The sequence below is a fragment of the Pseudomonas sp. GW821-FHT02H09 genome, from assembly GCF_059421425.1.
In genome coordinates this window covers 166,390-223,240 of sequence record NZ_JBWKVA010000008.1, presented here as the reverse complement: position 1 = coordinate 223,240, position 56,851 = coordinate 166,390, and the positions used below count along the sequence as shown (strand labels likewise).

At 59.0% G+C, this 56,851-nt stretch carries 50 protein-coding genes, 1 tRNA gene, 2 pseudogenes and 2 riboswitches (2 of these 55 running past the window's edge); of the genes and pseudogenes, 26 read left to right on the top strand and 27 right to left on the bottom strand.

The features are described 5' to 3' along the window. The 4 genes from AC07VR_RS13420 to AC07VR_RS13405 form a co-directional block, all read left to right on the top strand. Window positions 1-223: the 3' portion of a hypothetical protein gene (locus tag AC07VR_RS13420; protein ID WP_495011490.1), read on the top strand. 32 nt of this gene lie to the left of the window's left edge; the window shows 223 of its 255 coding nt (coding positions 33-255); the start codon falls outside the window, past its left edge; it ends in the stop codon at window positions 221-223. 79 nt (window positions 224-302) lie between these two features. Beyond that, window positions 303-1,490 carry an acyltransferase family protein gene (locus AC07VR_RS13415; protein ID WP_495011489.1) on the top strand — a complete coding sequence of 396 codons (1,188 nt, stop codon included), beginning with the start codon at window positions 303-305 and terminating at the stop codon, window positions 1,488-1,490. 183 nt (window positions 1,491-1,673) lie between these two features. After that, a complete protein-coding gene (locus AC07VR_RS13410; RefSeq protein WP_495011488.1) occupies window positions 1,674-1,853 on the top strand; it encodes a hypothetical protein in 180 nt (59 codons plus the stop codon). Window positions 1,854-2,081: 228 nt separating this feature from the next. Further along, on the top strand, window positions 2,082-2,873 hold the full coding sequence (locus AC07VR_RS13405; RefSeq protein ID WP_495011487.1) for a hypothetical protein: 792 nt from the start codon (window positions 2,082-2,084) through the stop codon (window positions 2,871-2,873). A 55-nt stretch (window positions 2,874-2,928) separates the two neighbouring features. On the opposite strand, the gene AC07VR_RS13400 is transcribed toward AC07VR_RS13405, so the two are convergent. The 4 genes from AC07VR_RS13400 to AC07VR_RS13385 form a co-directional block, all read right to left on the bottom strand. Continuing rightward, window positions 2,929-3,609: an SOS response-associated peptidase gene (locus AC07VR_RS13400; protein ID WP_495011486.1), complete on the bottom strand. Its 681-nt coding sequence runs from the start codon at window positions 3,607-3,609 to the stop codon at window positions 2,929-2,931. A 28-nt stretch (window positions 3,610-3,637) separates the two neighbouring features. Continuing rightward, window positions 3,638-3,982, bottom strand: coding sequence for a hypothetical protein (locus AC07VR_RS13395; RefSeq protein ID WP_495011485.1), 345 nt, complete (start codon window positions 3,980-3,982; stop codon window positions 3,638-3,640). 743 nt (window positions 3,983-4,725) lie between these two features. Further along, a complete protein-coding gene (locus AC07VR_RS13390; RefSeq protein WP_495011484.1) occupies window positions 4,726-5,412 on the bottom strand; it encodes a glutathione S-transferase family protein in 687 nt (228 codons plus the stop codon). 69 nt (window positions 5,413-5,481) lie between these two features. Then, complete coding sequence (locus AC07VR_RS13385) at window positions 5,482-6,228, bottom strand: SDR family oxidoreductase (protein ID WP_495011483.1); 747 nt, start codon at window positions 6,226-6,228, stop codon at window positions 5,482-5,484. 134 nt (window positions 6,229-6,362) lie between these two features. On the opposite strand from AC07VR_RS13385, the gene AC07VR_RS13380 reads away from it, so the two are divergent. Next, on the top strand, window positions 6,363-7,250 hold the full coding sequence (locus tag AC07VR_RS13380; RefSeq protein ID WP_493061744.1) for a LysR family transcriptional regulator: 888 nt from the start codon (window positions 6,363-6,365) through the stop codon (window positions 7,248-7,250). A gap of 581 nt (window positions 7,251-7,831) precedes the next feature. Here the strand turns inward: AC07VR_RS13380 and AC07VR_RS13375 are convergent. The 4 genes from AC07VR_RS13375 to AC07VR_RS13360 form a co-directional block, all read right to left on the bottom strand. Continuing rightward, window positions 7,832-8,830: an NADP-dependent oxidoreductase gene (locus AC07VR_RS13375; protein ID WP_123426097.1), complete on the bottom strand. Its 999-nt coding sequence runs from the start codon at window positions 8,828-8,830 to the stop codon at window positions 7,832-7,834. Window positions 8,831-8,876: 46 nt separating this feature from the next. Further along, on the bottom strand, window positions 8,877-9,746 hold the full coding sequence (locus AC07VR_RS13370) for an alpha/beta fold hydrolase (protein ID WP_123425920.1): 870 nt from the start codon (window positions 9,744-9,746) through the stop codon (window positions 8,877-8,879). A gap of 82 nt (window positions 9,747-9,828) precedes the next feature. Beyond that, window positions 9,829-10,617, bottom strand: a complete 789-nt coding sequence (locus AC07VR_RS13365) for an SDR family NAD(P)-dependent oxidoreductase (RefSeq protein WP_123425921.1) — start codon at window positions 10,615-10,617, stop codon at window positions 9,829-9,831. Window positions 10,618-10,656: 39 nt separating this feature from the next. Continuing rightward, a complete protein-coding gene (locus tag AC07VR_RS13360) occupies window positions 10,657-11,757 on the bottom strand; it encodes an alkene reductase (RefSeq protein ID WP_123425922.1) in 1,101 nt (366 codons plus the stop codon). A gap of 149 nt (window positions 11,758-11,906) precedes the next feature. Between AC07VR_RS13360 and AC07VR_RS13355 the strand changes: the two genes are divergently transcribed. Then, window positions 11,907-12,479, top strand: coding sequence for a TetR/AcrR family transcriptional regulator (locus AC07VR_RS13355; RefSeq protein ID WP_185015398.1), 573 nt, complete (start codon window positions 11,907-11,909; stop codon window positions 12,477-12,479). 236 nt (window positions 12,480-12,715) lie between these two features. Here the strand turns inward: AC07VR_RS13355 and AC07VR_RS13350 are convergent. Continuing rightward, window positions 12,716-12,803: transfer RNA gene (locus tag AC07VR_RS13350), tRNA-Ser, on the bottom strand. Between the two features lie 124 nt (window positions 12,804-12,927). Between AC07VR_RS13350 and AC07VR_RS13345 the strand changes: the two genes are divergently transcribed. Further along, complete coding sequence (locus tag AC07VR_RS13345; RefSeq protein ID WP_494993310.1) at window positions 12,928-13,599, top strand: Bax inhibitor-1/YccA family protein; 672 nt, start codon at window positions 12,928-12,930, stop codon at window positions 13,597-13,599. Window positions 13,600-13,663: 64 nt separating this feature from the next. Here the strand turns inward: AC07VR_RS13345 and AC07VR_RS13340 are convergent, their stop codons facing one another. Together AC07VR_RS13340 and AC07VR_RS13335 are read right to left on the bottom strand one after the other, a co-directional pair. Further along, the gene (locus AC07VR_RS13340) at window positions 13,664-13,993 is read right to left on the bottom strand and encodes a YceK/YidQ family lipoprotein (RefSeq protein ID WP_494993309.1); all 330 of its coding nucleotides are present in this window, start codon (window positions 13,991-13,993) and stop codon (window positions 13,664-13,666) included. 58 nt (window positions 13,994-14,051) lie between these two features. After that, window positions 14,052-14,489 (bottom strand): Lrp/AsnC family transcriptional regulator, encoded by a 438-nt coding sequence (locus AC07VR_RS13335; RefSeq protein ID WP_495011482.1) that lies wholly within the window; start codon window positions 14,487-14,489, stop codon window positions 14,052-14,054. A 132-nt stretch (window positions 14,490-14,621) separates the two neighbouring features. On the opposite strand from AC07VR_RS13335, the gene AC07VR_RS13330 reads away from it, so the two are divergent. Beyond that, window positions 14,622-15,515, top strand: coding sequence for a DMT family transporter (locus tag AC07VR_RS13330; protein ID WP_494993307.1), 894 nt, complete (start codon window positions 14,622-14,624; stop codon window positions 15,513-15,515). A gap of 7 nt (window positions 15,516-15,522) precedes the next feature. Here AC07VR_RS13330 and AC07VR_RS13325 read toward each other — a convergent pair whose 3' ends face one another. After that, the gene (locus AC07VR_RS13325) at window positions 15,523-16,602 is read right to left on the bottom strand and encodes an FUSC family protein (RefSeq protein WP_494993306.1); all 1,080 of its coding nucleotides are present in this window, start codon (window positions 16,600-16,602) and stop codon (window positions 15,523-15,525) included. A 45-nt stretch (window positions 16,603-16,647) separates the two neighbouring features. Continuing rightward, on the bottom strand, window positions 16,648-18,273 hold the full coding sequence (locus tag AC07VR_RS13320) for an NADP-dependent glyceraldehyde-3-phosphate dehydrogenase (RefSeq protein WP_495011481.1): 1,626 nt from the start codon (window positions 18,271-18,273) through the stop codon (window positions 16,648-16,650). Between the two features lie 245 nt (window positions 18,274-18,518). Here AC07VR_RS13320 and AC07VR_RS13315 point away from each other — a divergent pair, with 245 nt between their 5' ends. From AC07VR_RS13315 to AC07VR_RS13280, 8 genes and pseudogenes are all read left to right on the top strand, one after another. Beyond that, a complete protein-coding gene (locus AC07VR_RS13315; RefSeq protein WP_495011480.1) occupies window positions 18,519-19,406 on the top strand; it encodes a Dyp-type peroxidase in 888 nt (295 codons plus the stop codon). Between the two features lie 1,201 nt (window positions 19,407-20,607). Next, a complete protein-coding gene (gene lexA / locus AC07VR_RS13310) occupies window positions 20,608-21,225 on the top strand; it encodes a transcriptional repressor LexA (protein WP_494993303.1) in 618 nt (205 codons plus the stop codon). Continuing rightward, window positions 21,225-21,842, top strand: a complete 618-nt coding sequence (gene imuA, locus AC07VR_RS13305) for a translesion DNA synthesis-associated protein ImuA (RefSeq protein WP_495011479.1) — start codon at window positions 21,225-21,227, stop codon at window positions 21,840-21,842. The genes lexA and imuA overlap by 1 nt, the downstream gene beginning before the upstream one ends. Window positions 21,843-21,849: 7 nt before the next feature. Then, window positions 21,850-23,265 carry a Y-family DNA polymerase gene (locus AC07VR_RS13300; RefSeq protein WP_495011478.1) on the top strand — a complete coding sequence of 472 codons (1,416 nt, stop codon included), beginning with the start codon at window positions 21,850-21,852 and terminating at the stop codon, window positions 23,263-23,265. Further along, window positions 23,241-26,339 carry an error-prone DNA polymerase gene (locus AC07VR_RS13295; protein ID WP_495011477.1) on the top strand — a complete coding sequence of 1,033 codons (3,099 nt, stop codon included), beginning with the start codon at window positions 23,241-23,243 and terminating at the stop codon, window positions 26,337-26,339. Before AC07VR_RS13300 ends, AC07VR_RS13295 begins: the two co-directional genes overlap by 25 nt. A gap of 207 nt (window positions 26,340-26,546) precedes the next feature. Next, window positions 26,547-26,633, top strand: a pseudogene (locus tag AC07VR_RS13290) (GntR family transcriptional regulator); the annotation flags it as partial. 168 nt (window positions 26,634-26,801) lie between these two features. Then, on the top strand, window positions 26,802-27,035 hold the full coding sequence (locus AC07VR_RS13285; RefSeq protein WP_494993299.1) for a hypothetical protein: 234 nt from the start codon (window positions 26,802-26,804) through the stop codon (window positions 27,033-27,035). Window positions 27,036-27,094: 59 nt separating this feature from the next. Next, window positions 27,095-27,397, top strand: coding sequence for a hypothetical protein (locus AC07VR_RS13280; protein WP_494993298.1), 303 nt, complete (start codon window positions 27,095-27,097; stop codon window positions 27,395-27,397). Window positions 27,398-27,502: 105 nt separating this feature from the next. On the opposite strand, the gene AC07VR_RS13275 is transcribed toward AC07VR_RS13280, so the two are convergent. From AC07VR_RS13275 to AC07VR_RS13265, 3 genes and pseudogenes are all read right to left on the bottom strand, one after another. Then, the gene (locus AC07VR_RS13275) at window positions 27,503-27,652 is read right to left on the bottom strand and encodes a hypothetical protein (protein ID WP_495011476.1); all 150 of its coding nucleotides are present in this window, start codon (window positions 27,650-27,652) and stop codon (window positions 27,503-27,505) included. A 100-nt stretch (window positions 27,653-27,752) separates the two neighbouring features. Next, window positions 27,753-28,415, bottom strand: a pseudogene (locus AC07VR_RS13270) (sterol desaturase family protein); the annotation flags it as partial. A gap of 335 nt (window positions 28,416-28,750) precedes the next feature. Beyond that, window positions 28,751-29,614, bottom strand: a complete 864-nt coding sequence (locus tag AC07VR_RS13265) for a LysR family transcriptional regulator (RefSeq protein ID WP_494993296.1) — start codon at window positions 29,612-29,614, stop codon at window positions 28,751-28,753. Between the two features lie 229 nt (window positions 29,615-29,843). Between AC07VR_RS13265 and AC07VR_RS13260 the strand changes: the two genes are divergently transcribed. Together AC07VR_RS13260 and AC07VR_RS13255 are read left to right on the top strand one after the other, a co-directional pair. After that, window positions 29,844-32,480 (top strand): MGH1-like glycoside hydrolase domain-containing protein, encoded by a 2,637-nt coding sequence (locus AC07VR_RS13260; RefSeq protein WP_495011475.1) that lies wholly within the window; start codon window positions 29,844-29,846, stop codon window positions 32,478-32,480. After that, window positions 32,423-33,130 carry a substrate binding domain-containing protein gene (locus AC07VR_RS13255; RefSeq protein ID WP_495011474.1) on the top strand — a complete coding sequence of 236 codons (708 nt, stop codon included), beginning with the start codon at window positions 32,423-32,425 and terminating at the stop codon, window positions 33,128-33,130. The genes AC07VR_RS13260 and AC07VR_RS13255 overlap by 58 nt, the downstream gene beginning before the upstream one ends. Before the next feature lie 93 nt (window positions 33,131-33,223). On the opposite strand, the gene AC07VR_RS13250 is transcribed toward AC07VR_RS13255, so the two are convergent. Both AC07VR_RS13250 and AC07VR_RS13245 read right to left on the bottom strand, forming a co-directional pair. After that, entirely contained in the window at window positions 33,224-33,538 is a 315-nt protein-coding gene (locus AC07VR_RS13250) for an SCP2 sterol-binding domain-containing protein (RefSeq protein ID WP_494993293.1), read from the bottom strand. 51 nt (window positions 33,539-33,589) lie between these two features. Further along, window positions 33,590-34,300 carry a histidine phosphatase family protein gene (locus tag AC07VR_RS13245; RefSeq protein WP_495011473.1) on the bottom strand — a complete coding sequence of 237 codons (711 nt, stop codon included), beginning with the start codon at window positions 34,298-34,300 and terminating at the stop codon, window positions 33,590-33,592. Window positions 34,301-34,505: 205 nt separating this feature from the next. On the opposite strand from AC07VR_RS13245, the gene sohB reads away from it, so the two are divergent. After that, window positions 34,506-35,528, top strand: a complete 1,023-nt coding sequence (gene sohB, locus AC07VR_RS13240; protein ID WP_494993291.1) for a protease SohB — start codon at window positions 34,506-34,508, stop codon at window positions 35,526-35,528. 104 nt (window positions 35,529-35,632) lie between these two features. Here the strand turns inward: sohB and AC07VR_RS13235 are convergent, their stop codons facing one another. Continuing rightward, window positions 35,633-36,127 carry a DUF934 domain-containing protein gene (locus AC07VR_RS13235; protein ID WP_494993290.1) on the bottom strand — a complete coding sequence of 165 codons (495 nt, stop codon included), beginning with the start codon at window positions 36,125-36,127 and terminating at the stop codon, window positions 35,633-35,635. Beyond that, the gene (locus AC07VR_RS13230; RefSeq protein WP_495011472.1) at window positions 36,111-37,769 is read right to left on the bottom strand and encodes a nitrite/sulfite reductase; all 1,659 of its coding nucleotides are present in this window, start codon (window positions 37,767-37,769) and stop codon (window positions 36,111-36,113) included. Before AC07VR_RS13230 ends, AC07VR_RS13235 begins: the two co-directional genes overlap by 17 nt. Before the next feature lie 465 nt (window positions 37,770-38,234). Between AC07VR_RS13230 and AC07VR_RS13225 the strand changes: the two genes are divergently transcribed. Further along, the gene (locus AC07VR_RS13225; RefSeq protein WP_495011534.1) at window positions 38,235-39,320 is read left to right on the top strand and encodes an ABC transporter substrate-binding protein; all 1,086 of its coding nucleotides are present in this window, start codon (window positions 38,235-38,237) and stop codon (window positions 39,318-39,320) included. An 8-nt stretch (window positions 39,321-39,328) separates the two neighbouring features. On the opposite strand, the gene AC07VR_RS13220 is transcribed toward AC07VR_RS13225, so the two are convergent. Then, on the bottom strand, window positions 39,329-39,547 hold the full coding sequence (locus tag AC07VR_RS13220; RefSeq protein WP_495011471.1) for a DUF2970 domain-containing protein: 219 nt from the start codon (window positions 39,545-39,547) through the stop codon (window positions 39,329-39,331). 88 nt (window positions 39,548-39,635) lie between these two features. Beyond that, window positions 39,636-43,346, bottom strand: coding sequence for a methionine synthase (metH, locus tag AC07VR_RS13215; protein ID WP_495011470.1), 3,711 nt, complete (start codon window positions 43,344-43,346; stop codon window positions 39,636-39,638). Between the two features lie 154 nt (window positions 43,347-43,500). Between metH and AC07VR_RS13210 the strand changes: the two genes are divergently transcribed. Together AC07VR_RS13210 and nfuA are read left to right on the top strand one after the other, a co-directional pair. Continuing rightward, window positions 43,501-45,792, top strand: coding sequence for a fatty acid cis/trans isomerase (locus AC07VR_RS13210; protein WP_495011469.1), 2,292 nt, complete (start codon window positions 43,501-43,503; stop codon window positions 45,790-45,792). Between the two features lie 100 nt (window positions 45,793-45,892). Further along, window positions 45,893-46,477, top strand: coding sequence for a Fe-S biogenesis protein NfuA (gene nfuA, locus AC07VR_RS13205; protein WP_007946504.1), 585 nt, complete (start codon window positions 45,893-45,895; stop codon window positions 46,475-46,477). A 203-nt stretch (window positions 46,478-46,680) separates the two neighbouring features. Here nfuA and cobM read toward each other — a convergent pair whose 3' ends face one another. The 4 genes from cobM to AC07VR_RS13185 form a co-directional block, all read right to left on the bottom strand. Then, complete coding sequence (cobM, locus tag AC07VR_RS13200) at window positions 46,681-47,427, bottom strand: precorrin-4 C(11)-methyltransferase (RefSeq protein ID WP_494993285.1); 747 nt, start codon at window positions 47,425-47,427, stop codon at window positions 46,681-46,683. 81 nt (window positions 47,428-47,508) lie between these two features. Further along, complete coding sequence (locus AC07VR_RS13195) at window positions 47,509-47,922, bottom strand: cobalamin biosynthesis protein (RefSeq protein ID WP_494993284.1); 414 nt, start codon at window positions 47,920-47,922, stop codon at window positions 47,509-47,511. Then, complete coding sequence (locus AC07VR_RS13190; protein WP_494993283.1) at window positions 47,919-48,620, bottom strand: CbtA family protein; 702 nt, start codon at window positions 48,618-48,620, stop codon at window positions 47,919-47,921. The genes AC07VR_RS13195 and AC07VR_RS13190 overlap by 4 nt, the downstream gene beginning before the upstream one ends. An 11-nt stretch (window positions 48,621-48,631) precedes the next feature. Continuing rightward, the gene (locus AC07VR_RS13185; protein WP_494993282.1) at window positions 48,632-48,826 is read right to left on the bottom strand and encodes a CbtB domain-containing protein; all 195 of its coding nucleotides are present in this window, start codon (window positions 48,824-48,826) and stop codon (window positions 48,632-48,634) included. 100 nt (window positions 48,827-48,926) lie between these two features. Next, a riboswitch (cobalamin riboswitch) is annotated at window positions 48,927-49,155 on the bottom strand. A gap of 189 nt (window positions 49,156-49,344) precedes the next feature. Then, window positions 49,345-49,558: riboswitch (cobalamin riboswitch) on the top strand. Between the two features lie 94 nt (window positions 49,559-49,652). Here AC07VR_RS13185 and cobW point away from each other — a divergent pair. From cobW to AC07VR_RS13165, 4 genes are all read left to right on the top strand, one after another. After that, entirely contained in the window at window positions 49,653-50,732 is a 1,080-nt protein-coding gene (gene cobW, locus AC07VR_RS13180; RefSeq protein WP_495011533.1) for a cobalamin biosynthesis protein CobW, read from the top strand. Between the two features lie 3 nt (window positions 50,733-50,735). Then, window positions 50,736-54,509, top strand: a complete 3,774-nt coding sequence (gene cobN / locus AC07VR_RS13175) for a cobaltochelatase subunit CobN (protein ID WP_495011468.1) — start codon at window positions 50,736-50,738, stop codon at window positions 54,507-54,509. Window positions 54,510-54,675: 166 nt separating this feature from the next. Continuing rightward, window positions 54,676-55,683 carry a magnesium chelatase ATPase subunit I gene (locus AC07VR_RS13170; protein WP_495011467.1) on the top strand — a complete coding sequence of 336 codons (1,008 nt, stop codon included), beginning with the start codon at window positions 54,676-54,678 and terminating at the stop codon, window positions 55,681-55,683. Further along, entirely contained in the window at window positions 55,608-56,348 is a 741-nt protein-coding gene (locus tag AC07VR_RS13165) for a vWA domain-containing protein (protein ID WP_495011466.1), read from the top strand. Before AC07VR_RS13170 ends, AC07VR_RS13165 begins: the two co-directional genes overlap by 76 nt. A gap of 70 nt (window positions 56,349-56,418) precedes the next feature. Here the strand turns inward: AC07VR_RS13165 and AC07VR_RS13160 are convergent, their stop codons facing one another. Beyond that, window positions 56,419-56,851, bottom strand: the final stretch of a protein-coding gene (locus tag AC07VR_RS13160) for an ABC-F family ATPase (protein WP_494993278.1). It continues 1,157 nt past the right edge of the window; the window shows 433 of its 1,590 coding nt (coding positions 1,158-1,590); its start codon lies off the right edge, out of view; the stop codon is at window positions 56,419-56,421.

Genomic DNA, 56,851 nt, shown 5'->3' with positions numbered 1-56,851 from the left:
GATGCTGATGCCGCTCGCACTTCTACTGGCAGCCTGCAGCTCGCAGCCGACAACCTTGTCCGTCGCCTCGCAACCAGCGAAGCCAGCGGCCATTCCTGCACTGCCGCCGCAAGCCAAGCAGCTACCCGCGCCGCAATGGTGCTTGCCGACGTGCTCAAGTGCGCTGACCAAAGAGCGGGCGACCTGGCTGCAGCTGCTGACCAAGCCAGAGCCCGCGGAGTAACATGTGAGCAGGCATATGACGGCCTCTAATTGGTTGACATATCTGATAGACTTGCGCGAATTTTGCGCAAGGACGCCGCATGACTCCCCTCTATGTAATGCGCACGCCAGAGATTCTGGTGCTGCTCGCTTTCCTTTTTGCTTGCACCTTAGCTCCGATGTTCTTCTTGTCGCGACTGATGCCTTCGCTTGTGCCAGAAGACCATCCGAAGTCAAGGTGGATGGACGGATTGCGAGGTGTTGCCGCTGCATTGGTATCTCTAAACCATGCGCCGCTTGTTCTGATTAATCTGGCAATTGTGCCGCAGGTTTTTTATCTGGATATTCCTGATAGCGAGATATTAAAGCTATTCGGCGCCATTGGTGTGCAGATATTCTTTTGCATTACCGGGCTGCTATTCGCCGGTAAAATACTTTCAGGAAAGCCAGTTGACTGGGCGGACTTCTACGCGAAGCGTGTGCGCCGAATTGTGCCTGTATTTTTCGTGGCCGGCACACTGGCTGTCATTATCGCCGCGTGGTTTTCTTGGCCAATCACTCAAGAGTCTGGCGAGATCATTGCCGCTCTACCAGCTGTATTCAGTTTTGGCCTACTGCATTTGCCGACCATCGACGAGTTTAATTTCGGTCGATTGCTGGGCGTAGTCTGGACGCTCGCCATCGAATGGCGCTTCTACTTCGTGCTGCCTATCATTTTCATAGCTGTGACGAAAAGCAGGTCCGTGACCTTCACGGCCATCATTTTGTTTGCATTCATCGATCTGGCGCTTAACGGCCTCAGTGCCTGGGTTTACTTTATGCCGGGCGCGCTGTGCTCGCTGATCGCCTCAAAGCCTTTCAGTCGGCTGGTTCGATCGGCCGCCGCGCTTGTGGCTGTAGCTGCAACTGTTTTTATGTTCTATCGCCTAGGTTTGAAGCCGAATTACGGACTTGAGCAATGGCTCACCGTATCCGTTCTGTTCATCGCGCTCACGATTTCTCGTCCTGGCGTTCTCTCGGCCAAGATGTTCGTAGCCATGGGCACCGTCAGTTACAGTTTTTACTTGCTGCATGCCATGCTGCTATTTTTGGTATTCGGATCCGTCCACTTTTATTGGACAGACGTCAGTTTGCTATCAGTCAACCAATTCGCAGTGCTCGCTGGCGGAACGCTGGGCCTGATCTCTATCGTCTCAACGGTTTCTTATGTGATGGTCGAAAGGCGCTTCATGCACAAGGCTGGCGGAATAAAAGCGAAATCCTTTCAGGATGGCCGTCAGCCGGCTTAGGCCTGATCGGTAATTCAACACTGAGCCCGCCATGTGCGGGCCTTGTTGTATATGGGATTGTGTTCGGTCGGCAGGACGCCGAGTGAGGGGGGCTGCGACTGATACCAATTCTGATACTAGCCGATGCGTTTTGGTGCGTGCTTTGTATGTCTAAGTGATTGATTTTGCTAGGCATAACGACGCATGAAACCGCGTTTCATACAGCAGCAGGCTCTGCAAGCACTGCGTCGGTACAACGAAGCGAAAGGTGTTATGCCAAGCGAGGAAGTTGGACTGCTGCGCATTGAGGCTGAATCGCTCATGGTTGCGGTGCAGGAGTATCAGCTTCGGGTGTTGGGTGGAGCGGTGCAGACGCTTCATTGAGTTTGCCGGTACACCACCAGCGCCAGCGATGGGCATTGGAACCACGCGCGCCCGACTTGACTCGGTGCATGCTCAACGAATTATCGGAATGACCGACGCCGGCGACCAAGGATTGATTGCTCTGGCTGCATGTCAGGCTTACGTTCGTGCTTTTCAAAATGGTATTGAATAGTTCGTTGTGGCTTAATGCTGACTTGCCGTTCTGTCTGAATTTTCCAGGGGGATGTAGTGCTCTACGAAAAGAAAAATACAAAAAATAAGAGCGAGCGGCTTAAAGTTATAAGTGCTGGGTTGTTGTTGCTGATCTTGTTTTTTGAATTGATATACGTTTATATTGGATATCCTGACGGCTTTTGGGCTATGAAGTTTGTTGATGTTGCAAACGTAATTGCTCAGTTTGCAACGGCTGGCGCGTTCTATCTTGGCTTTCATCAGTATCACCGGAATAAAAATCAAGAGCGACAAAATGTACTGGTGTCTGAGTGTAAGGCGATCGTAAGTAAAATGGTCGCTGTCGTAGCGGAATTTCAAGTTGGCGATGATACAAACCTTAAAAACATGCAATATTGCTTTGTTAAGCTTGGGAATTTGGGGTCGGATTTTGATGAGATTTTTAAAGCTTTAGATGAAACTATACAGAAAGGCATCGTAAGGATGCATTGGCAGGATATGTACTTCAATCACTTCGTGCACGTAATGCAGGGTTTGGAGTTAGAGCCGATAATACAAGGGAGTTCAGTTTCGGCAATTGAGTATTTGGTTGCACTGAATGATGCGAAAAAGGAAGCCGAAGAACAGCAGGTTATGGAAGGGTTTAATAAGTATTTTGTATTTAAAGAGATTCTCTCTAATAATAATATTAAAAAGGTGCTGATATCTATAGATAAGATTTCAATGGGCTTCTGTAAAGTATACTTTTTTGATGATAAATTCCTGAATGACTATATGTATGGAAGTCTGTCTAGACTTGACGTAAGGGCCAGAGCACCATTGTTTGCGGCTATTCAAGACTCTCTCTAACGAGCGTAGAGGCAGCCCTCGATGCTTTACTTGATTCCTTTCACTGTCATAGCCGTCAGCTGATTGGCGTTATCAGTTCCGGCCCTTGGTTCCGCACATTGCCCACACCAGGGCTGACCCTGAACCACTCGAAGGCCTCGATCGGTTCACCCTGGTGCAGCACCATCTGCTCGGCACGCTCCTTGGGCGTGGCTGGGTCCAGCCATTCCCTGGCCAACTCTGGTTCCAGAACCACCGGCCGCCGGTCGTGAATGTCGATCATGCCACCGACGCTGTCGGCGGTGATGATCACGAAGCCGTCATGCTCGCTCGGGCCTTCATCTGTATCAGGGAACTGGCCGATGGCCGCACACAGGATGGGTGATCTGTCCCGGTGCCGGATGAGATAGGGCTGTTTCTTTATTCCGTCCTCCACAATCCACTCAAACCAGTTGTCGATGGGTGTTATGGCACGGTGTGGCCAGATCGCCCGAAAGAATGGACCGTGCGCGACCTTCTCGACCCTGGCATTGATCGGCGCCGCGCGATCTTTCGCCCAATGCGGTCGCCATCCCCAGCGCACCCGGTCAGCGTGCAGGGTGTCGCCTTCGAGGTGGAGCAGGGCGACCTGCGTGGACGGCGCGACGTTGTAGCGTTCGAGAGGTTGATCGCCTATGGAGTTGGCCAGAGCGTTGGGCATGCTCAGCGCCGCCACGAAGTCGTGGATACCCCTGTACTGCGAAAGTCGTCCGCACATGGCTGAACCCTCAAGCTGAATCCTGAGCTTAGACGATCGTTTTTGGGCGATCTATGAGGCCGTCCAGCATGCCGCGAAGCTGGTCAGCTTCGCACTTGTTGGCTCTCGCTGAGATGTCGAGGTCGTACAGTTGCTTTCGAACCGTAGCCAACTGTCCGGACCTTTCCCGGAGATTTTTCATCGCGTCGTCACGCTGCTCTGAGGCTTCTGCGTGCATCTGTACCAGGCCGAAGATGTCCTCTCTTGCTTTACGCAGTTGCAGAGTCAGTTCCTGGATTTCGTTTTCCAGCATGTGCGTGTAGTGGGTACAGGTTTCCAGTTCGGTGGGCGAACCGAGCCAGTCGGAGGTGTCTTCGATGTCGAGGGGATCCACGGTAGGCGCCTTACTGTGTACTGTTTGGATGTACAGTAATCGAGGCGTGATGGTCGGGCGAGGGTGGGGCGACGAGCTGTAGGGATTTGGGTGATGTACGATCGGCAGGACGCCGGAGGTGGGGTAAAAACAGCGTTAGTTCTGGAACACTTCCAGAATAGTTATGGAACACATCGCCAGAAGGGCTTTCGAGCCCAAACCCCAGAAACGAAAAAGCCCTGAATAATCAGGGCTTTTTCGTATAAAGATGGCGGAGGCGATGGGATTCGAACTCATGGATCTGTTACAGTCGACGGTTTTCAAGTCCGAAGATTAATCCTTATATTTCAATATTTTAGGTTGTATTCGTTTCCGCTAAGCAGTATTCATTTATGCTCTGGAGGCCTCTGAAATCAAGGGGTGGAAGTTTATTTGCGGAAACGAATTTGGCCGGTATTTTGGCTTTCTGGGGGGCTCATGATCGCCCTAAATTTCATAGCTGCAACCGAGAGACTGCGCTCGGTGGAAAGCGGCCTTCATCTGAAGTGGGGATTTGGAGTCAGCCCTGGTCAGTCGTGACGGGCAGAAAACGGCCAAAAGCGGACATGGAGCGCCAACGAAAGCTCAGTATCGCTATCCGTTGTATAGGCACTTTCCTGAAGAATAGGAAAGCGGGCCTCCTGCAAATTCGCAAAGGAGACCCAGCTCCACGGTCGCACCAGGCTAAGTCCCGCCATACGAGACACTGGACTGATATTTATGACTCATCTGACTAAAATGGCCTTCACCTCCAGCAGATGTTTGCGTAACCGGTCTGCATAATCCTCGGCGACAGCAGCCTGAACGCTAGCGCGATTGGCCAGTGCATGACGCCACTCGGCAATGCGACCAAGTCCATCAAACAATGAATGACTTGGTTCGAATCCCAGTATGTCGAAGTAGCGAAAAACTGGGGCTACAGCAATATCCACCATACTGAACGTCTCGCCAGCGAAGTACGGCCCCTCCATCTTTTCACCGCCAAGTCTCTCCAGCTTTCCCCTCAGCGCTGAAGACTTACCAAGCGCTGTCTGCTGATCCGTTGCGTTCAAATATCCCCATGCATCAGTAAGCATACCAGTGGCGAATTCGATCCAAGCACGGTGTTGAGCACGGGAAATTGCATCTTTCGGGTGCAAAGCGGGCTCCGGATACACCTGTTCGATGTATTCACAGATAGCCACGCTCTCGAAAAGTACGGTCGCTTCCTCATCGCCTTTTTGCACCATTAGAAGCGGGACTTTGCCCGTTGGCGACATGACCAGAAACCAGTTGGGCCTGTCCTTCAAATCCACATCAACCCGTTGAAATGGAGCCTCTTTTTCGAGGAGTAAAATTGCTACTCGCTGAACAAACGGACAAAGCCCGTGGCTAACAAGCGTGAGCCGTGATTGCGACATTTGAATACCCACTGTTATTTCGACAACACCCGCTTCCGAGCAGGAAGCGGGCTGTATAGAAGCGAAGTTGTGACTAGCCCATTAAAGCGAGCGCCCACCATCAACAATAATTTCCGTTCCGACCGTCCAACGAGACTCGTCCGACGCCAGATACAGAACCGCCTTAGCTACTTCTTCAGGCGTACCGAAACGGCCAAAGGGTATAGTCGCGGCGATATCTTTGTTGACCTGCTCGCGATAGGCATCGGGGATACCCAGCTTGTCGTACAGCGGAGTATCGATCGGGCCAGGGCTGATCGCGTTTACACGAACACCACGCGGGAGAAGCTCGCTAGAGAGCGTTTTCGACATGTTCAGAAACGCCGCCTTCGTTGCCGCATAAACGGATGAACGCGCGTCGCCCAGGTGCGCACTTACCGAGGTGTTAAGAACCACCGATGCAGGATTAGAGAAGGCCGGCAGCAGTGCTTGCAGGAGGAAGTAAGGGCCTTTGACATTGATGTCGAAGGAGCGATCAAACATCTCCTCGTTCCAGTCTTCGATTGGCATCCAGACGGATACGCCAGCATTGAGGAAGGCAACGTCGAGCTGCCCGTAATGAGACTGAACAGCCTGCGCCAGCTCCTTCTGGGCTGCGACACTAGCTGAGTCGGCTCGCAGCACCAGGACTTCGCTACCTAAAATAGCTTGAGCATTTGCCATGGACTCAGGATTAACACCTGTGACGATCACGCGTGCGCCTTCGGCGAGAAATTGCTTGGCGGTCTCCAGACCGATGCCGCTTGTACCGCCAGTGATGAGGGTACGCTTGCCTTGTAAACGGGACATGTAAATTTCCTCTCTTTTGGGGCGGCCAGCCGGACGACTGACCTTCTGAGAGCAACTATGTATTCATGCCAGCGCGCTGATAAGATGGGCAAATAGAATAGATCTCATGCAAAATCTGCATGAAAAGGGGCGTGATGGACCGGTTGTTACTGATGAGCTGTTTTGTACGCGCTGTCGAGACAGGTAGTTTTTCTGCTGCGGGACGTGATCTAGGACTAGGGCAACCGAACGTCAGTCGTTACGTCGCTGCTCTTGAAGACCATTTGCAAACCAGGCTGCTTCACCGATCCACACGAAAGCTGATGCTCACGCCCGAGGGTGAACGGTACTACGCAGATGCGCGGCGTATTCTGGACTCAGTGGAACAGTCAGAGTCCTCACTGAGAGGGAACGTAGCGCCGTCTGGGTTACTGCGCGTCGCTTGCCCGACCGCATTGGCTCACACCTTCATCGTACCGCACGTCGCGAGCTTTCTAGGGCGCTATCCCGAACTGTCGCTCGATCTTCAAATCAATGATCGCTACGTCAATTTAGTCGACGAGGGGGCAGAACTCGCGATTCGTATTGGGCACCTGGAGGACAGTGCAATGCGAGCCCGGCCACTAGCGTGGTTCGAGCGTGTGTGCGTTGCCAGCCGTGCGTACCTAGAGAAACGTGGCTCTCCCTCTTCGCCTGATGACCTGAAGGAACACGACTGCCTCATTTATACCCTCCTATCCACTGGAACCAACTGGCGGTTTAAGGATACTGATGTCCCGATCTCCGGACGACTGCGTGTCAACTCGCCTGAGGCGATACGTGAGTACGTCAATGCAGGATTGGGAATCGCGCAGGGGCCTCAATGGCTTTATGAGGAAGGGCTGAGAAGTGGCAATCTTCAATTGCTGCTTAACGAATACGTGGCGCCACCCGTCCCGATCCAAGTCGTATACTTAGCGAATCGGCTGCTGCCCCAGCGAGCCATCGTTTTCATGGATTTTATGGCGGATGTTTTTGCTGCATTCCATGAGCGCCCTAAATAGCCTCCTAGCCCACGGCCAGGGTGCGAACGGAGAACCATCAGCATGGCGCCCCTTGGGCGAAAATCGCTGCACACTCACCATTCTTGCTCGTCAACGGGGCTTTAAGTAGTCACACCGGACTGCAGGGCTTGCCTCTCAAAAGTGTCCTGATTTATTGCCAACGCCGATTCGATACATCTCTAAATCAAAGGTGCAACGCTCATCTCATGCGGTTAAGAAAACGGGGGCAGATTTATTTATTTGGATCACCGACCGCTTCTGGCCGAAAGCAGCAGTTTCCGACTTTCCCCTTCCGGCTAGAATCATTCACTCCACTCCTTCCCATCACAAACAACTAAGTGGCGTTAGCGATATTCGAAGCTATCCACGCTTGGGCTACTTTTATGCAACCAGTCTCTACTGCTCAAGCATCAAACGACGCCAGAGGATCACTGGTGGCGTAACAGGCAGCGCGTCTGTTTGCTGCGCTTCCTGTTTCTGAAACGCTGATGCATTCACTTCGGGCAGCGCGGATGAAGAATGCGTGTTCGCTGAACGTTGCTCAGGCTCGTCAATCGACTCATCGAAAGGCAGCGTAGTAGTCATTTGATCGAAATAACGACTTTGCCCTTGGCGCGTCCCTGTTCGACGTATTTCAGTGCCTCTGCCGTTGAATCAAAGGTGAAGACACGGTCAAGCACCGGTTTGATAATGCCGGCCTCGACCAGCGCGGTGATGTGCTGCAACTGCGCGCCGTTGGCACGCATGAACACAAACGTGTAGCTGACGTCCTGCTTGCGTGCCTTGTGCCGAATACCCAGGCTCAAAAGGCACATGACCTGCTGCAACGGCCAGGACAAACCTTGCTCCTTTGCGAATTGTGCGGTGGGTGGCCCAGAGATGGAAATCAGTTGGCCGCCGGGCTTGAGCACTTTGAGTGATTTCTTCAGAACATCGGCGCCGAGGCTATTCAACACCACGTCGTAGCTGTGCAGGACACTCTCGAAGTGCTGCTTTTTGTAGTCGATGACCACGTCAGCCCCCAGCGCCTTGACCCATTCGACATTTGCGGTGCTGGTGGTGGTCGCGACAAAGGCACCGAGGTGTTTGGCGAGCTGGATGGCCACCGTGCCGACGCCACCGGAGCCGGCGTGAATCAGCACCTTCTGGCCCTTTTGCAGGCGAGCGGTTTTCACCAGAACCTGCCAGGCGGTGAGTGCTACCAAGGGCAGGGACGCGGCTTGCGCCATGCTGGTAGTGGCCGGTTTCAGGGCGATCGCGTTTTCGTTCACCGCGATCAACTCAGCGAAGGTGCCGATCCGCGTTTCCGGCGGGCGGGCGTACACCTCGTCACCCGGTTGGAAGCGTGTCACCTTCGAACCGACTTCTCTCACCACGCCCGCCAGGTCATTGCCCAATACCAGCGGAAACGCGTAGGGCAGGATCAGCTTGAATTCGCCGCTGCTGATCTTCGAGTCCAGCACGTTGACGCTGCTGGCATGGACCTCGATCAACACATCGTGAGCACCCACTGCGGGCGCGGGCACTTCGCCGAGGCGTCCGGGTTGCTTGCCATAGCGGTCAATCAGAAAGGCTTTCATCGGGGTGCGGCTCTTGTCGGTTATCAGGAGGGTAGTCGGCGCGTGGTCAGGCATCGAGGAACGCCTGAGCTTTGGCCACAAAATCAGCGTGGTGCTGGAAAATGCCGCCGTGACCGGCATCCTCATACATCACCAGTTCTGCGCTGGGGATTCGCTTGGCCAGCTCAAGCGAGTTGACGCTGGGCACCATGATGTCGGTGTCGCCGTTGACGATCAGCGTCGGCATGCGCAATCGTTCGAGGTCTTGCAGCGCCTGTTGGCCCCACGCGGTGATGGCTTTCAACTGCCGCAGGAAAGCGCGGGGCGTCGGGCCCTTATCGCGATTGTGTTTGCGTGCTCGCAGGCGCTGCAAATACTGCGAGGCGGATCGACGGCCATTGGCTGTCGAGGTGAAGAACAGGTAGAACTTGGGATCGCGCAGGGTCAGCAAACCTTTGAGGATCAATGGCCACGACACTGCGCCGACCTTGTCGATACCCTCGCCACCGGCCGGTCCGGTGCCGGTCAGAATCAGCCGCCGCACCCGATCAGGCGCCTTCAGGGCGAGGTCCTGAGCGACGAAGCCGCCGAGGGAGAAACCCAGCACATCAACGGTTTCCAGCCCCAGCGCCTGGATCAGCTGGATGGCGTCGTCAGCCATCTCGCCGACGGTCAGTGGCGCGGTTCCACCCGAGCCGCCGATGCCGCGATAGTCGGTGGTAATGACGCGACGGGTTTGCGCCAGACCATCGATGATCGCTGGGTCAAAGTTGTCCAACACCGCGCCCCAGTGGTTGAACAGTACGAGGGGCACGCCGACGCGCGGGCCGATGTCGCGATAGGCGAAGGGAGTGCCGTTGACCGTGATCGACTGGTTCGCCGCATTGATGAACAAAGTTGGCGAAGCGGAAAGGGGATTTGTCTGAATTGAATTCATTGCTGCTCCGGACAGCGGGTCGGATTCGATGCAGTGACTTGGGCCTGCATCGAATCTGCCGCGAGTGCTCGCTACCTAAAGATCACTGTGGGGTCTGGTAGCGCTGGGCAACCGCAGACTGACGGATTTGCCCCAGCAGGCCCTGACGTGCGCCCTGCAGGTCATGCCAGCGCTGCGCCTCGTGCAACGGCGGGATGGTCACCGGTTCACGACGATCGAAACCGACGAGGGCGGCATCCACCAGATCGCCTACCTCCATGATTTCGCTCAAGGTGTTGATGTCGACGCCGGAGCGATCCCAGATTTCCGTGCGGGTGGCGGCGGGCAGCACCGCTTGCACGTAGACGCCCTGAGGCGACAGTTCCAGGCTCAGGCCCTGGGACAGGAACAGGACAAAGGCCTTGGTCGCACCGTAGACCGTCATGCCGAACTCCGGCGCCAGGCCCACCACCGAACCGATGTTGATAATCGCACCGTTGCCGGCCTTGGCCAGGCGTGGAGCGATGGCGCTGGCGAGGCGCACCAGCGCGGTGGTGTTGAGGGCGACCAGTTGCGCCACATTGTCGGTACTTTGATCGACGAAGTTGCCGGACAACGCGGCGCCGGCGTTATTGACGAGGATGCCGATGCGGGCGTCGTCGCGCAGGCGGTTTTCAACGGTGGTTAAATCGCCGGGTTGGGTCAGGTCCGCCGGGATCACATCGACGGCGACGTCGTGTTCGTTGCGCAAGCGCACAGCCAGTGCGTCGAGGCGCGCCTGATCGCGGGCGACCAGGACCAGATCGTGACCGCGTTGCGCGAAGCGCTCGGCGTAGACCGCGCCAATGCCGGTGGAGGCGCCAGTGATCAGAACAGTAGGGCGAGTGCTCATGGGTTATCTCTCTTTCAGAATGTGAGAAACAGAACGCGCTCAGCTTGCGCTGACGCTCGATTCAGCCAGTGTCGGGTAGTCGATGTAGCCTGCCGCACCGCCGCCATAGAGGGTGGCGGGATTGAACGCGGACAACGGCGCGCCACGTTTCAGGCGTTCCACCAGATCCGGGTTGCCAATGAACGGGCGACCGAAGGCGATCAAGTCGGCCTGGTCTTCAGCGAGCTTCGAAGTCGCCAGGTCCAGGTCATAGCCGTTATTGGCGATGTAGGTGTTTTTGAAGCGCTGGCGCAGGGCAGCGAAATCGAAGGGCGCCACGTCACGCGGGCCACCGGTCGCGCCTTCGACGACATGCAGATAAACCACGCCGAGGGCGTCGAGTTGCTCGGCGACGTAGTCGAATTGCGCCTGCGGATCGCTGCTGGATACGCCATTGGCTGGTGACACCGGCGACAGACGCACGCCGGTGCGGTCCGCACCGATTTCATCTATCACCGCCGCCGTCACTTCGAGCAACAGACGTGCACGATTTTCAATCGATCCGCCGTAAACATCGGTGCGCAGATTGGCGTTGTCCTTGAGGAATTGATCGAGCAAATAGCCGTTGGCACCGTGAATTTCGACGCCATCGAACCCGGCGGCGATAGCGTTAGCCGCCGCCTGGCGGAAGTCGGCAACGATCCCCGGCAGTTCGCTGATGTCCAGTGCCCGCGGCTCGGAGACGTCTTCAAAGCGGTTGTTGACGAACACTTTGGTGGCGGCGCGCAGTGCGGAAGGTGCCACCGGTGCTGCGCCGTTTTCTTGCAGATCAACGTGGGAGACGCGGCCGACATGCCACAGTTGCAGGAAGATTTTTCCGCCCTTGGCATGCACAGCATCGGTGACTGCACGCCAGCCGTCGATCTGCGCCTGGGTATAGATCCCGGGAGTGTTCTGATAACCCTGGCCCTGTCGGGAAATCTGCGTGGCTTCGCTGATCAGCAGACCGGCGCTGGCGCGTTGGCTGTAGTAGGTCGCCGCCAATTCGCTGGGGACGAAACCTTGGCCGGCGCGGTTGCGTGTCAGCGGCGCGAGAACGACGCGGTTCGACAGCGTGAGGCTGCCTAGCATGTAAGGGGTGAACAGAGTCTGCTTGGTCATCTGATGAATCTTCCGTGCCCGTTGATGGTGATCGGTGGTGCCTGCAATTAGGATGATGATCGAAATCTAAACTGTCAACGGTTTTGATTATGGGTAACATCTATGTATCATTGGACGCAGGATTTCCCGCTGAACACGAGGTATTGCACGTGAGAGTGACCAAGGCCCAGGCGCAGGCCAATCGAGAGCACATTGTTGAAACAGCCTCAGAGCTGTTCCGTGAGCGCGGTTTTGACGGCGTCGGTGTGGCGGACCTCATGGCGGCTGCCGGTTTCACCCATGGCGGCTTCTACAAGCACTTCGGGTCTAAGGCCGATCTGATGGCCGAAGCTTCGGCGTGCAGTCTGGCCAAATCGCTGACAGGCGCCCAAGCGCTGGATGTTGCGGGCTTCATCAACGTCTATGTGAACAGAGAGCATCGCGACGGGCGTGGCGACGGTTGCACCATGGCCGCGTTGGGCGGCGACGCGGCGCGCCAGTCGGATGAGGTGAAAGCAACGTTTGCCGAGGGCATTGAACACACCCTGCAAACTCTGGGCGAGAAATACCCTACAGGGCCTGATGCCGAGGCGGGTGAGGGGCGAAAGAAGATGATCGACCTGCTGTCGCGGGCCGTCGGCGCGATTATCCTGTCGCGTGCCTGCCCGGATGATTCCGCCCTGGCGGACGAAATTCTTGAGGTGTGCCGCGCGGAAATGTTGGCTTCGTTGCCGGTCGATTAAGTTGAACCTATGTTGAGCGGAGATTAATGCAAAGCGCGAGCTGGCTATCTGTGCAATAAAAACACGCTACAAACTTTTTGACTCGTTTGTTTCGAGCGGGATGGGTTGTGTTGCGAAATGAGAGGGTTGCGGAAATGACCAAAAAGATGCGGAAACGATCCGGAAAGGTCGACGCAGAAATCTCAAACCCCAGAAACGAAAAAGCCCTGAATAATCAGGGCTTTGACGTACAAATATGGCGGAGGCGATGGGATTCGAACTCATGGACCTGTTACAGTCGACGGTTTTCAAGACCGTTGCCTTAAACCACTCGGCCACACCTCCGTATTGCGTTGCGGGCGCCATAATACCTGAATGAAACACACTGTCAAACTCTCTGCGTAGCTTGTTACAGAGCGTCTGTTATGATCTTTGCGACTGAACGTTTCAAACCTACAGGAGTGTCGCCATGCGCGAACAGGAATACGCAGTTAATAACAGCGTGCAGGCTGAGCAGCTAGAGGTTAGCCGCGTCCTGCGCAACACTTACGGCTTACTCGCACTCACCCTCGCGTTTAGCGGCGTGATGGCGTTCGTGGCGCAGCAGATGCGCGTCGGCTACCCGAACGTCTTTGTCGTGCTGATCGGCTTCTACGGCCTTTTCTTTCTCACCAACAAACTCCGTGACTCGGCCTGGGGACTGGTTTCGGCTTTCGCCCTGACCGGTTTCATGGGTTTCCTGCTGGGCCCGATCCTCAATCGCTACCTGGGCATGCAAGGCGGCGCTGAAGTGGTCAGCTCGGCCTTTGCGATGACGGCATTGGTGTTTGGTGGTCTCTCCGCCTACGTACTGATCACCCGCAAGGACATGAGCTTTCTCGGCGGCTTCATCACTGCCGGTTTCTTTGTCCTGCTGGGTGCGACGCTGGCGGGTATGTTCTTCAAGATCAGCGGTCTGCAACTGGCGATCAGCGCGGGCTTCGTGTTGTTCTCCTCGGTCTGCATCCTGTTCCAGACCAGCGCCATCATCCATGGCGGCGAGCGTAACTACATCATGGCGACGATCAGCCTGTATGTATCGATCTACAACCTGTTCATCAGCTTGTTGCAGCTGTTCGGCATCATGAGCCGCGATGATTGATCGCAAGCCTTGAGCAAAAAGCCCGCTTCGGCGGGCTTTTTGTTGGGTGCGGATAGGGTTGACCCTATTTGGAAATGACAATGCTGCCGTCGGCCTGCTGACGGTAGATGGTGTAAGGCAACAGCAAGGTATCGAGCGCTCCGGATATGACCAGGTCGATCAGCACAATGGGCGTGGCGTTATCGTATTGCTGTTCATCGATTCCCTCACCCAGCGGCGCATGCAGTGAGCAGAAATCATAGGTGACTCCGCTGTAGATTCGCGGGATCGCGCCGCAGTAACTCTTCTGCTGCTTGAGATTCTGCGCAGCCACCTCATCAGGGCGCACAACCGTGTTGATGGTGCCGCACCCGGCGAGCATTAGCGCCGCCAATAACACTGCCTGAGTTTTCATGCCGCCAATCCTTCGCCGGAAAAATGAGCAATCTACGTTGTTCGGAGCAAAACCGCACTCAGGCCATCGGTGGCAAGCGGCGCTTGACCGGAGTTTTCTTGACGATCGCGGTGTTGGTTTCGGCGTGGGTGTTGAGCCGGTCGAGCAGGGTGTCCAGTTGCTCCATCGAGCGCACATGCAGACGAGCGATGAAGCAGTCATCGCCAGTGACCTTGTCGCACTCGGTGAATTCGGGGATGGCCAGGATCTGCCGTTCGACTTCCTGCAGCTGGCCCGGAAGCGGGCGGATGCGGACGATGGCCTGGAGCTGGTAGCCGAAACATTTCGGGTCTATTTCGACTGTGTAGCCCTTGAGTACGCCGCGCTCTTCGAGACGCCGCAGCCGTTCGGCGACGCTCGGTGACGACAGGCCGCTGATTTGCGCCAATGCTTTAAGTGAACGTCGCGAGTCAGCCATCAGCGCGGCGATCAACACCTGGTCAATGTCATCAGTCATACAAACCTCGTTAGGCAAAGGGTTCAATCTGCCTTGATAAGAAAGGTAGAAATGGATTTTAGCCTGCTATTGGCTCTGGAGCTGCCTCACTGTGGATTGTCATAATTCAGGCTCTTACCGAGGAGGCTGATGATGGACAAGTCGATACGTCGTGGGTCGTTTGAAATGACCGCTGCCATGCTGATTTCGGGAACCATTGGATGGTTCGTGCTGGTTTCCGGGCAGCCGGTGCTGGATGTGGTGTTCTGGCGCTGTGTGTTTGGCGCTGCGACCTTGCTGGTGATCTGCGCGGTGCTGGGCTTTCTGCGTCCTGGTATTTTGACTCGCACCACATTCATCCTGGCGGTGCTCAGCGGTGTGGCGATTGTCGGTAACTGGGTGCTGTTGTTTGCCTCTTATTCCCGGGCATCGATTGCCATCGGTACCGCGGTCTACAACGTTCAACCCTTTATGTTGGTGGGGCTGGCGGCGTTGTTTCTCGGAGAAAAGATCACCGCACAGAAATTGTTCTGGCTTGGTGTGTCGTTTCTCGGGATGTTGGCGATCGTCAGCGCTCATGGTGAGCAGGGCTCAGCAGGTGGCGACTACCTGCTCGGAATCGGACTGGCACTGGGCGCCGCGCTGCTCTATGCCTTCGCTGCACTGATTATCAAGCGTCTGACCGGTACTCCACCGCATTTGATCGCCCTGATTCAGGTCTGCACCGGTGTTCTGTTGTTGGCGCCGTGGGCGAATATCGCCGCGTTGCCGCAGGAGTCTGGCGCCTGGGCCAGTCTGCTGACATTGGGTGTGGTGCACACCGGCGTGATGTATGTATTGCTGTACGGCGCGATTCAAAAGCTGCCGACAGCATTGACCGGTGCGCTGTCGTTTATCTACCCGATTGCGGCGATTTTCGTCGATTGGTTCGCCTTCGGTCATCGCCTTGAGCTGATGCAATGGCTGGGCGTGATCGCGATTCTGCTCGCTGCGGCAGGCATGCAGCAGGGCTGGAGCCTTGGCTTTCGGCGGGCGGCGGTGCAGTGACTGGTTTTCAGATTTTCCAATGCACGGCGGTCTTCGCCAGGCGTTGACGCATATTGTCGAGATTGGCGGCCAATTGCCGGGTCAATAGGCGATAGCCGTCCAGCGCAGTGTAGACCGGAACGCTGAATGTGGAGTTGTCCGGCGAACCGGCAACAGAACGGTCTAGCCGTTGCGAGGCACCGGACTTGAGGGCGCGGGCCATGCCGATCAATTGCACGCGGATCTGTCGGTGCTCGGTTTTCAGGGCTGATTGCATCAAGGCCATGGCCTGTTCGTCGCTGGGGTCCGGTCGTGTGTTGGCGAGGATTTCGAGGGTGCTGACACACATCCGCAGGTTGCGCTGAAGAGCGTCCAGTTCGGTCATGGAGATCCGCACTTCCTTGGACACCGACGGCATCAACGAACGCAGTTGCACCATCGCGCCGTTCAGACGGTTCATCAGTTTGAGATGTTCGTCGTCGGTGACCGATTGGCCACTGACGATGCGGCCGTAGATCGTCGCACAATCGCGCAGCGCGCTCGCCAGGTTGTAGCGCCAGGAATAGACCGCGTACAGCGGCAGTGCGAAGGAAAAGGCGAGAGCCAGGGCGATACCGATGAGGATGTCGACCGCCCGCCAGAGACCGTCGGTCACCGGGTTGTCGCCATGACCGGCGACGATGAACACGGTGATCGCCGACAACAACGCCGTATACCCACCCTTGCCGATCGCATGGTACGAAAAGAATCCGCAAACCACCGACATGCCCAGGTAGGTCAGCCATGGCATCCCCAGCCAGGCCTGCTGAGCCACCAGCAACAAGCCAACGCCGGCGCCGATCAAGGTGCCGATAGCCCGTTCGGCGGCTTTCTTGCCGATATTACCGTGATGTTGCAGCCCGCCGATGACCACCAACATGGTCACCGAGGCCCATTCGCCATGGGGCAGCTTGATCCCGGTGGTGAGCAGGATGGTGGCCAGCAGCCCCAGTGACACCCGCACGGCGTGGATCAGTTTGGCATGCCGATAGCGCCGATAGGGGTCCAGCAGCGGACGCAAGAAACGGCGCAGCAACGGTGGCAGTCGAGACGATCGCAAGTCATTCATCGGGCCTGGCTGTTTTCCTCGAGTGTCAGTTCCTGGGCTCTGTCATCAGAATATGTAATCGGTGGTCAGAAAGCTCGACTCACGATTACGGATAATGTCGCTGATGAGCTCTTTGTTGCTCTCCTGGAATTTGCTCGCGACCAGGGTGCGGATCGAAAACACCCTGAGCGCGTCGTGAACCGACAGGGTGCCTTCGGCCGAGTTTTTCCGGCCATTGAACGGATAGGTGTCCGGGCCGCGTTGGCACTGGGCGTTGATGTTGATCCGTCCGACCTGATTGGCGAAGGTATCGACCAGGCGTCCGACTTCGGTGGAGTTTTTACCGAAAATACTCAGCTGTTGGCCGAAGTCTGATTCCAGCACGTAATCGATCACGGTTTCCAGATCACGGTAGGGAACGATGGGCACCACCGGGCCGAATTGCTCCTCCTGATACACACGCATCTGGGCGGTGACCGGGTAGAGCACTGCGGGATAGAAGAATGACCCGCGCGATTCACCGCCGTGGGCATTCACCACCTTCGCGCCCTTGTTGACGGCATCCTCCACCAACGAGTGCAGGTAGTCGACCTTGCCCGACTCCGGAAGTGGGGTCAGTGCTACGCCGCTTTCCCAGGGCATGCCCGGTTTGAGGGACTGCAGTTTGCGGTTGAATTTCTCGATGAAGCTGTCGACCACCTGTTCGTGGACGAAGAGGATTTTCAGTGCGGTGCAACGTTGGCCGTTGAACGACAGTGAGCCGGTAACGGCTTCGTTGACGGCGTTGTCCAGGTCGACCTCGGGCAACACGATGCCGGGGTTCTTGGCATCAAGCCCCAGCGCCGCGCGCAAGCGGTGTGGTTTTGGATGCAGCTTTTTCAGGTCACTGGCGGCTTTGTTGGTGCCGATGAAAGCAAAGATATCGACCTTGCCGCTGGCCATCAGCGCGCTGACGGTTTCCCGGCCGCTGCCGTAGATCACATTGATCACACCGGCCGGGAAGCTGTCGCGAAAGGCCTCCAGCAATGGACGAATCAACAGCACACCCAGCTTGGCCGGCTTGAACACGACGGTGTTGCCCATGATCAAGGCAGGAATCAGCGTGGTGAAGGTCTCGTTCAGCGGGTAGTTATAGGGGCCCATGCATAACGCCACGCCCATCGGTACGCGGCGGATCTGGCCGAGGGTGTCCTGTTCGAGCTCGAAACGGCTTGAGCGGCGGTCCAGTTCCTTGAGGGCATTGATGGTGTCGACGATGTAGTCGCAGGTGCGATCGAACTCTTTCTCCGAGTCCTTGAGGTTTTTGCCGATCTCCCACATCAGCAGCTTGACCACTGCTTCACGCTGTTCGCGCATGCGGCCGAGAAAGGCTTCGACATGCTGAATACGTTCGGCGACGCGCATCGTCGGCCAGTTGCCCTGACCTCTGTCGTAGGCGCGGACGGCGGCATCCAGCGCAGTCAATGCGGTGTCGGCATCCAGCAGAGGCGTGCTGCCGAGGATGACTTGTTCATCCGCGTTTTCACTGGCCAGATAGACCGGACTGCGCACCAGTGCGAGTGGGCCGGACCAAATCTTTAATACGCCATCGACGAGGTATTCGCGTTGTTCGATCTGGCCGTTAATGCGGTACTTTTCCGGGATGTCCGCGGCCCTGGGGAACAGGTTGTCGAGAATGTTATCTGTGGTCATGGCGCTACCCCGTATGGATTGGGTGATGCAGATAAGGTGTGTTATCACGGAGCGCGGCCAAAGGGTCAAGTTCTTCAGGCCGCGCGCCAGGATCAGCATAGCTGAATCGTTTTACCTGATCGTGACAAGGGTTGTCATGCCCTATCCGTGCAGATTTGTTCGACTTGCTCAATTGTTTCTCATTGAAACCGCAAGCATATGCCGCTGCGCGGCGGTTAAACTTTGTGCTTTCTAAAGGAGTTCTCATGAGTTACTACCAGCCGGGCATCCTTGCCACCCCAGTACCGTCTCAGGCACGCCATATGTTTTTCGCTCTCGAATCCGTCGATGCATTGCCGACTGCGATCGACCAGTTGAGGCAGCTGGTGGATGGTAAAACGGCGGTGGTCGGTTTCGGTGAATCGCTGGTACAGGCGCTGGGCGGTCGGATCGATGGCTTGCGGGCGTTCCCTGCGTTGGCGGGCGTTGGCGTTGATAACCCTTCGACCCAGCACGCACTCTGGTGCTGGCTGCACGGCGAGGACCGCGGCGAGTTGCTGCATCGCAGCCGCGCCGTTGAAGCTGCATTGGCTCCGGCGTTGCGTTTGGTACAGATGACTGAAGCCTTCCGCTACAAGACCGGGCACGATTTGACCGGTTATGAAGACGGCACCGAAAACCCCCACGACGAAGCGGCCGTGGCGGCAGCGCTGGTGGGCGAGGGCACAGATGGCCTGCACGGCGCCAGCTTTGCCGCGATTCAGCAGTGGCAACACGATCTGGAGGGCTTCGCCGCGCTGCCTGTCCGGGAGCAGGATCACATCATCGGTCGGCGCAAGAGTGACAACGAAGAGCTCGAGGACGCGCCAGAATCCGCCCACGTCAAACGTACTGCTCAGGAAAGCTTCGCCCCTGAAGCCTTTGTCGTGCGCCGCTCCATGCCTTGGGTGGAAGGCGATCGAGCCGGCCTGATGTTCCTGGCATTTGGGTATTCCCTCGACGCCTTCGAAGTACAACTGCGGCGCATGAGCGGTCTGGAAGACGGCATCGTCGATGGCCTCTATCGGATGAGTCGGCCGATGACCGGTGGCTATTACTGGTGCCCGCCGCTCAAGGATGGCCGGCTCGATTTGCGGGCGCTGCGGATCTGCTGAGTGACGCAGTGGGCGTATTTGGCGGGCATGTAGGAGGTAGGAGGTAGGAGCCGAGCTTGCTCGCGATGGCGGCCTTACAGCCGACCTGTCTCTTACAGATGTACACCAATCCATTGTGGGAGCAGCCGGTCGACGCTCGATTGCTCGCGAAGGCGGCCTTACAGCCGGCCTGGCTCTCGCAGGTGTACATATCCATTGCTGCGGTAACGGCCACTTAGGGTTTCGCCCTTACGGCGCCTCACTTTTCCAGACGCCGAAAAGTAAGCAAAAGGCTTCGCCCCAAGCGTCCGGCACCTCGCCTAGGCTCGGTGTTCCTTCGCTCCGGCATTCATCAGGGGGCATCGCCTCCGGTCGGCTTCGCTTCGACCTCCTCTCGATGTGTTCGACTGCGTCGAACGGCGCTGCGCGCCAACCCCCTGATGAACACCTCCACTCAGCCTCCCGAAGGGGCGGGTGGATCAAGATCAAAAGCGGCAGGCGAGCTAACGCTCGGCCTGTTGAGTGGTGGGGCGGTGTATGCCGCTCTACCTTTCTGCCGTTTTTGTAGGAGCCGAGCTTGCTCGCGATGGCGACCTGACAGCCGACCTGGCTCTCGCAGACGTATGCGAATCAAAACTGTGGGAGCCGAGCTTGCTCGCGATGGCGACCTGACAGCCGGCCTGGCTCTCACAGATGTACACCAATCCATTGTGGGAGCAGCCGGTCGACGCTCGATTGCTCGCGATGGCGGCCTGACAGCCGGCCTGGCTCTCGCAGGTGTACATATCCGTTGCTGCGGTAACGGCCACTTAGGGTTTCGCCCTTACGGCGCCTCACTTTTCCAGACGCCGAAAAGTAAGCAAAAGGCTTCGCCCCAAGCGTCCGGCACCTCGCTCAGGCTCGGTGTTCCTTCGCTCCGGCATTCATCAGGGGGCATCGCCTACGGTCGGCTTCGCTTCGACCTCCTCTCGATGTGTTCGACTTCGTCGAACGGCGCTGCGCGCCTACCCCCTGATGAACACCTCCACTCGGCCTGCCGAAGGGGCGGGTAGATCAAGATCAAGATCAAGATCAAAAGCCAAAGCAAAAGCGAGGCGGCCTGCCGGCCGGCCTGTTTGTGTGGGGTACGCGTTCCTGGAGCTGCCGATAGGCTGCGATCTCACTTGCGCCGACGTTGTTGACGACTGGTGGCTCTTGTCAGAAAAATCCGACAGGAGTACAAATGTACTCCATGACGACTTTAACTCCCCGCCGTACTGCCATCCTGACCTTTATCCGCGACCGCATCGCGCAACAAGGTCAGCCACCGAGCCTCGCCGAGATCGCCGAGGCTTTTGGTTTCGCCTCGCGCAGTGTGGCGCGCAAGCATGTGGTGGCCCTCACCGAAGCCGGTTTCATTGAGGTCAACGCCAATCAGGCGCGAGGTATTCGTTTGTTGAATCAGCCACCCAGGCCCGAACTGCTGGATATTCCGGTGCTGGGGCGGGTGGCCGCCGGTGCACCGATCGGTGTCGATGCCCAGGTGCACAGTCGGCTGATGCTGGACCCGGCGATGTTTTCGCGGATTCCGGATTACCTGCTGCGGGTGCAGGGTGATTCGATGATCGAAGACGGCATTCTCGACGGCGATCTGGTGGGCGTACGGCGCAGTGCCGAGGCTGAAAACGGTCAGATCGTGGTGGCGCGGCTCGATGGTGAAGTCACGATCAAACGCTTTGAACGGGTCGCAGGGGGCGTGCGTTTGCTGCCGCGCAACCCGGCCTATGCGCCCATCGTTGTGCACGCCGATCAGGACCTGGCCATCGAAGGGGTGTTCTGTGGGTTGGTGAGGCGAGGATGATGGGTGCCGTCGTTGCTCTGGATACTCTGTTCAATGCTGGCCAGGTCTGGAAAGGCCGGCCCGCCGCGCCACCGGCCAGCCCTCAACCGACAGGCCATTGGGCGCTGGATGCGGCGTTGCCCACGGGTGGCTGGCCAGAAGCGGCCCTGACGGAAATCCTGATTGCCGGGCAGGGCGTCGGTGAGCTGCAACTGGTGTGGCCGACCCTGGCGCGATTATCCGCCGTGGGCGAACGAATTGTCCTGGTGGCGCCGCCCCATGTGCCATATCCGCAGGCCTGGCAGAACGCTGGCGTGGACCTGCGTCAGCTGTCGGTGATTCAGGCCAGTGAGCGCGATGCCCTGTGGGCGGCGGAACAATACCTGCGCTCGGGCAGTTGCGGCGCGGTCCTGTGTTGGCCGCAGAAGGCTGATGACCGTGCCTTGCGCCGCTTGCAGGTGGCGGCCGAAACCGGTCAGACCCTGGCGTTCGCCTATCGCTCGATCAGTGAAGCCATCAATCCTTCGCCAGCCGCCTTGCGTATCGCCATCGATGCCCGGCCCGCGCAACTGCGGGTACTCAAGTGCCGTGGCGGTCTGGCCCGCTCGGCGCCGATCGCCTTTGCGACAGGGCATTGAGGTTGGTATGCGCTGGGTCTGTATTCTTTTCCCGCAGCTTGCTCTGGATGCTGTGCTGCGTCAGCGGCCCGATCCCGATGAACCGCTGGCGCTGTTGACGGGCACTGCGCAGCGCCGGGTGGTGCAAGCGGTGAACGCCTCCGCTCGGGCGCTCGGCCTGCGCCCCGGGCAATCGCTGACCGCCGCTCATGCCTTGACCAAAGCCTTTGCCAGCGCCGAATACGACGTTGCCGATATCGAGCAGTGGCAGCAATTTCTCGCGGCCTGGGCCTACCGCTTCAGCTCCCAGGTCAGCGTGTTTTATCCCCGGTCCTTGTTGTTTGAAATCGAATCGAGTCTGGGCCTGTTCGGACCCTGGCCACAGTTCGAGGCGCGGCTGCGGGCGGAACTCACGGAACTGGGCTTTCGCCATCGCATCGTCGCAGCCCCCAATCCGGCGGCCGCGCGGGTGTTGGCTAACGCTTACGACGGCCTGGCAGTGCCGGACAATGAAACCTTGCGGCGGATCCTGGGGCAGATGCCCATTGATCGCGTCGGGCTGGAGCAGGACGTCGCCACTGCCTTGTCGCGCATGGGCTTGCGGACCTTGAGTCAGGTTCAGGCGCTGCCACGCCATACCCTGGCGCGACGCTTTGAAGCCCAGGTGCTCAAGCACCTCGACACGTTAATGGGAGATCGGCCGCTGGTCCTGGCGTTTTACCAGCCGCCGGACCGCTTTGACGTGCGCATCGAGCTGAATTTCGATGTCCTGTCCCATCAGGCGCTGCTGTTCCCGTTGCGTCGGCTCACCGGCGATCTGTCGGCTTTTCTCTGTGGGCGGGACAGCGGCGTGCAGCGTTTTGATCTGCATCTGGAACATGCCGGGTTGCCGGACACGCAGGTCAAGGTCGGCTTGCTCAGCGCCGAGCGCGACCCGGCGATGCTCTTCGAACTGGCTCGCGGTCGACTGGAACAGGTGCAAGTGGAGTCTGCGGTTCGGGGCTTTCGCCTGGTGGCCCATGACTTGCCCAGGTTCGTCCCGCAACATCGGGAACTGTTCGAGGAGCGCCCGCAGCAATCCTTGCCCTGGGAGCAATTGCGCGAACGCCTGCGTGCGCGGCTGGGCGATGACGCGGTGCAGGGTCTGCGCTGGCAGGCCGATCACCGGCCGGAGCACAGTTGGCAGCCGAATGCCGATAGCCAGACGTGCCCGCCGAGCCTTGGCGTGCAACGTCCGGGCTGGCTGCTCACAGAACCGCTGCAGGTGCACGAAGGCGCGGCGCGGATTCTCATGGGGCCGGAGCGTATCGAGTCCGGCTGGTGGGATGGCGGCGATGTGCGTCGCGACTACTACCTGATCGAAACCTGCTCCGGCCAGCAGGCCTGGGCCTGGCGCACGGTGGGTGAGAGCGGGCCTTTGTGGCTGCAAGGCTGGTTTGCATGAGTGTCGAGTATGCCGAACTGCACTGCCTGTCGAACTTCAGTTTCCAGCGCGGAGCCTCCAGTGCCCGCGAGCTGTTCGAACGGGCCAGGCGTCAGGGTTATCAGGCTTTGGCGATCACCGACGAGTGCACCCTGGCCGGCATCGTCCGCGCCTGGCAAGCCGCTAAAGAGGTGGAGTTGCCGCTGATCATCGGCAGCGAAATGCGCATCGAAAATGGCCCGAAACTGGTGCTCCTGGTGGAGAACCTGGAGGGCTACCAAACGCTTTGCCGACTCATCACCCGAGCCCGGCGTCGTGTGGCAAAGGGGCAGTACCAAGTGCTGCGCGAGGACTTCAACGAACCGTTGCCGGGACTGCTGGCGTTGTGGATGCCCGATACCCTCGAGGTTGGCGGGGAAGGGCGCTGGCTGCGCAAGGTCTTCGGCGACCGATTGTGGCTGGCCGTCGAGTTGCACTGCGGTCAGAACGATGCCCGACGGCTTGCGGGTTTGCTGGATCTGGCCGCTGCCCTGGAAATTCCGGCGGTGGCCAGCGGCGATGTGCATATGCACGCACGCGGGCGCCGCGCCTTGCAGGACACCATGACCGCGATCCGTCATCACGTGCGCGTCGCCGAGGCCGGGCAACGCTTGCACCCCAACGGCGAACGGCACTTGCGCAGCCTTGATGCATTGCAGGCACTCTATCCGCCGCAACTGCTTGAAGAGTCAACGCGCATTGCCCGGCGCTGCACCTTCGAGCTCGGCCAATTGCGCTATCAGTACCCGCGTGAACTGGTGCCTGAAGGGCAGACTCCGAAATCCTGGCTGCGCGAACTGACCGAACGGGGTATGCGCTGGCGCTGGCCTGAAGGCGTGGAAGACAAGGTGCTGGCGCTGATCGAAAAAGAACTGAAGCTGATCAGCGAGATGGGTTACGAGAGTTACTTCCTCACCGTCCACGACATCGTTCGCTTTGCTCGTGATCGCAACATTCTCTGCCAGGGACGCGGTTCGGCGGCCAACTCGGCGGTGTGTTATGCCTTGGGCATCACTGAAATCAATCCCAGCCTGATGAACATGCTGTTCGAGCGTTTCCTCTCCAAAGAGCGCAACGAGCCGCCGGACATCGATGTGGATTTCGAGCATGAACGGCGTGAAGAGGTTTTGCAGTATGTGTTTCAGCGCTATGGCCGGACCCGCGCGGCGCTCACGGCGGTGGTCAGCACCTACCATGGTGCCGGCGCGGTGCGGGATGTGGCCAAGGCCCTCGGTTTGCCACCGGATCAGGTCAATGCGCTGGCCGATTGCTGCGGCCATTGGAGTGATGAACCGCCTTCCGTGGAGCGCCTGCGTGAAGGCGGTTTCGACCCGGACAGCCCGGTGCTGCGCCGGGTGCTGAGCCTGACAGGGCAACTGATCGGCTTCCCCCGGCATCTGTCCCAGCATCCGGGTGGTTTCGTGATTTCCGAGCAACCGCTGGACACTCTGGTGCCGGTAGAAAACGCGGCCATGGCCGAGCGTACGATCATCCAGTGGGACAAGGATGATCTGGACATGGTCGGCCTGCTCAAGGTCGATATTCTCGCCCTCGGCATGCTCAGTGCCATCCGCCGCTGTTTCGACCTGCTGCGCCGTCATCGCGGTCTGGATTTGAGTCTGGCGCAGGTGCCGAAAGAGGACCCGAAAACCTACGAAATGATCGGTCGTGCCGACACCATCGGGGTATTCCAGATCGAGTCCCGGGCGCAGATGTCGATGCTGCCAAGGCTCAAGCCGAAGGAGTTTTACGACCTGGTGATCGAGGTGGCTATCGTGCGGCCCGGCCCGATTCAGGGCGGGATGGTGCATCCGTACTTGCGGCGGCGTAACAAAGAGGAGCCTGCAACCTATCCGTCCGAAAAATTGAAGACAGTCCTGGAGCGCACTCTGGGGGTGCCGCTGTTTCAAGAACAGGTCATGCAGATTGCGATTGTTGCCGCCGATTACAGCCCGGGTGAAGCCGACCAGCTACGTCGCTCCATGGCTGCCTGGAAACGTCACGGCGGTCTGGAGCCGCATCAGGTACGGCTCAAGGAAGGCATGCTGAAAAATGGCTACACCGCCGAGTTCGCCGCGCAGATTTTCGAGCAGATCAAGGGCTTCGGCAGCTATGGTTTTCCCGAGTCCCATGCCGCCAGTTTTGCCTTGCTGACCTATGCCAGTTGCTGGTTGAAATGCCACGAACCGGCGGCCTTTGCCTGTGCGCTGATCAACAGCTGGCCGATGGGTTTCTACAGCCCGGACCAGATTCTTCAGGACGCTCGCAGGCATCATTTGCAGATCCGTGCGGTGGACGTGCGCGCCAGCGATTGGGACTGCAGTCTGGAACCTGTCCACGGTGAGCAGCCGGCGATTCGCATGGGGTTGCGGATGATCCGTGGTTTTCGCGAGGACGATGCCCGGCGCATTGAAGCGGCACGCTTGGCCGGAGAATTTGTCGATATCGCCGATCTGGGTGAACGGGCGCAGCTCGACTCCCGGGCCCAGGAGCAACTGGCCGACGCGGGTGCCTTGCGCGGGCTGGCCGGGGATCGGCATCGGGCGCGCTGGATCGTTGCCGGCGTGCAGAAACAGCTTGGATTGTTCGCCGGTTTGCCGAGTCAGGAGGAACCCGGGGTGTCCTTACCCAAACCGACGGTGGGTGAGGACCTGCAAGCCGACTACGCCAGCGTCGGCACGACCCTGGGCCCGCATCCGCTGGCCTTGCTACGTGACGAACTCAAAGCCCGGCGCTGCCGCAGCTCGCGGGAATTACTCGAGGTCGAGCATGGGCGTAATGTCAGCGTCGCCGGGCTGGTCACCGGCCGGCAAAGACCCGGGACCGCCAGCGGCGTGACGTTCGTCACCCTGGAAGACGAGTTCGGCAACGTCAACGTGGTGGTCTGGCGCGACCTGGCTGAACGTCAGCGGCAGGTATTGGTGGGTTCGCAATTGCTGAAGGTTGACGGCACGCTGGAGACCGAGGGTGAAGTGCGGCATCTGATTGCCGGGCGGTTGAGCGATTTGAGCTCGCTGCTGACGGGGATCAGCGTGCGTAGCCGGGATTTCCGTTGAGCACGGATGATCGTTCCCACGCTCTGCGTGGTAACGCATCCCGTGACGCTCTGCGTCACAGCCGAAGGCGGACGCGGAGCGTCCATGGCGGCATTCCCACGCGGAGCGTGGGAACGATCATCAGGGGATGACCATCCAGATCAAGTTGATCTACTTCGCGCAAACCCTGAACAATCCGGTATTGCTCGACTGATTTCGCAAGCTGATCTCGCGGGCATCGAGAAGGCGATTCTGGATGTCGCTGCGACGCTGAAGTCTGAGTATCACCCGCTCAAGCATCTGATCGAGGTTTGAAGCCGCTGGGTATCTCTCGGTCAAGCCGATCATCAAAGTGCGGCGGACTGACGAACGGGCACCACTGGTCTGATTGACGGTCGACAGAAGGGCATAGGCGAGGCCATGCTGATATCTGGTAATTGCGATAAAACGCGGTTGCCACCGATCAACAAACGGAGGTGTTCCATGCCGGTGAACCATGACCTTTATCAGGATTTGGGCTGCACGAAGGACGTCATTAAAGAAAAGAGCGCCAACGATCCCCATCTCCACTCGTTGCTTGAGAAATACACACGCATCGATGCCGACGTGCAGAAGGCTGAGGCTGCGGCGCTCGCTGATGATCAACTGAAGAAGCTCAAAGAGAAGCGTGTGGACATCAAAAAACAGATATCCAACCAGTTGAAGAATCAATCCTGAATCTGTGAAATCCTGAGCGAGGCTGCGCAGACTCCTGTGCACCCCGCCAGATTGGCTCGATGACCGATGAACAAGTAAATGGAACGGCCATAAATGCTAACGCCTCGAACTATCAGGGACTGATTTTTCAGGCTCCATGGGAGGTGACCATGAGTCATCCAAGATTTCCCAGTGAAGAGCAGGGCGGTTATGACCCGATGCAGAGGTCCCCTCAACCCTTGAGTCCAGGACGTATGACGGTTCATCCAGAGAACGCGCCGGGTACTGATGAACTGCCGGACAACGAAGCACTGCGTTCGCTGGATGAGGACGATGAAGCGGCGAATGATGCGGAGCAGGTGCGTGAAAAAACTGACAACTGAGGTGTCCGACGCTTGAGCGCGTTACCTGACTGACTGGCATTAGCACAAGCCCGGCCCCTGAGTCGGGCTTTTCATATCTGGCTTATTTTGCGTTTGCCCGTTTCTCTACCCACCGCTACTCGGTGATGACGCGGTTGACGGTGTCCAACTGACCGGCTGCACCTTGGTCGGTACCAGCAGCAGGAATGCTGCGATGGCAATCACCAGCAACAGAACAATGTGGCGAATTTTGACTCGACGGGGGGAATGATTCATCAAATGATAACTCCTGTCTGGGCCGGGATAGTCCACTGTGTCATCTCACACATTGCCAGCATGGGCGATCCCGTTGTTAGTGGGCCAGAGGCGGGGGGATTGATTGGGAGCGTTCGGGCTCCCAATACAGGGTGCCGAAAAGATAGTCCGTCAGTGGGAAAACGATATTGAAATTGCATTCCTGCATCAGCTCGGGACGGTGATGCAGCTCATGCAGACGGCGCATCTGGCGAATCCACGGCAGGCGCGCGAGTGGGTTGCTGTGCGGCAGATGCTCGCAGGCGTGGAACACTTCATAGGCCAGATAACCAAGAATCATGCAGCCGGCAAACAGCCCGGCGACGTTGGCATTGAGCTGCTTGAGCAACCACCAGGCGGGCAGGGTAATCACCAGGCTGGGCAACACGATCAGCCAGGCCGGGAACAGAATCACCCGCCAGTCGCGGGCACTGTCATAGGTCATGTAGCCTGGCACGAAAAAACTGTGGTGGTCACCGGTATGCCGCGCATAAAACATTCGCGCAAATGACTTTTTGTGATGCCCCAGATGCCGATGCACGGTGTAGATGCAAACGTTGAAAAACAGCAAGGTCAGGGGTACCGCCAACCATTCCAGCGGCTGCACCCGGTCCAGGGTGTGCCAGAAAAAACCGATGCACAGCAGACCAAAAACCAGCACAAAACCACCGTGCAGCCACGGGTTGTAGAGTGGATGAATGCTGGCGCGATAACGCATGCGCAATGCTTGAGTGGTCTGGCCCACCGCGGTCTCCTGTTTTAAGTGTTATTGAAAGAAGATTAGCCCCAGCCGAATTATCCAGCGAATGGATATTCGGAATGGGTGTTCAAGCGAGGCAACGCAATGATTCAATGCAAACGCACCTACAGCCCCGCAGACACCCACGATGGTTACCGGGTGCTGGCCGAGTGGCTGGAAGACGAAGTTGATCGAGGCGGGGGCTGTAGGAGCTGAGCTTGCTCGCGATGCAGGCAGCGCGGTCTGTCTGTTTCACCGTGGTGATGTCATCGCGAGCAAGCTCGGCTCCTGCAAGGCCGGTATTAACCTGGATATCGGCGTAGATTTCGCCTTAACCCTCATCAAATCAGCGGATCCCAGCGTTGAGACCAGTCACCGTCAGCCTTGACCACTTCTCTGAGCAGCTCGAACGCCAGCTGCAAGGTTGCCGAGTCACGATCCCGTGAGTAGACCAGGTAAGTCGGGTAACTGAATTCCGGTGCCTTGGGCACCCGCTCCAGTACGCCGCTGTCGAGGTAGCTTTGCACCACTCGGGTCCGGAAATAGCCGCAACCGCCATTTTCGAGGATGTACTGCAACGCCAATGGCCCGAGGTTGAAGCTGATGGCGGCTTTTGCATTGTCCGGCAGCGCAGCGTCGTGTTGCCGCCGAAAGTCTTTGCCCCAATCGATATAGACATACGGCTGCGGATTGGCCGCCAACCGAACCTGAATGAGCTTTTCTTCCAGTAACTGCTCGACTTGCAGGCGTGGCCAATATTCGGGTTGATAGACCAGGGCTGCGTCCAGCACTCCCAGCTCAAGCTGGCGCAACAGGTTTTCGCCATCGCGAATTTCCGTGCGCAACGCATGGCTTGGAATCTTTTCGCGCAACTTGCGAGCCCAACTGAGCATCAACGGGTTGCACAGGCTGACCTCACCCCCGATATGCAGCACGTTACGGTAACCGTCAGGCAACGGCAGATCGCGACGGGCCGCTTCCCAGGTCTGCACCAATTGATTGGCATAGACCACAAAGGCTTCGCCATCCGGGGTCAACCGGGCACCGGCGCGATTGCGTACGAACAAAGTGCAGGAGAGCTGACTCTCGAGCTTTTGCACGCGTGCGGTAATGGCGGTCTGAGTGACATGCAGCTTCTCGGCTGCCGAGGCAAGACTTCCGTGGCGAACGATCTCCAGGAAAGTGCGGGCTAGATCGATGTCCATGGGCATCCCGGTATTCAAAAGGCTTTGCAGTGTAGAGCAACAGCCGCCGTTGCCGCACACCAACAGCGCGGTATGTGCTGTAGGAGCAGCCGGTTGACGCTCGATTGCTCGCGATAGCATCACCGCGGTGAAACAGATAGACCGCGCTGCCTGCATCGCGAGCAAGCTCGGCTCCTACAGGATTCCCACGCACTACACTGCAAATCACCCCGAACCCATGGAAGTCCCTATGACGGCAAAGCCGGCAGCGAATATTCTCGAGACGGTTGAAGGTCAACGCCTGGCGGGTGTTGATGCCGATCGCTGGCGTGAGTGGGGGCCGTACTTGAGTGAACGGCAGTGGGGCACGGTACGCGAGGACTACAGTGCCGATGGCGATGCCTGGCGCTACTTCCCCCATGATCATGCCCGCAGTCGTGCCTACCGCTGGGGCGAGGACGGGTTGGCGGGGTTCTCGGACAAGGCGCAGCACTGGTGCCTGGGGTTGGCGTTATGGAACGAACGCGACCCGATTATCAAGGAGCGGTTGTTCGGTCTGAACAACGCCGAGGGCAACCACGGCGAAGATGTCAAAGAACTCTATTTTTACCTCGACGGGGTGCCGAGTCATGCCTATATGCGCATGCTCTACAAATACCCTCAGGCGGCGTTTCCCTATGATGATCTGGTCACCGAAAACGCCCGTCGCGGCCTTGCGGATACCGAGTACGAAGTCCTCGACACCGGGGTCTTCGAGGACGATCGTTATTTCGATATAACGGTTGAGTACGCCAAGCACACGCCGGATGACATTTTCATGCGGGTCACGGTAGAGAACCGTTCCAATCAACCGGCGCGCTTGCGCGTGTTGCCGCAGCTCTGGGCGCGCAATACCTGGAGCTGGGATGCTGATGGGCACAAGCCAGGTCTTGCCCTGAGCGGCGAGCACGTCATCGCGCGGCTCGCACATCGAGCCGACATGCAGGCCACTGCCTGGGGGCAGCCAGGCTGCGAGTGGTTGTTCTGCGACAACGAAACCAACTTTCCGAAACTCAATGGTCTGATGGCAGCTGGACCGTTCAAGGACGGAATCAACGACTACATAGCCAACGGCGCCGGCAGCGCCATTCGACGCGATGCAGGTACGCGGGTGGCGGCGCATTTCACGCTGGAACTCGCGGGACGGGAAAGCAAAAATGTCTTCCTGCGCCTGGCTCCGGCGGGCGCCGAGCGGGTCAATGCCAGAACCTTGTTCGAGCAGCGGCGTGCCGAGGCCGACGAGTATTACGCTGCGCTGCAAGCTGACCTCGACGATGCAGACGCGCGCAATGTTCAGCGCCAGGCACTGGCCGGGTTGTTGTGGTCCAAGCAACTGTATTATTTCGACGTCAATCAATGGCTGGACGGTGATCCCACCCAACCGTCGCCACCCCCGCAGCGTGTCCACATCCGCAACACCCATTGGCGGCATCTCTCCAATTTCGACATCGTCTCCATGCCGGATACCTGGGAATACCCGTGGTATGCCTCATGGGACCTGGGCTTTCAGGCGGTGGCCTTTGCGTTGATTGATCCGGGTTTCGCCAAGCAGCAGTTGCTGCTATTGGTCAAAGACCGCTTCATGCACCCCAACGGCCAATTGCCGGCTTACGAATGGCGCTTCGACGACGCCAATCCACCGGTCCATGCCTGGGCTTGCTGGCGGGTTTATCAGCGCGATAAGGCCCTGACCGGCACCGCTGACATGGACTTCCTCGAGCGGATTTTCCACAAACTGCTGTTGAATTTTTCCTGGTGGGTAAACCGCAAGGATGCCGAGGGCCGTAACTTGTTTCAGGGCGGTTTTCTGGGGCTCGACAACATTGCGCTGTTCGACCGCTCAGCCGCGCTGCCACCGGGCTACCAGCTCGATCAGGCTGACGGTACGGGGTGGGTTGCTGCCTACTCCCTGGACCTGATGCGCATCGCCCTTGAACTGGCCAGGCGCAACGCGGTGTATGTCGACATCGCAGTGAAGTTCTTCGAGCACTTCCTGTACATCGCCGGGGCGATCAACCGCGTTGATAGCACCTCTGAAGGGCTGTGGGATGAACAGGACCGGTTTTTCTACGACGTTCTGCACCGTCCAGACGGCCAGAGCGAACCGCTGCGGTTGCGTTCCATTGTCGGGTTGATGCCGCTGTTTGCGGTGCAGGTACTGGAACAGCATGAGCACGAGGGATTGCCGGGTTTGCGCGAGCGTCTGTTCGCATTCATACGGCATCGCCCGGACCTTGCCAATCTGGTTTCACGCTGGACCGAGCCGGGTGAAGGCAATCGCTTCCTGCTGGCGCTGCTGCGTGGCGAGCGCACCAAAGATTTGCTCAAGCGCATGCTCGAGGAAACCGAATTTCTCTCCGAGTTCGGTATTCGCTCGCTCTCCAAAGCCTTCGCCGACCAACCTTTTGCCATGCAAATGAACAGTAATACGCTGTGCGCCCGCTATGAACCGGCGGAATCCGGCTCGCGGCTGTACGGCGGGAACTCCAATTGGCGCGGGCCGCTGTGGATGCCGATCAATTACATGCTGATCGATTCATTGCGTGAGTTTCATCGTTACTACGACAACAGTTTTTCGGTCGAATACCCCAGTGGGTCGGGCTATTTTGCGTCACTGGCTGAGGTCGCCGACCGCTTGAGTCAGCGTCTGACGAAGCTGTTTCTACTGGACGAAAACGGCTGCCGGCCGTCGATGTCCGGGTATCCGCAATTGCAGGCCGATCCGGCCAGCCGCGATCTGCTGTTGTTCCATGAGTACTTTCATGGCGAGACCGGGCGCGGCTTGGGGGCTTGTCATCAGACCGGGTGGAGCGCGTTGGTGGCATTACTGTTGCAAAAGCAAACCTGAGCCAGGGCGCCCGTGACGGCATTGGTGAGTTGCGTGGGGTGTTGCGGATCAATGCGCCGATGTCGTTCGGTCTGCGGCGGTTGGGGCCGCTGATCCCGGTGTTTCATGAGTTGCACCCGAAAGTCGAACTGCAACTGGTGCTCAGCGATCAGCAGGTCGATCCGGTGCGCGGTGGTTTTGATGTCACGATCCGGATTGCCAGCCTGCCGGACTCGTCTTTATTGACTCGACCTTTGGCTCCGGCCCCGCGGGTGCTGGTGGCCTCACCAGCTTATCTGGCGCGATCGGGTACGCCGCAAACGCCGCAGCAATTGAGTGCACACCAATGTCTGGGTTACTGCTACCTGCAAAGCGGCGTGAGCCTGGCGTTAAGTAGAGGCCAGGAATCTCAGCGTGTGCAAATAAACGGACCGATGAGCGCCAACAACGGCGATCTGCTGGCCCAGGCAGCAGAGGCGGGGATGGGGATTGCCTTGTTGCCGAACTTCATCGTTGACGAGGCGTTGGCCGCAGGCAGGCTGGTGACGGTGCTGGAGGACTGGAGTGCGCCGCCGATCACGATCAATGCGGTGTACCTGAGTGCCCGACATGTGCCGAAAAAGATTCGGACTCTTATCGATTTTCTGGTGGAGCAGTTGAGCGACTCATGAGGCAAAAGTCCGGGCCTTGGATACACGAATCCCGCCATAAAGGCGGGATTCGTTTGCAGCCGGATGTGCTCCCGATGGCCGGGAGCCGTGTGCTCAGGACGGGAACAGTTCGCTCAGCTTCATCGCCAGCATCATGTCGCCTTCGGCGCGCAGTTTGCCGCCCATGAAGGCCTGCATGCCGTCGGTCGAACCGTCGACGATGCCTTCCAGGGTTTCGCCGTCCATCACCAGAGTAACCTGGGCGTCAGGGTTTTCGCCTTCTTTCAGCTCGCAGGTGCTGTCTTTTACGACCAGCGAGAAGTTTTTGGTGTCATCGATGCGAAAACCGAATACCAGGTCCAGGCCCGCAGCGGCGGCTGGGTTGAACTTGGCTTTCATTGCTTGTACGGCGTCAGCTACGGAGGTCATGGTTCGATCCTTTTATGGGTGATTACAACAAGGGTCACAGTTAGCCGGTACTCAGCGGAAGGTGATGAGTTCCGGGGCCTTCAGCAGTTGCAAATGTGCATGACTGTTGAAGGAAGCCAGGGTCACCTCGCGATCACGAAACTTGATCAGGTTGAGCGAGGTGTTGACGATTTGCCAATTCAGTTCAAAGGCCTGCGCGGCAGGCATTCGGGTAATCAGGTGGAGCAGGGCGGTGATAGTACCGCCGGAAGTAAACACGGCGATCTTCTGAGTGTTGTCCGCTTGTTCGAGGATGCGCTGCAAACCTGCCTGGACACGCCCGACAAAACCCAGCCAGCTTTCCAGCCCCGGAGTGTCATAGGCGCCGCTGAGCCAGCGTTCGATGATCAAGGCGAAGATCCGCTGGAACTCTGTACGGTTTTGCGTGGCATTGCGCAGGATATCCAGCGCTTCGGGTTCATCCGGCAGCAGGCCTGGAAGCAGGGTGCGGATGATGGCGTCGGCATCGAACTCGTTGAAGGCCGAGTCGATTTCAAGGGGCGGAACCGGCATGCCGACGGCCCTGAACTGTTCAAGCGCCGAGCTGGCGGTGTGCTGTTGCCGGCGCAAGTCGCCCGACAAACAGCGATCGAAGTTCAGGCCAAGTTCAGCCAGGTGGCTGCCGAGCACTTGCGCCTGGCGTATACCGGTCGGTGACAGCACGTCATAGTCGTCTGCACCGAATGAGGCCTGGCCATGTCGAATCAAGTAGATGCTGCCCACGTCCGCGTCGTCCCGGTGCGTTGTAAGTTTTGCGAGGTTATGAGGATGCCGGTGGGCTGTCAATGAAAAAACATACGCTTGTTTGAAATGTCCGTTGGAGGCCCGTTACAGCAGGTTTCACGGCTGGCCGTAAGGCGGGCGCATGGGTATGCTTGAGGTATCCCGCGCCCGATTGTTCAGCGGCGCACAGTATTAAGGAGTCCCTGTGGAGTTTCTTGCCGAGTACGCAAGTTTTTTGGCTAAAACCGTCACCTTGGTCATCGCTATTCTGGTGGTCCTGGCCAGTTTCGCGGCCCTGCGCAGCAAAGGCCGGCGCAAGGCTGGGGGCCAGTTGCATGTCAACAAACTCAACGATTTTTATAAAGAGCTGCGTGAGCGCCTCGAGCAGGCCTTGCTGAGCAAGGATCAACTCAAGGCCTTGCGCAAATCCCAAGGCAAGCTCGAGAAAAAGCAGAAGAAACAACCGGAGGCCAAGCCACGGGTATTCGTGCTGGATTTCGACGGCGACATCAGAGCCTCCGCCACTGAAAGCTTGCGCCACGAAATCACCGCGCTGTTGGCCCTCGCCACGCCCAAGGATGAAGTGGTGCTGCGCCTTGAGAGTGGTGGCGGCATGGTCCACAGCTACGGTCTGGCTTCTTCGCAACTGGCGCGAATCCGTCAGGCTGGCGTGCCGCTGACCATCTGCATCGACAAGGTCGCAGCCAGCGGCGGCTACATGATGGCCTGCATCGGCGAGAAGATCATCAGCGCGCCGTTCGCCATCCTCGGTTCGATCGGTGTGGTGGCCCAGCTGCCCAACGTCAATCGCCTGCTGAAAAAGCACGATATCGACTTTGAGGTACTGACCGCCGGTGAGTACAAGCGCACCCTGACTGTGTTTGGCGAAAACACCGAGAAGGGCCGGGAGAAATTCCAGGAGGAACTGGACATCACCCATCAACTGTTCAAGAACTTCGTCTCGCGCTACCGCCCGCAACTGGCCATCGACGAAGTGGCGACTGGCGAAGTCTGGCTGGGTGTTGCAGCACTGGACAAACAACTGGTTGACGAACTGAAGACCAGCGACGAATACCTCTCCGAACGCGCCAAGGGCGCCGAGCTGTACCACCTGCACTACGCCGAACGCAAAAGCCTGCAAGAGCGCGTGGGGCTGGCGGCGAGCGGTTCGATCGATCGTGTGTTGTTGAGCTGGTGGAGTCGTTTGACGCAGCAGCGGTTCTGGTAAATCGCTTTGCTGCTTCCCCTGTAGGATTGGACTAATCTGGCAGACACAAAAAAGCCCTGAAACCTGGATGTCCGGTTTCAGGGCTTTTTGTTTTTGCCTGTCGTTTAGCGTCGACGGAACAGCGGCAGCGGTTCGTCGGTGGCGGCCTGATAGGTCACCGAGAAGTCCTTGAGGCTTTCCAGGGCTTCGTACGGGTCTTTGTCTGCGCGCAAGGCGTAGGCATCGAAGCCGCAACGGTGCAGGTAGAACAGCTGGTCACGCAGCACGTCGCCGATGGCCCGCAGTTCACCCTTGTAGCCAAAACGATCACGCAGCAGGCGAGCGTTGGAGTAGTTGCGGCCGTCGGTGAAGGCCGGAAAGTTCAGGGCAATCACCTGGAAGTCTGCGATGTCGTCGCCGATTTCCTCGGCTTCTTCATCCGCGTCCAGCCAGACACCCAGACCGCCGTCACGGGCCTTGAGGGCGTGAGCGTGGTCACGCCACAGGGCCAGCGGGACGATCAGGTCGTCGCAGTTGGAAATGCCGTCGAGGGTCGCGTCCTTGGGCAGCAAGTGCCAGGTTTCGTCGACGACCTCGTTGTTCTTAATTATTCGTTGCATAGACGCGCTCCTTGAAGAGGTCAATGCCGATACGTTGGTAAGTGTCGATGAAGCGCTCGTCTGGAGTACGTTGTTCGACGTACACGTCGATCAACTTCTCGATCACGTCAGGCATTGCATCCTGGGCGAAGGATGGGCCGAGGATCTTGCCCAGGCTGGCATCGCGGCTGGCGCTGCCACCGAGGGAGACCTGGTAGAACTCTTCGCCTTTCTTGTCCACCCCGAGAATGCCGATATGGCCGACGTGGTGGTGACCGCAGGCGTTCATGCAGCCGGAAATGTTCAGGTCCAGCTCACCGATATCGAACAGGTAGTCCAGATCGTCGAAACGACGCTGGATCGATTCGGCGATAGGGATCGACTTGGCGTTGGCCAGGGAGCAGAAGTCACCGCCCGGGCAGCAGATGATGTCGGTCAACAGGCCGATGTTCGGCGTGGCGAAACCGTGCTCGCGCAACTCGCCCCACATGGCAAACAACTGGCTCTGTTCGACGTCGGCGAGAATGATGTTCTGCTCGTGGGAGGTGCGCAGTTGACCGAAGCTGTAGCGGTCGGCCAGATCTGCAATCGCGTCCAGCTGCTTGTCCGTCACATCGCCAGGGGCAACGCCGGTCGGTTTCAGCGACAGGGTCACGGCAACATAACCCGGCTTTTTGTGCGCCAGGGTGTTGCGGGTACGCCAGCGGGCGAAACCTGGATGCTGTTTGTCGAGTTCGGCCAGCTCTTCGGTCTGGTCGACCAGGGCTTTGTAGTCCGGGTCGACGAAGTGCTTGGCGACACGATGCACTTCGGCGTCGGTCAACGTGGTTTGGCCGCCGCGAAGGTGGGCCATTTCCGCGTCGACTTTTTCGGCGAACACTTCAGGTGTCAGTGCCTTGACCAGAATTTTGATCCGGGCCTTGTACTTGTTGTCACGACGGCCGTAGCGGTTGTAAACACGCAAAATGGCGTCGAGGTAGCTCAACAGGTCTTGCCACGGCAGGAACTCATTGATGAAGGCGCCGACCACCGGCGTCCGGCCCAGACCGCCACCCACCAACACCCGGAAGCCCAGCTCGCCAGCGGCGTTGTGCACCGGCTCAAGGCCGATATCGTGGACTTCAATGGCCGCGCGGTCCGAGGTCGAACCGTTGATGGCAATCTTGAACTTGCGCGGCAGGTAGGCGAATTCAGGGTGGAACGTCGTCCACTGGCGAACGATCTCGCACCATGGGCGCGGATCGATCAATTCATCGGCAGCGACACCGGCGAACTGGTCGGTGGTGACGTTGCGCAGGCAGTTACCGCTGGTTTGAATGGCGTGCATCTGCACGGTTGCCAATTCAGCCAGGATATCCGGGATGTCTTCCAGCGCCGGCCAGTTGAACTGCACGTTCTGCCGGGTGCTGATGTGGGCATAGCCCTTGTCATAGTCGCGAGCGATCCTGGCCATCATTCGCGCCTGGCGCGAAGTCAGTTGGCCATAGGGCACGGCAACCCGCAGCATCGGGGCAAAGCGTTGGATATAAAGACCATTTTGCAGGCGCAGGGGGCGGAATTCTTCTTCGCTCAGCTCGCCTGCCAGATAGCGTCGGGTCTGATCACGGAACTGCTTGACGCGGTCCTCGATGATCCGCTGATCGTACTCGTCATATACGTACATAGGTGTCCTGTTCTCAGGCTGCAAATCTGCGCGCACGGCCGCGCACTCCCAACGGAGCCGAGGCACGATACCAGTTTGCAGTTATGCGCAAAAGTGATGTTTGAGTATATGCAAAGAACCAAAACGACTAATGAGATTGAGTATTGTCTTACCCCCATTTGTGGTGCGGGCAATACTGGACTTAACTGTGCTCGAGTCTTTATGCAATCACCGATAAAACCGACAAGAGGCGATGCAATGAGCAACCCAACCAAAGCAAGGAAAAGCGACAGCAGTGTCGACGCGTGGGCGATTTTTTTTCTGATCATCCTGGTGGTATCGACCGCAGTGTTCTGGGTCAGCCATCAATAAGCGACCTGTCCGGGCCCTGAACCGACGATTGTCGGACAAAAACGGCAATGAAGCGAAGTTTGCCAGCATTTTGCCAGCTATAATGCGCGGCTAATTCCCGGGGCTCGGATGACCATGTTGAAGTTCCTCTGTGGTGCGTTGCTGGCGTTTGGCACGGTTTTCGGGCCTGCTGCGCAGGCGGAGTCAGTGTTGTTCCTGAATCCGGGAATCAGCACGGAAACGTTCTGGGTCAGCTATTCGCAATTCATGCAGGCTGCGGCCAAGGATCTTGGCATGGACCTGCAAATTCTCTATGCCGAGCGAGTGCCCGAGACCAATCTCAAGCAGGCTCGTGAAGCCCTTCAAGGGCCCAATCGTCCGGATTATCTGGTGTTCGTCAACGAGCAATATGTCGCTCCGGAAATCCTGCGCCTGTCCCAGAGTAGCGGCGTGAAGCTGTTTATCGTCAATAGTGGCCTGACGCCCGACCAGCTCAAGCTGTTGGGTGAGCACGGCAGCAAGTATCCCGACTGGATTGGCAGCATGGTGAACAATGATGATGACGCCGGTTACCTGATGCTCAAGGAGTTGATCCGTCAGCACGGCCCTGTGGCGTCAGGCCAGACCATCGATCTGTTGGCGTTCTCCGGGATAAAAATCACCCCGGCTGCACAGTTGCGTGAGCAGGGCCTGCGGCGGGCCCTGGCTGAGCATCCTGAAGTGCGATTGCGTCAGTTGGTGTATGGCGAGTGGAGTCGTGAGCGAGCCTATGAACAGGCCAGGCAACTGCTCAAGCGCTATCCGCAGACTGCATTGATATGGTCGGCGAACGACCAAATGGCCATGGGGGCGATGAAGGCGTTGGAGGAGGTGGGAGGCCTGCCTGGGAAAGATGTGTTGTTCAGCGCGGTCAACAGTTCGCCAGAGGTGTTGCAGGCGCGTGTCGATGGTCGTCTGAGTGCACTGGTCGCCGGGCATTTCACCCTCGGTGGCTGGGCCATGGTGCTGTTGCATGACCACGCCCAGGGGATCGATATCGCCCGCCACGGTGGTCGGACCCGACAAGTGCCTTTGCTGCAGCTGATCGACCGGCAGCAGGCGCAGCGTTTATTGGGACTCAAGCAAACCGGGGATTACAAAGTCGACTTTCGCGCACTCTCGGCACAAGGCAAGCCGTCCTCATACCGCTATCCGTTCAGCCTGCAACTATTGATGCGCTGACCAGCGCTTCAAACACCCGCCAAATGCAAGACCAGTTTCACGATACCGAACAGCGTCAGCGCGAAGACCGCCGTGAACAGGATACCCAGTATCACGAAGTGACTGGGTTTGCCGCGAGTGAAATCCCGGGCGCGATTCTTCCCGCTTTGCACGCCGAACGCAGCGGCCATCACACTTTGCAGCATCTGCCAGAAGGTCGGTGGCTTGTTCTTGGCTGGATCGTCCATAAATCCCTCGACACGGGTTGCGTGAAGAGAGCATAGACGTCCAGGGATGGTGTGGCGAGAGAGCTTGCTCCCTCGCCACAGGGTGTGGTCAGTTGTCGTAACCCAGGTTAGGCGCCAACCAACGCTCACTCACACTCAAGTCCTGACCCTTGCGCGCGCTGTAGCTTTGCACCTGGTCCTTGTCGATCTTGCCCACGGCAAAGTACTGCGCTTGCGGGTGGGCGAAGTACCAGCCGCTGACGGCCGCTGCCGGGAACATTGCGTAGTGCTCGGTGAGGAACACGCCGCTGCGGCCGGCTTTGAGTTCTGTCGCAGCAGGGTCCAGCAGCTTGAACAACGTGCCTTTTTCGGTGTGGTCCGGGCAGGCCGGGTAGCCGGGGGCAGGGCGGATACCGCTGTATTGCTCCTTGATCAGCGCTTCGTTATCGAGCTGTTCGTCCTTGGCATAACCCCAGTAGTCTTTGCGCACCTGCTGGTGCAACCACTCGGCGCAGGCCTCCGCCAGACGGTCAGCCAGGGCCTTGACCATGATCGAGTTGTAGTCGTCGCCCTTGTCCTGATAGGCCTTGGCCACTTCTTCGGCACCGATCCCGGCGGTGGTGATAAAACCGCCGACATAGTCGGTGATGCCGCTGTCTTTCGGTGCGACGAAGTCGGCCAGCGAGAAGTTCGGCTTACCGTCGGTCTTGATGGTCTGCTGGCGCAGATGATGCAGCTTGGCCAATGGTTGGCCGTCGTCGCCGTAGACTTCCAGGTCATCGTCCTGCACTTGATTGGCCGGCCAGAAGCCGAACACTGCACGGGCGCTAATGAGTTTTTCGTCGATCAGCTTGGCGAGCATTTCCTGAGCATCGGCAAATAACGAGGTGGCTGCTTCGCCCACGACTTCATCGGTGAGGATGCGCGGGTACTTGCCGGCCAGGTCCCAGGAAATGAAGAACGGCGTCCAGTCGATGTATTCGGCCAGAACCTTGAGGTCGATGTTGTCCAGTACCTTGGCGCCGGTGAAGGTCGGCTTGACCGGCTGGTAGCTGCTCCAGTCGAACTGCGGCTTCTTGGCGATCGCCACCGGGTAGCTCAAGCGTTCGGTACGGGCGCTGCGGTTGGCGGTGCGCTCGCGGACTTCGATGTATTCCAGGCGGGTCTTTTCGACGAAGCCGGGTTTCAATTCTTTGGACAGCAACTGGGTCGCCACGCCCACGGCGCGTGAGGCGTCGGTGACGTAGACCACCGCGTCGTTGCTGTACTTGGGCTCGATCTTCACCGCGGTGTGGGCTTTGGAGGTGGTCGCACCGCCGATCATCAGCGGCAGATAGAAATCCTGGCGCTGCATTTCGCGGGCGACGTGGACCATTTCGTCCAGCGACGGGGTGATCAGGCCGGAGAGACCGATGATGTCGCACTTCTGTTCTTTGGCCACCTGGAGGATTTTCTCCGCCGGCACCATCACGCCGAGGTCGACGATGTCGTAGCCATTACAGCCCAGCACCACGCCGACGATGTTTTTGCCGATGTCGTGTACGTCGCCCTTGACCGTGGCCATGAGAATCTTGCCCTTGGCTTGCGGTTTGTCGCCTTTTTCCAGCTCGATGAACGGGATCAGGTGGGCAACGGCCTGCTTCATGACACGGGCGGATTTCACCACCTGTGGCAGGAACATTTTGCCGGAGCCGAACAGATCACCGACGATGTTCATGCCGGACATCAGCGGGCCCTCGATCACTTCGATCGGGCGTGCGAACGACAGTCGCGACTCTTCGGTGTCTTCAATAATGTGTGTGGTAATGCCCTTGACCAGTGCGTGCTCCAGACGTCTGTTGACGTCCCAGCTGCGCCACTCTCCGGTTTCGGCTTCCTTGACGCTGCCGTCGCCCTTGTACTTGTCGGCGATGGCCAGCAGGGCGTCGGTGCCGTCCTGTGTGCGGTTGAGCACCACGTCTTCGACGGCGTCGCGCAGCTCGGCCGGGATCTGGTCGTAGATCTCCAATTGGCCGGCATTGACGATACCCATGGTCAGGCCATTGCGGATCGCATGCAGCAGGAACACCGAGTGGATCGCCTCGCGCACCGGGTTGTTGCCGCGGAACGAGAACGACACGTTGGATACACCGCCGCTGGTCAGCGCATGGGGCAGGTGGTCGCGGATATAGGCGCAGGCGTTGATGAAGTCGACCGCGTAGTTGTTGTGTTCTTCGATGCCGGTGGCGATGGCAAAGATGTTCGGGTCGAAGATGATGTCTTCCGGCGGGAAGCCCACTTCGTTGACCAGGATGTCATAGGAACGTTTGCAGATTTCCTTTTTGCGCGCTTCGGTGTCGGCCTGACCGGCTTCGTCGAAAGCCATCACCACCACTGCAGCGCCGTAGCGCTTGCACAGTTTGGCGTGATGAATGAACTGTTCGACACCTTCCTTCATGCTGATGGAGTTGACGATGCCTTTGCCCTGGATGCACTTGAGGCCAGCTTCGATGACTTCCCACTTGGAGGAGTCGATCATGATCGGCACGCGGGAGATGTCCGGCTCACCGGCGATCAGATTGAGGAAGGTCACCATGGCCTTCTTCGAATCGAGCATCCCTTCGTCCATGTTGATGTCGATCACTTGCGCGCCGGCTTCGACCTGCTGCAGGGCGACTTCCAGGGCTTCGGTGTAGTTGTCTTCACGGATCAGGCGGGCGAACCTCGCGGAACCGGTGATGTTGGTCCGCTCGCCGACGTTGACGAACAGCGACTCGCGATTGATGGTGAACGGTTCCAGGCCCGACAGGCGGCAGGCCTTCGCGATCTCCGGAATCGGCCGCGGTGCGTAGTTGGCCACCGCTTTGGCGATCGCCTCGATGTGCCCGGGGGTGGTGCCGCAGCAGCCGCCGACGATGTTCAGGAAGCCACTTTGGGCGAACTCTTCGATGACTTTGGCAGTGTCTGCCGGCAGTTCGTCGTATTCACCGAATTCGTTCGGCAGGCCGGCGTTCGGGTGCGCTGAAACGTAGGTGTTGGCCTTGTCCGACAGTTCTTCCAGGTACGGCCGCAGTTCACGGGCGCCAAGGGCGCAGTTCAGACCGACAGAGATCGGCTTGGCGTGGCTGATGGAGTTCCAGAAGGCTTCGGTAGTCTGACCGGACAGGGTACGGCCGGAGGCGTCGGTGATGGTGCCGGAAATCATGATCGGCAGTTCGACGCCCAATTCTTCATACACACCTTGCACGGCGAAGATCGCTGCCTTGGCGTTCAAGGTATCGAAGATGGTTTCGATCAGGATCAGGTCGGCACCGCCTTCGATCAGGCCTTTGGTGGCTTCGGTGTAGTTTTCCACCAGCTCATCGAAGGTCACGTTGCGGTAGCCCGGATTGTTAACATCCGGTGACAGCGAGCAGGTGCGGCTGGTCGGGCCGAGCACGCCAGCGACGAAGCGCGGCTTGTCCGGGGTTTCCAGGGTCTTGGCGTCGGCCACCTTGCGCGCCAGGCGCGCACCTTCTACGTTTAGCTCGTAGACCAGTGCTTCCATGCCGTAATCGGCCTGGGACACTTGGGTGGCGTTAAAGGTGTTGGTTTCGAGAATGTCGGCGCCAGCATCCAGATACGCCTTCTCGATCGCCCCGATCACGTCCGGGCGGCTAAGAATCAACAGGTCGTTGTTGCCTTTGACGTCGCTCGGCCAGTCAGCGAAGCGTTTGCCACGGTAGTCCTGTTCCTCGAGCTTGTAGCTCTGGATCATCGTGCCCATGCCGCCATCGAGAATCAGGATGCGCTCTTTGAGGGCTTGATGGAGAGCTTGAAGGCGAGCGCTGCGATCGGACATAGGACTACCTGGAAAGGCCAATACAAAGAACGGCGATGATAGCAAACCTGTGTGCTTTTAGAGCATGGCAGGCTTTTGCATGAATATCGCTCATGTTGGTGGCCGGGATAGACCGGTAGAATCGCGACGTTTTTCTATCGCCGGAACCAGGGACATGTCTTATCGCGTTGTCATCGGCAGTATTTTGCTGCTGTTAAGTTTCGCCGCCACAGCGCAAGGTCCGGCGCCAGCGATTTCCTATACCCGTGATATTCAACCGATCTTTACCGATAAGTGCGTGGCCTGCCATGCCTGCTATGACTCCGCCTGTCAGCTCAATCTGGGCAGTGGGGAGGGTGCGGCACGGGGCGCTACGAAAATGCCGGTCTATAACGGCCAGCGCAGTCAAGCCTCAAGGCCGACGCGGCTGTTCTACGACGCCTTTGGCAAGGCGGCCTGGCAGCGTGAGGATTTCTATTCAGTGCTCGATGCTCAGGGCAGCCAGGCGGCGCTGATGGCGCGAATGCTTGAACTGGGCCACAAAACGCCACTTCGGCCCAACGCGAAGTTGCCCGGGGAGATCGTTTTGGGCCTCGAGCGCGAGAACATGTGCCCAATGCCGGGCGAGTTTGACAGCTATGCCGGTGCACATCCCAAAGAGGGCATGCCGCTGGCGGTGACGGGCCTGACCGATCAGCAGTACCAGACCCTGCAACGCTGGTTGGCGTCAGGGGCGCCGATCGATGATCAAGACCTGGCGCCCAGTGCCCAGGAGGCGTTGCAGATTGTTCAGTGGGAAAGCCTGCTCAATGCCTCGGGCGCTCGGGAAAGCCTGGTCGCTCGATGGCTGTTTGAGCATTTGTTCCTGGCACACATCTATTTCAAGGGCGGTGAGCCGGGGCATTTCTTCCAATGGGTGCGTTCGCGTACGCCGCCGGGGAAGCCGATCGACCTGATCGCCACCCGTCGTCCAAATGACGACCCCGGTACTCAGATCTATTACCGCTTGTGGCCGGTGCAGGGTGTGATCGTGCACAAGACCCACATCACTTTTGGCCTGGGCCCGGCAAAAATGGCGCGGGTCAAAACCCTGTTCTACAGCGGTAACTGGCACGTCAATGCGTTGCCCGGTTACGGGCCGGAGCGGCGGGCCAATCCGTTCGAAACGTTCGAGGCGATTCCGGCGCAGGCGCGTTATCAGTTCATGCTCGATAATGCCGAATACTTTGTGCGGACCTTTATCCGTGGTCCGGTCTGCCGAGGGCAGATTGCTACTGACGTGATTCGCGACAACTTCTGGGCGTTGTTCCAGGCGCCGGAACATGACCTGTACATCACCAACCGCAACTACCGCACTAAGGCAACGCCGTTGCTGGCGATGCCGGGACAAAATGATGATGTCGGCAGTGTCTTGACCCTGTGGCACAACTATCGCGACAAGCGCAACGAATATGAAGCCTTGCGCCGGGACACCTACGCCGATGCGCCAGCGCCAAGCTGGTCGACCCTATGGGCCGGCAACGACAACGCCTTGCTGAGCATTTTCCGCCACTTCGACAGCGCCTCGGTGAACAAAGGCTTGATCGGTGACGTACCGCAAACGATGTGGCTGTTCGACTATCCGTTGCTGGAACGCACGTATTATCAGTTGGCGGTCAATTTCGATGTATTCGGAAACGTTTCCCACCAGGCCCAGACCCGTCTGTATTTCGACCTGATCCGCAACGGCGCCGAGCAGAACTTCCTGCGCCTGATGCCGGCCGATTCCCGGAACGATTATCTCGACGATTGGTACCAGAGCAGCGGCAAGTTCAAGATGTGGCTGGACTATGAAAGCATCGACAACGACAAACGCACCGCACTGAAGCTGGATGAAAAGGACCCGAAGCGCGATTTCGCCAACCAACTGCTGGCGCGCTACGGTGACTTGAACGCCAGGCCTGACCCGATCAATCGCTGTGACGGCGCGTATTGCTCACGGCCGAATATCGATCCGGCCCTGCAAGACGCCGAACAGGCCTTGAGTCGCCTGGTCTCGCGCCCGGCTGCGGGGCTTCGGGTCATCGATCAGTTGCCAGAGGCCACGATGCTGCGCATCGAGACCAAAAGCGGCAAGCGTGAGGTCTACAGCCTGCTGCGCAACCGCGCCCACAGTAACGTGGCGTTCCTGCTCGGCGAGGCGCTGCGTTATCAACCCGGATTGGATACGTTGACGATTTATCCAGGCGTACTCAGCAGCTATCCGAACTTCATCTTCAACATCCCGGCCGAGCAGGTTCCCGAGTTTGTTGCGCGAATGGAGAGCGCCAAGGATGCTGATCACTTCGAGAAAATCGTTGATCGCTGGGGGATTCGTCGCAGCCATCCACAGTTCTGGCAGTACTTCCATGACCTGACCGAGTACATTCGCGCAACCGAGCCGGTGGAAGCGGGCGTGCTGGACATGAACCGCTACGAGAACCTGTAATCGATGGTGACGATGGCCGGTTCTTTCCCGACAAAAATACTAGGACTTTGTCCGGCGCGATGATTGGCGTAAACTGCGTCCAAGCCTGCGAGGAGTTTCCATGACCGCTATTACCATTACCGATGCTGCCCACGATTATCTGGCTGATCTGCTTTCCAAGCAGAACACCCCGGGAATCGGCATCCGAGTCTTTATTACCCAGCCTGGCACCCAATACGCCGAAACCTGTATTGCCTATTGCAAGCCGGGCGAAGAAAAACCGGAAGATACCGCGCTGGGGCTCAAAAGCTTCACCGCTTATATCGATTCCTTCAGCGAAGCCTTCCTGGACGATGCCGTGGTTGATTACGCCACCGATCGTATGGGCGGCCAACTGACCATCAAGGCGCCAAACGCCAAAGTTCCGATGGTCAACGCTGACAGCCCGGTGAACGAGCGCATCAACTATTACCTGCAAACCGAAATCAACCCGGGGCTGGCCAGCCACGGCGGTCAGGTCAGCCTGATCGATGTGGTTGAAGACGGTATCGCCGTGCTGAAATTCGGCGGTGGTTGCCAGGGCTGCGGCCAGGCTGATGTCACCTTGAAGGAAGGCATCGAGCGCACACTGCTTGAGCGTATTCCGGAGCTTAAAGGTGTACGCGACGTCACCGACCATACGCAGAAAGAAAACGCCTACTACTAAGGTGTTCGCTGCAAACAGAAAAAACGGCGCCCCGTGAGCGCCGTTTTTTTATGCCTGGGATTTGAGGTGGTCATTAAATAGCCCTCGTATTGATCGTTCCCATGCTCCGCGTGGGAATGCAGCCCGGGACGCTCCGCGTCCCAGGAGCTGACGCAGAGCGTCCGTTGAGGTGTTCCCACGCGCGAGCGTGGGGACGATCATGTTCAGGGTCTGTACAAATGCGCATGCCCGGCACGATACAGCGACGATTCACTGAAATTGTCGCTGGCCAGCACCCGACCCACCAGGATGAGCGCGGTACGACGAAATCCCTTTGCCTGAACCTTTTCAGTAATATCAGCCAATGTGCCCACCACCCAATCCTGATCCGGCCAGGTGGCGCGATGAATCACTGCAATCGGGCAGTCCAGGCCATAGTGCGGGACCAGTTCGGCGATGATTTTCTCCAGATGATTGACCCCCAGATGAATCGCCATGGTCGCTCCATGCTGTGCCAGGCTGCCGAGTTCTTCCCCGGCCGGCATCGCCGTTTTGTCGGCATAGCGGGTCAGAATCACGCTCTGGGACACGTCCGGTAGCGTCAGCTCCGCGCCCAGCAGGGCCGCGCAGGCTGCGGTTGCCGTTACGCCAGGGATGATTTCAAAGGGAATATTCAACTCGCGCAAATAGCGAATCTGCTCGCCAATTGCGCCGTACAGGCTCGGATCGCCGGAATGCACCCGGGCCACGTCCTGACCTTTGCCATGGGCGGTCTTGATCAATTCAATGATCTGCTCCAGGTGCAATTCTGCACTGTTGATCACCTGTTCGGCCTGGTGGCCTTCCAGCACGGCAGCGGGCACCAGCGAGCCGGCATAGATGATGACCGGGCAACTGCGGATCAGCCGCTGGCCTTTGACGGTGATCAGTTCCGGGTCGCCGGGACCTGCGCCGATAAAGTAGACGGTCATGGCTGTTTCCTGTGCAAAGTCGTGTCGGCAATGCTTCAGATGAAGATTGCTCATGATCAAGGGCGGGGATTATCGGGGATTTTACGGCGCAGATGCCAATGCAAAGGTGGCCTGGGCGTATTTCTGTCGCGAGATCAGCAGTTTGGCCGGGCTTTGCGTCAGATGCTCGGCCAGTGCCAGCGCAGCGCTTTCGGCCACGCCATAGCAACCGGTGCGTTCAAATGCGATCTCTGAGCGATGACTCAGTTGTGGCTCATAGGCAGCGAGCTGTGCACTGCTGAAGAATGTCAGCGGCAACGCCAATTGCGCAGCCAGCTCAAGCAGGCCAGGCTCCTCTCGTTTCAGGTCGATACTGGCCAGGGCCTGGATCGCTTGCAGATCGATGTGGTGAGCCTGCAACGCCTGATCGAGCAACGCCTGTAGCGTGGCGGCGGGGCAGCCACGCTGGCAGCCCAGGCCGACTACCAGGGTCGGCGCTGTGCTGATGTCAGTCATGCGCGGTATTGGCCTTCGCTTTTGCGACGGAACAACCAGGCGCTGATCAGGCCCAGGGCCAGCCAGAACGCGGCGTTGGTCAATTGCGAAGCGATTTTGAATTGTGCTTCGAGCGCTTCCGGCGCCAGGCTGGAATGCACCTGCGGTTGCGGCGCGCCAATGATGTGCGGTACCGCCAGAATTGCCACGCCGAGAATCTTCAATAGCCAGTGTTTGCCAAACACGATCAGCGCAATGCCGACAGCGGTGGACGCCGCGGTCCCGGCCCACCAGGTCTGCCGTTGCAGCAGGTCAGCGGCGGCAGTGCCGGGCAGCTCCGGCGGCAGGCCCATGGTCGGTGCCAGGCAGAAGGTCGCGTAACCGGCCAGGCCCCAGAGCAAACCTTCGGACGTGCGACCCGGAGCGCGCAGGGTATAGAGACCCGCAAGCATCAGGGCGAAACCGACGGCCACCACCAGATTGCCACCGGTGGTCGAGAGCACGCGCTGCCAGCCGTCCTCCGGCTCCCAGGCTTCGGCATCATGGGTATGACCGGCCATGGCGCCTTCAGCGTGTTCGTGGACTTCGGCGGCCGGGGCCTTTTCATAGGTTTCCGCCTGGAGAATCAGCGGCGCGACCCAGAAGCTTTGCAGCAAGGTCAGCAACAAGGCCGCGAGCAGCCCTGTGAAACCTGCGGTTTGCGCAATACGCTTGATCATGTCAGCAGGTCTCAATGGCACGGAAAAGCGGAGCTGTGACGGGTGTCGTGGGCGGCGTTGTGCACCGCTTCGATATGCGAGAAACCGGCGAAATACACCAGGCACGCGCCCAGAATCGATGCGCCGATGGCGGCAATCAGACGTTGGCTCAGGGTGGACGTGGTGCTGGCGGTGCCTGCGTGGCGGGTGCTGCTGATGATCGACATGGCGCTTCCCTCTGATGTGTCAGCGGGTGAATCGAGCGCATGAAAACCCCTGCGAGACAGGCTCGCAGCGGTTCAAACAGCGCCCGCCCACCGCGGGTTTGTTATTTCAGTATTGCGGGCCGGTCTCCGGGCTCACGAGGGGTTTGGGCCAGTGCCTTCACCTGCAAGAGTCACCTTCCCATGCCGAACTGCTGGCACAGTGGATCTGACTCTTCGCTCGCTTACCGTTGCGGGGGCAGCACCGGACTGATCAAGGCTTTGAGTAAAGCACATGACTCACCGGTTTCCCGTTTCACCCTGTGAAGGGCACCCGTAACAAGTTGCGTAGGAGAGCATGGGCGGGGGATGAGAGTCAATTGGCAAGGTTTCTCACTTGTTGGACCGAGGCGCTTCCATCGCGAGCAAGCTCGCTCCTACAAGGGGACCGCGATTGAATGTAGGAGCGAGCTTGCTCGCGATGGCGTCGTCACAGTCACCATAGATCTCTGTCCGGACATTGACCCGCCCCCAAGCGATGCGTAGCCTTGCGCTTTCGAGGTTCTTCGGCACTCTCGCCGAAGCTAAGAAGGGAACGCGGTCAATGCCGCGGCTGCCCCCGCAACTGTGAACGGTTCCGTTTCTGCCATGCCACTGCACCCTCTATCCATAGAGCGAGCGGGAAGGCGCAGAAATCGCCAGTCGAAAGACCGGCAGGCCGTCAGCCAGGAGACCTGCCTCGTACCAGATTCTCACTACAACCGGGCGGGGTGATCCGGTGGCGAAATCTTCCGCGCCCATCGGTGTGGTTGTCGTCCCGTATGCCCGCCACCTTGCCAAAGGGCATCCGATGAAAACACTGGCCAAACTTCCCGTCACCATCGTCACCGGCTTCCTCGGCTCGGGCAAAACCACCTTGCTGCGGCATATGCTTGATAACGCCCAGGGCCGCCGCATTGCAGTGATCGTCAACGAATTTGGCGAGCTGGGCATCGACGGCGAAATTCTCAAGCAATGTTCCATCGGTTGCACTGAAGAAGAGGCCAGCGGCCGGGTCTATGAACTGGCCAACGGTTGCCTGTGCTGCACCGTCCAGGAAGAGTTCTTCCCGGTGATGCGCGAGCTGGTTGCCCGTCGCGCCGACCTGGATCACATCCTCATCGAAACCTCTGGCCTGGCGCTGCCCAAACCGCTGGTGCAAGCCTTCCAGTGGCCGGAAATCCGCAGTGCCTGCACTGTCGATGCAGTGATCACGGTGGTCGACAGCCCGGCCGTGGCCGCCGGCACCTTCGCTGCGTTCCCGGATCAAGTCGACGCCCAGCGCAAGCTTGACCCGAACCTGGACCACGAATCACCGCTGCACGAACTGTTCGCCGACCAGCTGGCCAGCGCCGACCTGGTGATCCTCAACAAAGCCGACCTGATCAGCCCTGAAGACCTGGCCAAAGTGCGCCTGGAAGTCGCCGAAGAACTGCCGCCAGCAGTAAAAATCATCGAAGCCAGCAGCGGTCGCTTGCCTCTGGAGGTTTTGATTGGTCTGGGCGCCGGTTCCGAAGAGCATATCGACAGCCGTCACAGCCACCACGACCATCATCACGACGGTGATGCCGATAGTGAAGGGCATGATGACCATGACCACGACGCCTTCGATTCCATTTCCATCGAACTGCCCCAGGCCGACGAAAGCCTGCTGCTGGATGCCCTGACCCAGTTGGTGGTTCAGCACGGCATTCTGCGGGTCAAAGGTTTCGCCGCGGTTGCGAACAAGCCGATGCGCTTGCTGATCCAGGGCGTGGGCACGCGCTTCGACAGACATTTCGACCGTGCCTGGCGCGCCGATGAGCCGCGTGCAACACGCCTGGTACTGATTGGCCAGGAACTGGATGCCGCTCTGATCGAAGCGCAATTGCGCGCCGCACTCGGCGCCTGAGCCATGCACCTGCTCAGGACCCAGCCCGGAGGTTTCGTGTCGGATGACAACATTGCCGACCTTGGACAAACCCCCGCCGAGCTGGTGATCCTGTGCAGCGGCGATTCCAGCCTGGCGCTGCTCGCCGAAGCCGCGCAGCAATTACCGGACGACTACCCGAGCCTGCGTCTGGCCAACCCGATGCAGGTACAGAACCACGCCTCGGTCGACCTGTACGTCGACGAAGTCTTGTGTCACGCCAAAGTCATTCTGATCTCGCTGCACGGCGGGATCGGTTATTGGCGTTACGGCATCGAGCGTCTGGTGCAGCTGGCCGAGAAGGGCGTGCAACTGATTCTGGTGCCCGGCGACGATCGTCCCGACCCGGAACTGAGCGACCTGAGCACGGTGGTCGCCGAAGACCGCGATCGGCTTTGGCACTTCCTGCGTCAAGGTGGTTTGGGCAACGCGCTGGACCTGTATCGCTGCCTGGCCAGTCGCTGGCTGGATCGCGATTACCCATGGGCCGAACCACAAATCCTGCCGCGTACGGCGATTTACCATCCGCGCAAAAGCAGCGCCACGCTCAGCGATTGGCAAGCCGACTGGCACGCTGATCAACCCGTGGCGGCGGTGTTGTTCTATCGCTCGCACCTGCAGGCGGCGAACACCGCTTTTATCGATGTTTTCTGCCAGCGCTTGCAGGCGGCGGGGCTTAACCCGTTGCCGATTGCGCTGGCCAGTTTGAAAGAGCCTGGCTGCCTGGCGATGGTCGAAGATTGGCTGGACGAGGTCGAGGCTGGGGTGATTCTGAACACCACCGGTTTTGCCCAGTCCAGTCCTGAAGCACCGCATCTGCGGCCTTTCCGGCGTAATATCCCGGTGATCCAGGCGATCTGCGCCCAGGACAACGAGCCCGGCTGGCGCGCCAGCGAGCAGGGCCTCGGGCCGCGAGACCTGGCCATGCATATCGCTTTGCCGGAGCTGGACGGGCGCATCATCAGTCGGCCCATCAGCTTCAAGGACCTGGCCTGGCGCAGCGAGCGCAGTCAGTCCGATGTGGTCTGCTACCGACCTGCGCCTGCGCGTATGGACTTCGTCGCCGAACTGGCGCGGCGCTGGATTGATCTGGCGCGGGTACCGAATGGCGAAAAGCGTATCGCGCTGATTCTTGCCAACTACCCGACCCGTGATGGCCGGATCGGCAACGGCGTGGGCCTCGACACCCCGGCCGCTGCGCTGAATATCCTGCGGGCGCTGCACGCTGAGGGCTATCCGCTGCCGGCGCAACTGCCTGAAAGTGGCACAGCGCTGATTCAGCAATTGCTTGGCGGGGTCAGCAATGATCTGGAGAGCATCGACCAGCGGCCATGCCAGCAAAGCCTGGCACTGGACGACTATTGCTTGATGTTCAATTGCCTGCCCGAAGCCAATCGCAACGCGGTGCTTGAGCGCTGGGGCGCGCCTGAAAGCGATCCGATGTTCCGCGGCGGGCGGATGATGATCGCAGGTCTGCGTTTTGGCCTGACTTTCGTTGGCATTCAACCGGCGCGGGGCTATCAGGTCGACCCGAGCGCGGTCTATCACGACCCGGACCTGGTGCCGCCTCATGGCTATCTGGCGTTCTATTTCTGGTTGCGACAAACCTACGGCACCCATGGGGTAATCCACGTCGGCAAGCACGGCAACCTCGAGTGGTTGCCGGGCAAGGGCGTCGGTCTTTCGGAAAACTGCTGGCCGGATGCGCTGCTGGGGCCATTGCCGAACATCTATCCGTTTATTGTCAATGACCCGGGTGAGGGCGCCCAGGCCAAGCGTCGCACCCAGGCGGTAATCATCGATCACCTGATGCCGCCGTTGACCCGCGCTGAAACCTACGGCCCGCTGCGCGATCTCGAGTTGCTGGCCGACGAGTATTACGAAGCGCAGTTGCTTGATCCGCGCCGAGCCCGGGAGTTGCAGCGCGACATTCTGAAACTGGTGCGCGAAACCCGGATCGACCGCGAACTGCAACTGGACGAAAAGCTCGACAGCGACGCTGACGCGGCGATCTGGCTGCCGCGTCTGGACACCTATTTGTGCGACTTGAAGGAGTCGCAGATCCGCGATGGCTTGCATGTGTTCGGCGAGTCGCCAACCGGCCGCTTGCGCATCGATACCCTGTTGGCGTTACTGCGTATTCCCCGTGGCGATGGACGCGGTGCGCAGTCGAGTTTGCTGCGAGCCTTGGCCAAGGCCTTCGAACTGGGTTTCGATCCGCTGGACTGTGTGTTGGCTGATCCCTGGACCGGACCGCGACCGGTTGAACTGCAGACGCTGAGCAATGAGCTTTGGCGCACCACCGGCGATAGCCGTGAGCGCCTCGAGCTGTTTGCCGCGCAGTTGATCGAGCGGGTGTTAAGCGCTGATGTCGACACGTTGAACGAACCGGGCTGGGCCGAGGTGAAGGCAATTATCGAAAGCCTGCGCGAAGTCGTTGCGCCGCGTCTGGACGCCTGTGGCCCGGCAGAAATGCGCGGTCTGCTGGATGCCCTGAGCGGGCGTTTCGTTCCGGCGGGCCCCAGTGGTGCGCCGAGCCGCGGGCGGCTGGATGTATTGCCCACCGGGCGTAACTTTTTCTCGGTGGACGTGCGTAACCTGCCGACCACCACTGCCTGGCGTATCGGCTTTCAGTCGGCGAACCTGATTCTTGAGCGGCATTTGCAGGATCACGGCGACCACCTGCGTCAGCTTGGGCTTTCGGTCTGGGGCACGGCGACCATGCGTACCGGCGGTGACGATATCGCCCAGGCCATGGCGTTGATGGGTGTGCGTCCGGTGTGGGCCACTGGCAGTCAGCGGGTCGACGATTTCGAAATCCTGCCTCTGAGCTTGCTGGACCGGCCGCGGGTTGATGTCACCTTGCGGGTTTCCGGGTTCTTCCGCGATGCCTTCGCCAACCTGATCCGTTTGTTCGATGCGGCGGTGCAGGCCGTTGCCGCGCTGGACGAGCCGGATGACATGAATCCGCTGGCGGCCAAAGTCCGCAGTGAGCGTGAAGCGCTGTTGCAGTCCGGGCTGGATGAGGACGCCGCAACGCGTCAGGCCGGCTGGCGAATATTCGGCGCCAAACCCGGCGCCTATGGCGCGGGCGTACAGGGCGCCATCGACGGTCGCTTGTGGCAAAGCCGCGAAGACCTGGCTGAGGTCTATCTGAATTGGGGCGGCTACGCCTATGGCGGTTCCGATGAAGGCACCGCGGCGCGCGAGCAATTCGCTCAGCGTTTGAGTCAGGTTCAGGCAGTGCTGCAAAACCAGGACAACCGCGAGCATGACTTGCTTGATTCCAATGACTATTACCAATTTCAGGGCGGCATGCTCGCCGCCGTGGAAAGCCTCGGCGGTGAGCCGGTCGCAAGCTACCATGGCGACCATAGCCAGCCCGATCTGCCGAAGATCCGCACCTTGAAGGAAGAGCTGAACCGGGTGATCCGTTCCCGGGCGGCGAACCCGAAGTGGATCGAAGGGGTCAAGCGTCACGGCTATAAAGGGGCTTTCGAACTGGCGGCGACCGTGGATAATCTGTTCGCGTTCGACGCCACCACGCAGTTGATCGACGATCATCAGTACGCCTTGCTGGCCGATGCCTATTTGCTCGATCCCGCGACCCGTGATTTTGTCCGGCAGCACAACCCGCATGCCCTGCGCGACATGACCGAACGCATGCTCGAAGCCCAGCAGCGTGGAATGTGGAGCGACCCGGGTGAGTATCGTGAGGCGCTGGAGAACTTGCTGCTGGATATAGAAGAAGACACCTGACCTGGAGTGAGCACCGATTGTTCCCACGCTCTGCGTGGGAATGCCTCAACGGACGCTCCGCGTTCGGCGCTTAATGTGACGCAGAGCGTCACGGGCTGCATTCCCACGCAGAGCGTGGGAACGATCACACAGACGACACATGACCCGACCCAACCGAGACCCGAACATGAGTGACACCCCACATTTTCCACTCTGCGCCGTGGTCGGTGCTGATGCCTTGAAGCTGGCGCTGTGCTTGACGGCTATCGATCCGAAGATTGGCGGCGTGCTGATCGAAGGCCCGCGTGGCATGGCCAAGTCGACCCTGGCCCGTGGTCTGGCGGACCTGTTGGCCAGCGGGCAATTTGTCACCTTGCCGTTGGGTGCCACTGAAGAGCGCCTGGTGGGTACGCTGGATCTGGACGCGGCCCTTGGCGAAGGCCGGGCGCAGTTTTCTCCCGGCGTGCTGGCCAAGGCCGACGGCGGGGTGTTGTATGTCGATGAAGTGAATCTGTTGCCCGACCATCTGGTGGACTTGCTGCTGGACGTGGCCGCCAGCGGCATTAACCTGATTGAGCGCGACGGGATTTCCCATCGGCATTCGGCGCGGTTCGTGCTAATCGGCACCATGAACCCGGAAGAAGGCGAATTGCGCCCGCAGTTGCTCGACCGTTTTGGCTTGAACGTCGCCTTGAGCGGGCAGACGCCGCCGACTGAACGTGGCCAGATCATCCGTCGTCGGCTGGACTTCGACAGCGATCCGCAGGCGTTTTGTGCGCAGTGGGAAACCCAGCAGCATGCACTGCGCGAACGCTGCCAGCAGGCGCGCTCGGCCTTGGCCAGCATTCCCCTCGATGATCAGGCCTTGGCACACATTACCGAACGCTGCTTTGCCGCTGGTGTCGATGGGCTGCGTGCCGATCTGGTCTGGCTGCGCGCGGCTCGCGCCCATGCCGCTTGGCGAGGCGTGCAGGCGATTACCGAAGAAGATATCGACGCGGTGGCCGAGTTTGCCTTGCGCCATCGTCGCCGCGAGCATTCGCCGCCTGCGCCAAGCCAGGCCAACGCCCCACAGTCTCAATCTGCACAGAATCCCAACCCGACCGAAGGCCAGGGCCAATGGGGCGAAATGCCTGCACCTGCGTTGCCGGTCGGCGCTCGACGAGAAGTCCCGAGCTGGCCAAAAAAGCCCTAGGCATTCGCCCTCGATCTGATGCGGGGGCGGATGCCAGGCCCCGTGCGGGACGGCTGGACAATGGCAGGCAGGGCAAGAGTCGTGCGGCGCGCAACGGTTCAATCAATTGGCCCGGCACCTTGCTCAATGGCCGTCCGAACCAGCGTGAGGATTTGCTTTACCGTCTGCGCAGCCGTTCGCCCCATGAGCTGTGGCTGGTGATCGTCGACGCCTCGGCCTCGACTCGCCGTCATCAGGCCCTGAGCGACGCCAAAGGATTGTTGGCGCAGCTGTTCGATGACGCTTACCGGCACCGGGCGCGCCTGGCGTTGCTGACTGCCAGTGGCCACTCGCCGAAATGGCAGGTGCAAGGCCTGAAAGCTTCGCGCGGTCTGCGAGGCTGGCTTGATGCGTTGGGGGCGGGTGGTGGCACGCCGTTGCTGGCGGCTCTGGAGCAAGCGAGCGAGTGGCTGGCATTCAGGCAAAAGCGCTTTGCGGCGGAGCAGCAGCGGCTGTTGTTGTTGACTGACGGCCGCTTGAAGAACTGGCCGGCGCTGCCGATGCTCAATTGTTCAGGATTGTTGGTGGACATCGAGAGAGGTCCGATTCGGCTTGGGCGGGCCAGGGAGCTGGCGACGCAGTTGCAGGCGGATTATCGGCATATTGATGATTTGCTGCCGGGTTGAAATCTCCATGCCCTGAAACACAAAAGCCCCGTCACAAGGACGGGGCTTTTGCTTAAAGCGGCAAACTAAATCAGAACACCACGCCCTGGCTGCGCAGGTAGTCGTCGTAGGTGCCGCTGAAGTCGATCACACCGCTCGGGCTCAGCTCGATGATGCGGGTCGCCAGGGACGACACGAACTCACGGTCGTGGCTGACGAAGATCAGCGTGCCCGGGTAGTTTTCCAGCGCCAGGTTCAGCGCTTCGATGGATTCCATGTCCAGGTGGTTGGTCGGTTCGTCCATCACCAGTACGTTCGGCTTCTGCAGGATCAGCTTGCCGAACAGCATGCGGCCTTGCTCACCACCGGAAATCACCTTGACCGACTTGAGGATCTCGTCGTTGGAAAACAGCATGCGGCCCAGGGTGCCACGTACCAGCTGCTCGCCGCCTTGAGTCCAGCGACCCATCCAGTCGAACAGGCTGGATTCGTCTTCGAAGTCCGAAGCGTGGTCCTGTGCGTAG

Bases quoted from the DNA above. Each gene is read 5' to 3' on its own strand.
- AC07VR_RS13335 (WP_495011482.1), bottom strand. From the start codon at position 14,489: ATGACTGATGACATTGACCAGGTGTTGATCGCCGCGCTGATGGCTGAC.
- cobN (WP_495011468.1), top strand. From the start codon at position 50,736: ATGCACCTGCTCAGGACCCAGCCCGGAGGTTTCGTGTCGGATGACAAC.
- AC07VR_RS13195 (WP_494993284.1), bottom strand. From the start codon at position 47,922: ATGACTGACATCAGCACAGCGCCGACCCTGGTAGTCGGCCTGGGCTGC.
- AC07VR_RS13165 (WP_495011466.1), top strand. From the start codon at position 55,608: ATGGGGCGAAATGCCTGCACCTGCGTTGCCGGTCGGCGCTCGACGAGA.
- AC07VR_RS13190 (WP_494993283.1), bottom strand. From the start codon at position 48,620: ATGATCAAGCGTATTGCGCAAACCGCAGGTTTCACAGGGCTGCTCGCG.
- AC07VR_RS13410 (WP_495011488.1), top strand. From the start codon at position 1,674: ATGAAACCGCGTTTCATACAGCAGCAGGCTCTGCAAGCACTGCGTCGG.
- AC07VR_RS13375 (WP_123426097.1), bottom strand. From the start codon at position 8,830: ATGAAAGCCTTTCTGATTGACCGCTATGGCAAGCAACCCGGACGCCTC.
- nfuA (WP_007946504.1), top strand. From the start codon at position 45,893: ATGACCGCTATTACCATTACCGATGCTGCCCACGATTATCTGGCTGAT.
- AC07VR_RS13330 (WP_494993307.1), top strand. From the start codon at position 14,622: ATGGACAAGTCGATACGTCGTGGGTCGTTTGAAATGACCGCTGCCATG.
- AC07VR_RS13325 (WP_494993306.1), bottom strand. From the start codon at position 16,602: ATGAATGACTTGCGATCGTCTCGACTGCCACCGTTGCTGCGCCGTTTC.
- AC07VR_RS13385 (WP_495011483.1), bottom strand. From the start codon at position 6,228: ATGTCCCGTTTACAAGGCAAGCGTACCCTCATCACTGGCGGTACAAGC.
- AC07VR_RS13280 (WP_494993298.1), top strand. From the start codon at position 27,095: ATGACCGATGAACAAGTAAATGGAACGGCCATAAATGCTAACGCCTCG.
- AC07VR_RS13220 (WP_495011471.1), bottom strand. From the start codon at position 39,547: ATGGACGATCCAGCCAAGAACAAGCCACCGACCTTCTGGCAGATGCTG.
- AC07VR_RS13320 (WP_495011481.1), bottom strand. From the start codon at position 18,273: ATGACCACAGATAACATTCTCGACAACCTGTTCCCCAGGGCCGCGGAC.
- AC07VR_RS13170 (WP_495011467.1), top strand. From the start codon at position 54,676: ATGAGTGACACCCCACATTTTCCACTCTGCGCCGTGGTCGGTGCTGAT.
- AC07VR_RS13315 (WP_495011480.1), top strand. From the start codon at position 18,519: ATGAGTTACTACCAGCCGGGCATCCTTGCCACCCCAGTACCGTCTCAG.
- AC07VR_RS13285 (WP_494993299.1), top strand. From the start codon at position 26,802: ATGCCGGTGAACCATGACCTTTATCAGGATTTGGGCTGCACGAAGGAC.
- AC07VR_RS13275 (WP_495011476.1), bottom strand. From the start codon at position 27,652: ATGAATCATTCCCCCCGTCGAGTCAAAATTCGCCACATTGTTCTGTTG.
- AC07VR_RS13250 (WP_494993293.1), bottom strand. From the start codon at position 33,538: ATGACCTCCGTAGCTGACGCCGTACAAGCAATGAAAGCCAAGTTCAAC.
- AC07VR_RS13380 (WP_493061744.1), top strand. From the start codon at position 6,363: ATGGACCGGTTGTTACTGATGAGCTGTTTTGTACGCGCTGTCGAGACA.
- AC07VR_RS13230 (WP_495011472.1), bottom strand. From the start codon at position 37,769: ATGTACGTATATGACGAGTACGATCAGCGGATCATCGAGGACCGCGTC.
- AC07VR_RS13185 (WP_494993282.1), bottom strand. From the start codon at position 48,826: ATGTCGATCATCAGCAGCACCCGCCACGCAGGCACCGCCAGCACCACG.
- AC07VR_RS13415 (WP_495011489.1), top strand. From the start codon at position 303: ATGACTCCCCTCTATGTAATGCGCACGCCAGAGATTCTGGTGCTGCTC.
- AC07VR_RS13340 (WP_494993309.1), bottom strand. From the start codon at position 13,993: ATGAAAACTCAGGCAGTGTTATTGGCGGCGCTAATGCTCGCCGGGTGC.
- lexA (WP_494993303.1), top strand. From the start codon at position 20,608: ATGTACTCCATGACGACTTTAACTCCCCGCCGTACTGCCATCCTGACC.
- AC07VR_RS13360 (WP_123425922.1), bottom strand. From the start codon at position 11,757: ATGACCAAGCAGACTCTGTTCACCCCTTACATGCTAGGCAGCCTCACG.
- cobM (WP_494993285.1), bottom strand. From the start codon at position 47,427: ATGACCGTCTACTTTATCGGCGCAGGTCCCGGCGACCCGGAACTGATC.
- AC07VR_RS13235 (WP_494993290.1), bottom strand. From the start codon at position 36,127: ATGCAACGAATAATTAAGAACAACGAGGTCGTCGACGAAACCTGGCAC.
- AC07VR_RS13265 (WP_494993296.1), bottom strand. From the start codon at position 29,614: ATGGACATCGATCTAGCCCGCACTTTCCTGGAGATCGTTCGCCACGGA.
- AC07VR_RS13370 (WP_123425920.1), bottom strand. From the start codon at position 9,746: ATGAATTCAATTCAGACAAATCCCCTTTCCGCTTCGCCAACTTTGTTC.
- imuA (WP_495011479.1), top strand. From the start codon at position 21,225: ATGGGTGCCGTCGTTGCTCTGGATACTCTGTTCAATGCTGGCCAGGTC.
- AC07VR_RS13210 (WP_495011469.1), top strand. From the start codon at position 43,501: ATGTCTTATCGCGTTGTCATCGGCAGTATTTTGCTGCTGTTAAGTTTC.
- AC07VR_RS13345 (WP_494993310.1), top strand. From the start codon at position 12,928: ATGCGCGAACAGGAATACGCAGTTAATAACAGCGTGCAGGCTGAGCAG.
- AC07VR_RS13260 (WP_495011475.1), top strand. From the start codon at position 29,844: ATGACGGCAAAGCCGGCAGCGAATATTCTCGAGACGGTTGAAGGTCAA.
- AC07VR_RS13400 (WP_495011486.1), bottom strand. From the start codon at position 3,609: ATGTGCGGACGACTTTCGCAGTACAGGGGTATCCACGACTTCGTGGCG.
- AC07VR_RS13300 (WP_495011478.1), top strand. From the start codon at position 21,850: ATGCGCTGGGTCTGTATTCTTTTCCCGCAGCTTGCTCTGGATGCTGTG.
- metH (WP_495011470.1), bottom strand. From the start codon at position 43,346: ATGTCCGATCGCAGCGCTCGCCTTCAAGCTCTCCATCAAGCCCTCAAA.
- AC07VR_RS13365 (WP_123425921.1), bottom strand. From the start codon at position 10,617: ATGAGCACTCGCCCTACTGTTCTGATCACTGGCGCCTCCACCGGCATT.
- cobW (WP_495011533.1), top strand. From the start codon at position 49,653: ATGAAAACACTGGCCAAACTTCCCGTCACCATCGTCACCGGCTTCCTC.
- AC07VR_RS13225 (WP_495011534.1), top strand. From the start codon at position 38,235: ATGTTGAAGTTCCTCTGTGGTGCGTTGCTGGCGTTTGGCACGGTTTTC.